General features: G+C 71.8%; 37 protein-coding genes, 3 tRNA genes and 2 pseudogenes. 24 read left to right on the top strand and 18 right to left on the bottom strand.

Annotation, left to right across the window (positions count from 1 at the left end):
• The 6 genes from B1H55_RS06755 to B1H55_RS06730 all read left to right on the top strand — a co-directional run.
• Positions 1-944 (top strand): NADH-quinone oxidoreductase subunit J (locus tag B1H55_RS06755; RefSeq protein ID WP_080461653.1); only part of this gene is annotated, 944 nt, incomplete at its 5' end.
• Positions 941-1,240 carry an NADH-quinone oxidoreductase subunit NuoK gene (gene nuoK, locus B1H55_RS06750; RefSeq protein WP_073450993.1) on the top strand — a complete coding sequence of 100 codons (300 nt, stop codon included), beginning with the start codon at positions 941-943 and terminating at the stop codon, positions 1,238-1,240. The genes B1H55_RS06755 and nuoK, both read left to right, overlap by 4 nt.
• Positions 1,241-1,259: 19 nt before the next feature.
• The gene (nuoL, locus tag B1H55_RS06745; RefSeq protein WP_077240247.1) at positions 1,260-3,269 is read left to right on the top strand and encodes an NADH-quinone oxidoreductase subunit L; all 2,010 of its coding nucleotides are present in this window, start codon (positions 1,260-1,262) and stop codon (positions 3,267-3,269) included.
• 14 nt (positions 3,270-3,283) lie between these two features.
• On the top strand, positions 3,284-4,843 hold the full coding sequence (locus B1H55_RS06740; protein WP_073450994.1) for an NADH-quinone oxidoreductase subunit M: 1,560 nt from the start codon (positions 3,284-3,286) through the stop codon (positions 4,841-4,843).
• On the top strand, positions 4,840-6,444 hold the full coding sequence (gene nuoN / locus B1H55_RS06735; RefSeq protein ID WP_077240191.1) for an NADH-quinone oxidoreductase subunit NuoN: 1,605 nt from the start codon (positions 4,840-4,842) through the stop codon (positions 6,442-6,444). Before B1H55_RS06740 ends, nuoN begins: the two co-directional genes overlap by 4 nt.
• Before the next feature lie 41 nt (positions 6,445-6,485).
• The gene (locus tag B1H55_RS06730; protein ID WP_077240192.1) at positions 6,486-7,547 is read left to right on the top strand and encodes a polyprenyl synthetase family protein; all 1,062 of its coding nucleotides are present in this window, start codon (positions 6,486-6,488) and stop codon (positions 7,545-7,547) included.
• A 100-nt stretch (positions 7,548-7,647) separates the two neighbouring features.
• Here B1H55_RS06730 and B1H55_RS06725 read toward each other — a convergent pair whose 3' ends face one another.
• The 4 genes from B1H55_RS06725 to aztB are packed head-to-tail and all read right to left on the bottom strand — an operon-like array spanning position 7,648 to position 12,089.
• Positions 7,648-8,976: a hypothetical protein gene (locus B1H55_RS06725; RefSeq protein WP_077240193.1), complete on the bottom strand. Its 1,329-nt coding sequence runs from the start codon at positions 8,974-8,976 to the stop codon at positions 7,648-7,650.
• A 46-nt stretch (positions 8,977-9,022) separates the two neighbouring features.
• Complete coding sequence (locus B1H55_RS06720) at positions 9,023-9,937, bottom strand: metal ABC transporter substrate-binding protein (protein ID WP_073450998.1); 915 nt, start codon at positions 9,935-9,937, stop codon at positions 9,023-9,025.
• A complete protein-coding gene (locus tag B1H55_RS06715; RefSeq protein ID WP_077240194.1) occupies positions 9,934-11,223 on the bottom strand; it encodes a hypothetical protein in 1,290 nt (429 codons plus the stop codon). The genes B1H55_RS06720 and B1H55_RS06715 overlap by 4 nt, the downstream gene beginning before the upstream one ends.
• The gene (gene aztB / locus B1H55_RS06710) at positions 11,220-12,089 is read right to left on the bottom strand and encodes a zinc ABC transporter permease AztB (RefSeq protein WP_077240195.1); all 870 of its coding nucleotides are present in this window, start codon (positions 12,087-12,089) and stop codon (positions 11,220-11,222) included. Before aztB ends, B1H55_RS06715 begins: the two co-directional genes overlap by 4 nt.
• A gap of 50 nt (positions 12,090-12,139) precedes the next feature.
• Here aztB and B1H55_RS06705 point away from each other — a divergent pair, with 50 nt between their 5' ends.
• A complete protein-coding gene (locus tag B1H55_RS06705) occupies positions 12,140-12,910 on the top strand; it encodes a metal ABC transporter ATP-binding protein (protein WP_077240196.1) in 771 nt (256 codons plus the stop codon).
• Positions 12,911-12,931: 21 nt separating this feature from the next.
• On the opposite strand, the gene B1H55_RS06700 is transcribed toward B1H55_RS06705, so the two are convergent.
• Complete coding sequence (locus tag B1H55_RS06700; RefSeq protein WP_077240197.1) at positions 12,932-14,308, bottom strand: hypothetical protein; 1,377 nt, start codon at positions 14,306-14,308, stop codon at positions 12,932-12,934.
• 232 nt (positions 14,309-14,540) lie between these two features.
• Between B1H55_RS06700 and B1H55_RS06695 the strand changes: the two genes are divergently transcribed.
• Together B1H55_RS06695 and htpX are read left to right on the top strand one after the other, a co-directional pair.
• Complete coding sequence (locus B1H55_RS06695) at positions 14,541-16,022, top strand: FAD-dependent oxidoreductase (protein WP_073451002.1); 1,482 nt, start codon at positions 14,541-14,543, stop codon at positions 16,020-16,022.
• Between the two features lie 253 nt (positions 16,023-16,275).
• The gene (htpX, locus tag B1H55_RS06690; protein WP_073451003.1) at positions 16,276-17,151 is read left to right on the top strand and encodes a zinc metalloprotease HtpX; all 876 of its coding nucleotides are present in this window, start codon (positions 16,276-16,278) and stop codon (positions 17,149-17,151) included.
• Positions 17,152-17,265: 114 nt separating this feature from the next.
• Here htpX and B1H55_RS12525 read toward each other — a convergent pair whose 3' ends face one another.
• Positions 17,266-18,165 (bottom strand): hypothetical protein, encoded by a 900-nt coding sequence (locus B1H55_RS12525; protein ID WP_073451004.1) that lies wholly within the window; start codon positions 18,163-18,165, stop codon positions 17,266-17,268.
• A gap of 82 nt (positions 18,166-18,247) precedes the next feature.
• Complete coding sequence (locus tag B1H55_RS06680; protein WP_073451005.1) at positions 18,248-18,745, bottom strand: YajQ family cyclic di-GMP-binding protein; 498 nt, start codon at positions 18,743-18,745, stop codon at positions 18,248-18,250.
• Between the two features lie 234 nt (positions 18,746-18,979).
• On the opposite strand from B1H55_RS06680, the gene B1H55_RS06675 reads away from it, so the two are divergent.
• The 6 genes from B1H55_RS06675 (at position 18,980) to B1H55_RS06650 (ending at position 21,209) form a co-directional block, all read left to right on the top strand.
• Positions 18,980-19,063 (top strand) — tRNA-Tyr (locus B1H55_RS06675).
• A gap of 119 nt (positions 19,064-19,182) precedes the next feature.
• A tRNA-Thr gene (locus B1H55_RS06670) sits at positions 19,183-19,254 on the top strand.
• 41 nt (positions 19,255-19,295) lie between these two features.
• A tRNA-Met gene (locus tag B1H55_RS06665) sits at positions 19,296-19,369 on the top strand.
• A gap of 60 nt (positions 19,370-19,429) precedes the next feature.
• Complete coding sequence (gene rpmG / locus B1H55_RS06660) at positions 19,430-19,600, top strand: 50S ribosomal protein L33 (protein WP_017179009.1); 171 nt, start codon at positions 19,430-19,432, stop codon at positions 19,598-19,600.
• Between the two features lie 27 nt (positions 19,601-19,627).
• Positions 19,628-20,467: a hotdog family protein gene (locus B1H55_RS06655; RefSeq protein ID WP_080461650.1), complete on the top strand. Its 840-nt coding sequence runs from the start codon at positions 19,628-19,630 to the stop codon at positions 20,465-20,467.
• Positions 20,468-20,624: 157 nt separating this feature from the next.
• A complete protein-coding gene (locus tag B1H55_RS06650) occupies positions 20,625-21,209 on the top strand; it encodes a MarR family winged helix-turn-helix transcriptional regulator (RefSeq protein WP_077240199.1) in 585 nt (194 codons plus the stop codon).
• Positions 21,210-21,238: 29 nt separating this feature from the next.
• On the opposite strand, the gene B1H55_RS06645 is transcribed toward B1H55_RS06650, so the two are convergent.
• On the bottom strand, positions 21,239-21,928 hold the full coding sequence (locus tag B1H55_RS06645; protein ID WP_073451007.1) for a Maf family protein: 690 nt from the start codon (positions 21,926-21,928) through the stop codon (positions 21,239-21,241).
• Between the two features lie 189 nt (positions 21,929-22,117).
• On the opposite strand from B1H55_RS06645, the gene B1H55_RS06640 reads away from it, so the two are divergent.
• The 4 genes from B1H55_RS06640 to B1H55_RS06625 all read left to right on the top strand — a co-directional run bounded on the left by B1H55_RS06640 (position 22,118) and on the right by B1H55_RS06625 (position 26,262).
• Entirely contained in the window at positions 22,118-23,053 is a 936-nt protein-coding gene (locus tag B1H55_RS06640) for a biotin--[acetyl-CoA-carboxylase] ligase (RefSeq protein ID WP_073451008.1), read from the top strand.
• A gap of 304 nt (positions 23,054-23,357) precedes the next feature.
• On the top strand, positions 23,358-24,371 hold the full coding sequence (locus B1H55_RS06635) for an adenylate/guanylate cyclase domain-containing protein (RefSeq protein ID WP_231953025.1): 1,014 nt from the start codon (positions 23,358-23,360) through the stop codon (positions 24,369-24,371).
• 121 nt (positions 24,372-24,492) lie between these two features.
• Positions 24,493-25,158 (top strand): response regulator transcription factor, encoded by a 666-nt coding sequence (locus B1H55_RS06630; RefSeq protein WP_073451246.1) that lies wholly within the window; start codon positions 24,493-24,495, stop codon positions 25,156-25,158.
• A 24-nt stretch (positions 25,159-25,182) separates the two neighbouring features.
• A complete protein-coding gene (locus B1H55_RS06625) occupies positions 25,183-26,262 on the top strand; it encodes a sensor histidine kinase (RefSeq protein ID WP_073451009.1) in 1,080 nt (359 codons plus the stop codon).
• 123 nt (positions 26,263-26,385) lie between these two features.
• Here the strand turns inward: B1H55_RS06625 and B1H55_RS06620 are convergent, their stop codons facing one another.
• From B1H55_RS06620 to B1H55_RS06605, 4 genes and pseudogenes are all read right to left on the bottom strand, one after another.
• On the bottom strand, positions 26,386-27,372 hold the full coding sequence (locus B1H55_RS06620) for an aggregation-promoting factor C-terminal-like domain-containing protein (RefSeq protein ID WP_077240200.1): 987 nt from the start codon (positions 27,370-27,372) through the stop codon (positions 26,386-26,388).
• A gap of 245 nt (positions 27,373-27,617) precedes the next feature.
• Positions 27,618-28,253: pseudogene (locus B1H55_RS06615) on the bottom strand (VTT domain-containing protein); the annotation flags it as partial.
• Between the two features lie 203 nt (positions 28,254-28,456).
• Entirely contained in the window at positions 28,457-28,951 is a 495-nt protein-coding gene (locus B1H55_RS06610; protein WP_096519612.1) for a GtrA family protein, read from the bottom strand.
• A 60-nt stretch (positions 28,952-29,011) separates the two neighbouring features.
• The gene (locus tag B1H55_RS06605) at positions 29,012-30,337 is read right to left on the bottom strand and encodes a hypothetical protein (protein WP_231952617.1); all 1,326 of its coding nucleotides are present in this window, start codon (positions 30,335-30,337) and stop codon (positions 29,012-29,014) included.
• 58 nt (positions 30,338-30,395) lie between these two features.
• Between B1H55_RS06605 and B1H55_RS06600 the strand changes: the two genes are divergently transcribed.
• Both B1H55_RS06600 and purE read left to right on the top strand, forming a co-directional pair.
• Complete coding sequence (locus tag B1H55_RS06600; RefSeq protein WP_080461651.1) at positions 30,396-31,625, top strand: 5-(carboxyamino)imidazole ribonucleotide synthase; 1,230 nt, start codon at positions 30,396-30,398, stop codon at positions 31,623-31,625.
• Positions 31,626-31,702: 77 nt separating this feature from the next.
• A complete protein-coding gene (gene purE / locus B1H55_RS06595) occupies positions 31,703-32,266 on the top strand; it encodes a 5-(carboxyamino)imidazole ribonucleotide mutase (RefSeq protein ID WP_077240201.1) in 564 nt (187 codons plus the stop codon).
• A gap of 343 nt (positions 32,267-32,609) precedes the next feature.
• On the opposite strand, the pseudogene B1H55_RS13090 reads toward purE, so the two are convergent.
• Positions 32,610-33,302, bottom strand: a pseudogene (locus tag B1H55_RS13090) (Abi family protein); the annotation flags it as partial.
• Between the two features lie 399 nt (positions 33,303-33,701).
• Here B1H55_RS13090 and galE point away from each other — a divergent pair.
• Positions 33,702-34,691 carry a UDP-glucose 4-epimerase GalE gene (gene galE / locus B1H55_RS06585; RefSeq protein ID WP_077240202.1) on the top strand — a complete coding sequence of 330 codons (990 nt, stop codon included), beginning with the start codon at positions 33,702-33,704 and terminating at the stop codon, positions 34,689-34,691.
• Between the two features lie 254 nt (positions 34,692-34,945).
• Here galE and B1H55_RS06580 read toward each other — a convergent pair whose 3' ends face one another.
• The 4 genes from B1H55_RS06580 to B1H55_RS06565 form a co-directional block, all read right to left on the bottom strand.
• Positions 34,946-36,928 (bottom strand): hypothetical protein, encoded by a 1,983-nt coding sequence (locus B1H55_RS06580; RefSeq protein ID WP_143221358.1) that lies wholly within the window; start codon positions 36,926-36,928, stop codon positions 34,946-34,948.
• 851 nt (positions 36,929-37,779) lie between these two features.
• Positions 37,780-38,997 carry an ABC transporter permease gene (locus B1H55_RS06575; protein WP_077240204.1) on the bottom strand — a complete coding sequence of 406 codons (1,218 nt, stop codon included), beginning with the start codon at positions 38,995-38,997 and terminating at the stop codon, positions 37,780-37,782.
• Positions 38,984-40,171, bottom strand: coding sequence for an ABC transporter permease (locus B1H55_RS06570; RefSeq protein ID WP_157750283.1), 1,188 nt, complete (start codon positions 40,169-40,171; stop codon positions 38,984-38,986). Before B1H55_RS06570 ends, B1H55_RS06575 begins: the two co-directional genes overlap by 14 nt.
• Before the next feature lies 1 nt (position 40,172).
• The gene (locus B1H55_RS06565; protein WP_080461649.1) at positions 40,173-41,210 is read right to left on the bottom strand and encodes an ABC transporter ATP-binding protein; all 1,038 of its coding nucleotides are present in this window, start codon (positions 41,208-41,210) and stop codon (positions 40,173-40,175) included.
• A 213-nt stretch (positions 41,211-41,423) separates the two neighbouring features.
• Here B1H55_RS06565 and B1H55_RS12825 point away from each other — a divergent pair, with 213 nt between their 5' ends.
• On the top strand, positions 41,424-42,596 hold the full coding sequence (locus B1H55_RS12825) for a sensor histidine kinase (RefSeq protein ID WP_231952615.1): 1,173 nt from the start codon (positions 41,424-41,426) through the stop codon (positions 42,594-42,596).
• The gene (locus tag B1H55_RS06555) at positions 42,593-43,231 is read left to right on the top strand and encodes a response regulator transcription factor (protein WP_077240207.1); all 639 of its coding nucleotides are present in this window, start codon (positions 42,593-42,595) and stop codon (positions 43,229-43,231) included. Before B1H55_RS12825 ends, B1H55_RS06555 begins: the two co-directional genes overlap by 4 nt.
• Positions 43,232-43,272: 41 nt before the next feature.
• Here the strand turns inward: B1H55_RS06555 and B1H55_RS06550 are convergent, their stop codons facing one another.
• Positions 43,273-44,355 carry a LacI family DNA-binding transcriptional regulator gene (locus B1H55_RS06550; protein WP_073451021.1) on the bottom strand — a complete coding sequence of 361 codons (1,083 nt, stop codon included), beginning with the start codon at positions 44,353-44,355 and terminating at the stop codon, positions 43,273-43,275.
• Between the last annotated feature and the right edge of the window lie 202 nt (positions 44,356-44,557).

Below are 44,557 nucleotides of genomic sequence, written 5' to 3'. Positions count from 1 at the left end.
CCGCGGCCCTCAGCGGCTCCGGGACGGTGACCCTCGGCGAGACGATCCTCTTCGGCGTCGTCGCCCTGGTGACCATCGCCTGCGGCATCGGCCTGCTGACCGCCAAGCGCGCCGTCGCCGCAGCGGTCAACATGATCGTCATCATGATCGGGCTGGCGATCCTCTACATCGCCAACGAGGCCCCCTTCCTGGGCGTCACCCAGGTGGTGGTCTACACCGGCGCGATCATGACCCTCGTCCTGTTCGTCATCATGCTCGTCGGAGTCGGCGGGGAGGAGCCCGTGGGCGCCACCACCTCCCGGGCGCAGGTCCCCCTCATCGCCCTCATCGGCGCCGCCCTCGCGGGCGCCCTCGGCCTGGCGGTCTGGCAGACCTCCCTGCCGCGCCCCGCCGGCCTCGACTCCGGCTCGGCCGCCGATCCCGCCGAGCTCGCCACCGCCCTGTTCGAGCGCCACGTGGTCACCATGGAGCTCACCGCGATGCTCCTCATCGTGGCGGCCCTGGGAGCGCTGACCCTCACGCACCGCCAGCGCATCCGTCCCAAGCGCTCCCAGGCGCGGATCGCCCAGGACAAGCTGCGCGACTACGCCATCAAGGGCGCCCACCCCGGCCAGCGGCCCATGCCGGGCGTCTACGCCGCCACCAACTCCGCGGCCGCCCCCGCCCTGGACGCCGACGGCGCCGCCGTCGAGGACTCCGTCCCCCGCGTCCTGCAGGCCCGGGACCTCGGCTACGAGTTGGCCGAGGTCTCCCCCGAGACCGCGGCCGCCGCCCGGGCCGGTCGGATCCGCGCCCGCACCGAGGCTCGCGTCGCCCAGTCCGGCATGGCCTCCATGCCCGGCGCCGCCGCCCCGTCGGTGATCCAGCCCGTGGCCGCCCCGGCGCTGCCCGAGGCCCCGGCGCAGGATCCCGCCCTGCCCGAGGCGAAGGAGGAGGACAAGTGAGCATCGGCCTCTACATCATCCTGGCGATCATCCTGTTCGCCCTCGGCGCGCTCACCGTGCTGCTGCGCCGCAACGCGATCATCGAGCTCATGGGCGTCGAGCTCATGCTCAACGCCGTCAACCTCGTGCTCGTCGTCTTCTCCCGCATCCACGGCAACCTGACGGGGCAGATCTTCGCCTTCTTCGTCATCGTCGTGGCCGCCGCCGAGGTCGTCGTGGGCCTGAGCATCGTCGTGTCCATCTTCCGAACCCGCAGGGGAGTGTCTGTCGACGACATCAACCTGCTCAAGAACTGAAGGGGCTGACGTGAGCATGATGGGCGCACTTCCCCTCGCACTGGCACCCGCCGTCTCCGCCGGGCACGCCCCCCACGCCGCCACCGGCGCGGCCGCGCTGGCCTGGCTCCTCATCGCGATCCCCGCCGCAGGTGCCGCGATCCTCCTGGTGGCCGGCCGCCGCTCCAACTCCTGGGGCCACTGGCTGGGCCTGACGGCCGCCGTCCTGACCGCCGTCCTGGGCCTGACGATCATCGCCCAGGTCGTCGGCATGCCCGCGGGCCAGCGGATCATGAGCACCAAGCTGTGGCACTGGTTCAGCGCGGGGGGCCTGAGCATCGACATCGGCCTGCGCGTCGACCCCCTGTCCCTGACCTTCGTCGGCCTGGTCACCTTCGTCGGCTCGCTCATCCACCTGTACTCGGTGGCCTACATGAGCTACGACCGCGACCGCCGCCGCTTCTTCGCCTACCTCAACCTCTTCATCGCCGCGATGCTCACCCTCGTGCTCGGCGACTCCTACATCACCCTGTTCGTCGGGTGGGAGGGCGTGGGCCTGGCCTCCTACCTCCTCATCGGCTTCTGGAACACCGCCGACGCCGACGACCCGCGCGCCGCGCGGGACAAGAGCATGGAGAACGCCACCGCCGCCAAGAAGGCCTTCATCATGAACCGCGTCGGGGACATGGGCCTCCTGGCGGCCATGATGGCAATGGTCTCCCAAGTTCACTCCGTGGCCTTCGACTCCGTCCTGCCGGCCGCCGCCAACGGCCGCGTGAGCGCCGGCTGGCTGACCGCCATGGGCTTCTTCCTCCTCGTGGCCGCCTGCGGCAAGTCCGCCCAGTTCCCGCTCCAGGCGTGGCTGGGGGACGCCATGGCCGGCCCGACGCCGGTGTCCGCCCTCATCCACGCGGCCACCATGGTCACCGCCGGCGTCTACCTCATGGTGCGCTCGGGCGCGATCTACGCCGGAGCCCCCAGCGCCCAGCTCGCGGTCGCGATCGTCGGCGCCATCACCCTCCTGCTCGGCGCGATCATCGGCTGCGCCAAGGACGACATGAAGAAGGTGCTCGCCGCCTCCACCATGAGCCAGATCGGCTACATGATGCTCGGCGCGGGCCTGGGCCCCATCGGCTACGCCTTCGCCATCTTCCACCTGCTCACCCACGGCTTCTTCAAGGCCCAGCTCTTCCTGGGCGCCGGCTCCGTCATGCACGCCATGGGCGACCAGGTCGACATGCGCCGCTTCGGGGCCCTGCGCACCGCCATGACGCTCACCTGGGCCACCATGGGTATCGGCTGGCTCGCGATCCTCGGCATCCCGCCCTTCAGCGGGTTCTGGTCCAAGGACAAGATCATCGAGGCCGCCTTCGTCGGCGAGGGCGTCAAGCCCTGGATCCTGGGCTCCATCGCCCTCGTGGGCGCCGGGATCACCGCCTTCTACATGTCCCGCCTCTTCTTCATGATCTTCCACGGCAAGGCCCGCTGGACCACCGAGAAGGACATCGAGGGCCCCGTCCACCCCCACGAGTCGGGATGGATGATGACGCTCCCGCTGCTCATCCTGTCCGTGTTCTCCATGGGCCTGGGCGGCGCCCTGTCCGCCGGGGACGCCTTCGTCACCTGGCTCGAGCCGGTCACCGGCCACGCCGAGCACGGCGAGCCGGTCCTGCCGGCGACCATCATCATGGGCGCCACGCTCGGCCTCGTCATCGCGGGCGCGCTCGCCGCCTGGCTCATGTACGCGGCCCGTCCCGTGGCCACCGTCGTCCAGCCCGGCAGCGCCCTCGTCGAGGCGGCGCGCAAGGACATGCACCAGGACGCGATCAACGAGGCCATCGCCATGCGACCCGGCCAGGGCCTCGTCCTGGCCGCGACCGCCTCGGACCGCTACGTCGTCGACGGCGCCGTCGAGGGCCTGGCGAGCGGCACCGCGGCGCTGGGCCGGCTCGTGGGCCGCACCGAGTCCGGCTACGTGCGCTCCTACGCCGGCTACATGGCCGCCGGCACCGTCCTGGCCCTCATCGCCGTCCTGGCCACCAGGTTCTGAGAGGACACCGCCACATGCAGACACTCACCGTCGCCACGGGCCCTTACCCGGTGCTCTCCATCATGGTGCTCGTCCCCCTCGTCGGGGCCCTGCTCCTGGCCGTCCCCGCCGTCCGGGGCCAGGCGCGCGGCCTCGGCCTGGTCATCTCGCTCGTCGAGCTCGGCCTGGGCATCTGGGCCGCCATCCTCTTCGACCCCCACGCGGGCACCGTCCACCAGCTCGCCGAGACCCGCCAGTGGATCCCCGCCATGGGCGTGTCCTGGGCGCTGGGCGTCACCGGCCTCGGCCTGGCGATGCTCCTCCTGGCCGTCTTCCTCGTGCCGATCGTGCTCCTGGCCTCCTGGGGCGAGATCCCCGCGGACCGCCAGGCGGGATTCGCCGGGCTCATCCTGGCCCTCGAGGCCTTCATCGTCGTCATCTTCACCGCGCGCGACGTCCTCCTCTTCTACCTCGTCTTCGAGGCGATGCTCATCCCCGTCTACTTCCTCATCGGCCGCTACGGGGGGCCCGACCGGCGCCGCGCCGCCATCAAGTTCCTCCTGTACTCCCTGGCCGGCGGACTCATCATGCTCATCGGCGTCGTCGCCCTGGCGGTCTACGCGCCCCACGGCGCCGACGACGGCGAGCTCTACCTCATTCAGAACCTGTCCCAGGGGCTGACCTCCTCCACGGGCGTCACCCGGGGCATCTTCATCACCTTCCTCATCGCCTTCGCCATCAAGGCCCCGATGGTCCCGCTGCACACGTGGCTGCCCGACACCGCCGAGCAGGCCACGCCGGGCACCTCCGTCCTGCTCATCGGCGTCCTGGACAAGATCGGCACCTACGGGATGATCGCGATCCTCCTGCCCATCTTCCCCGAGGCCTCCCGCTGGGCGGCGCCGGTCGTCCTGCCGCTGGCGATCGTCGGCATCATCTACGGCGGGCTCGCCGCGATCGGCCAGGACCACCTCTACCGGCTCATCTCCTACACCTCCATCAGCCACTTCGGCTTCATGGTGCTGGGGATCTTCATCGGCAACCAGATCGCGGCCGTCGGGGCCATGGTCTACATGGTCGCCCACGGGCTGTCGATCGCCGGCCTCTACCTCATCACCGGGTTCATGGCCCGGCGCACCGGGACCGTGCGCATCAGCGAGCTCGGCGGCATCGCCCGCGTCATGCCGCTCATCGCCGGGACCTTCCTCTTCTCCGGCCTGGCCTCCATCGCCCTGCCGGGCCTGTCCGGCTTCATCCCCGAGTGGATGGTCCTCACCGGCAGCTTCTCGGTGGAGCCCGTCTACGGGATCCTCGCGCTCCTGGGCGTCATCATCGCCGCCGTCTACATGCTCCTGCCCTACCAGAGGGTCTTCACGGGAGCGCCGGCGCCCGAACGCGTCGGCAGCCAGGACCTCGACGGCCGTGAGCGCCTCGTCGTCGCCCCCATCCTCGTCGCCATGCTGGTCCTCGGCCTGGCGCCCGCCGCCCTGACCGGCATCCTCGACGGCGTCGGGGCGCAGACCGCCACCACCATGGCGCAGGCGGCACCCCGGCCCGCCGCCACGGCCCCCGTCACGGAAGGGAGCAGCAAGTGAGCTTCACCGCCCCGTCCATCCAGTGGGACGGCCTCGCCCCGGTCCTCATCATCCTGGGAGCCGCCATTCTCGGCGTGCTCATCGAGGCGCTCATGCCGCGCCGCGCCCGGCACCTCGCCCAGACGGCCCTCGCCGTACTCGCCATCCTCGGCGCGATGGTCGCCCTCGTGTGGCGCTGGGGCGTGGTCGTCGACGGCGCCGCGCCCAGCCACCTCGTCGTCGGCTTCAACGAGGACCACTTCGGCATCGCCGCCCAGGGCGTTGTGCTCATCATCGGCCTGCTGTCCATCCTCGTGATCTCGGACCGCACCGAGGTCGGAGACTCCGCGTTCGCCGCGCAGGCCGCCGACCGCCCCGGCAGCGCCGAGGAGAGCGAGTCCATCCACGCCGGGTGGGTCGCCACCGAGGTCTTCCCCCTCACGCTGTTCTCGCTGGCCGGCATGATCCTCTTCCCGGTGGTCAGCGACCTCATCTCACTGTTCGTCATGCTCGAGCTCGTCTCGCTGCCGCTGTACGTCATGGCCGCCATGGCCCGCCACCGCCGCCTGCTCAGCCAGGAGGCCGCCATGAAGTACTTCGTCCTGGGGGCCTTCGCCTCGGCCTTCCTCCTCATGGGCTCGGCCCTCCTCTACGGCGCCTCCGGCTCGGTGCTCTACGGGGACCTGGCCACCGTCACCCGGGCCGGCACTCGGCTCCTGCCGGGACTGGACGCCACCGTGGCCGGCGCCGTCCCGGGCGCCGACCGGCTCGTTCTCGTCGGCGTCACCCTCGTGCTCGTGGGCCTCCTGTTCAAGATCGCCGCCGCCCCCTTCCACGCCTGGAGCCCGGACGTCTACCAGGGAGCCCCCACCCCGGTCACCGGCTTCATGGCCGCCGGGGTGAAGGCCACCGCCTTCCTCGCGCTCGTGCGGTTCTTCTTCGTCGTCGGCGGGCGGCTGAGCTGGGACCTGGCCCCGGTCCTGTGGACCATCGCCATCCTCACCATGGCGGTGGGCACCGTCGTCGGCATCGTCCAGCGCGACGTCAAGCGCATGCTCGCCTACTCCGCGATCGCCCACGCCGGCTACATGCTCATCGGCATCATCGCCTACGACCGGCGCGCGATCCCCGCGATCCTCTTCTACGCCCTGGCCTACGGCATCGCCACGGTCGGCGCCTTCGGGATCGTCTCGCTCGTGCGCGAGTCCCACGGCGGGGGAGCGGGCGCCGAGGCCACCAGCCTGGACGACTACCGGGGCCTGGCCCAGCGCAGCCCCTGGCTCGCCGGTGCCATGACGGTCTTCCTGCTCTCCTTCGCGGGCATCCCGCTCACCAGCGGGTTCATCGCGAAGTTCCAGCTCTTCGTCGCCGGTATCGGCGGCGGGGCGACCTGGCTCGTCGTCATCGCGGTCGCGAGCTCGGCGGCCACGGCGTTCTTCTACCTCAGGCTCGTCGTGCTCATGTACTTCCGCGCCCCCGAGGGCGAGGGCGTCACCATCGTCGGCTCCCAGGGCACCGCGGCCGCCGCGATCACCATGGCCGTCCTGGTCACGGTCCTCCTCGGCGTCCTGCCCCAGGGCGTGCTCACGACGCTCGGCCGCGCGGCTATGCTCATCCCGTGACCACACCGTCGCCACTGAGCGCCCCGGAACTCGAGGGCCGCATGGCCCCCGCCCTCGACGCCGTGGAGGAGCGGCTCATGTCGATCGTCAGCAACGCCGACGAGACCATCAACCCTCCCACCTCCCACCTGGCCAGGGCCGGAGGCAAGCGCCTGCGGCCCACCCTCGTGCTCCTGACCGCCCAGCTCGGCGCCCCCGAGCGCGCCACCGGTGAGGCGGTGAGGGACGCGAGCGTGGCCGTGGAGCTCACCCACATCGCCACGCTCTACCACGACGACGTCATGGATGACGCCCCGCTGCGGCGCGGCGCTCCCAGCGCGCAGACCGTCTGGGGCAACTCGGCGGCCATCCTCGCGGGCGACATCCTCGTGGCCCGCTCCTCCCAGCTCATCGCCGCCCTGGGGCCCGAGGCGACCCTCGCCCACGCGCGCACCTTCGAGCGCCTGTGCACCGGCCAGCTCCACGAGACCCTCGGGCGCCCCGCGGGCACGGACCCCGTCGACCACTACATCCAGGTGCTCGCGGACAAGACCGGCTCGCTCATCGCCGTGTCCGCCCGATACGGCGCCATGCTCACCGGCGCCGGCGCCGCGGTCGAGGCCATCGTCGAGGAGTTCGGCGAGCGCATCGGCATCGCCTTCCAGCTCGCCGACGACGTCATCGACCTGGCCTCCGACTCCGAGGTCACCGGCAAGACCCCCGGAACGGATCTCCTCGAGGGCGTGGACACCATGCCCGTCCTCCTGCTGCGCACGGCCCTGGCCGCGGGGGAGCTCGACGCCGCCGGCCAGTCGATCCTCTCCGACATCTCCTCCGCGGACCTGCACGATCCCGTGGTCCTCGCCGGGGTCGTCGACCGCCTGCGCGCCCACCCCGTTCTTCAGCGCACCCGGGAGATGGCGATCTCCTGGGCCGACGACGCCATCGCCGGCCTGGAGGGTCTGGAGGAGGCCGTTCTGACCGGCACCCGTGAGCGCCTGGCCGCCGACGGCCGGGGCGGGGAGGATCTGGAGACGGACCTGGCCGACGCCCGCGAGCGCGCCCGGGTGGTGCGGGGACTCCTGGAGGACTTCGCCCACCAGCTCGTCGACCGCGCCGCCTGAGGTCCGGTCCGCCCGGGAGGGGAACGGCGCGCCGGCGCTCCTCCGAGCACGGGACGGGCCCCGCGGCTCTCCGCCGCAGGGCCCGCCGTTTCATATGCGCTCAGTGCGTGGCCTCAGCCGTGTGCTCGTGCTCCTCGTCGTGGTGCTCGGAGCCATCGGCGTGCGTGTGCTTGGCGAAGGCGACCTCGTTGGGCGTCACCGAGTAGGCCTTGGAGGTCTTCTCCCCGTTGGTGAGATCCACCTTGTAGACGCTGTTGGTGGTCGGCTCCGTCACCCAGGCGGTCGAGCCGGAGATCTGGAGGGCCGGGTGGGCGTCCTGCCACTTGGCCGGCGGCTCCCAGGCGGCGATCACGGGGATCGAATCGGTGAAGGCCCCCGAGGCGACGTCGAGCTTGTGCAGGGCCCCATCGGTGCCGAGCACCCAGGCGTTGTCCTCGCCGTCGCGCTTGATGCCGCGCCACGTGTACTCCGCGCCGGCGGGCATGTCGACGACGGAGAAGCTGCCGGCGGCCGAGTCGAGCAGGCCCACGCGGTGCAGGTTGACTCCCTCGGCGTCGCGGTCGTCCTTGTAGTCGGTGACCGCGATGGGGGAGGAGTCGGTGACGTAGGAGTTGCCCACGCGCCCGTAGTCGGCGTCGGGGCTGGCGATCTTGGTGAAGGATCCGCCCTTGTACAGCAGAACGCCGTTCTCGCAGCCGAGCATGGCGGCCTCATCCTTCATGACGCCCTCGCCGTGGACCCCGGGGCACTCCTCGGAGCGGGTGAGCTCCGTGCCCGAGGCGTCCTGGGCCAGTGCTCCCTTGCGGGTCTCGGAGTTGCCCAGGGTGCGGATGACCGTGCCGTCGGAGAGCTTGACGGCGACGCCGTGGTGGGCCTCCTCGGAGGCGATCTTCTCGGTGCTCGGCAGGCTGGTGACGGTCTCATCGGCGTCGTGGCCCAGGGCGTCGGCCTTGACGAAGGTGATCTCCCCGCTGCCGTCGGCGAACAGGCCGGTCCAATCGCCGTGGGGCGTGACGTGCCCGCCCTTGTTCGCCGGGAAGACGAGGTCGGTGAGCTTCGCCTCGCCGCCGCCGGCGCCGGTGGACAGAACCTGGAAGCCGGCCTCCGTGGTGATGAGGGCGTGCTCGTTGTCGCCGAAGGGGTTGAGGCGCAGGAAGCCGCTCAGGGGGAAGTCGGCGACCTCCTCCAGGGTGGAGGCGTCCACGACCTTGACCCCGCCGTCATAGGCGAAGACGAAGCGGTCCGAGCCGTGCTGGTGCTCGTGCGCCTCGCCGGAGGCGCTCGCGGAGGCGGCCGCGCTGGACGAGGCGTCGTTCGAGACGGAGCCGCAGGCGCCCAGGGCCAGGGCCGTGGCGCTCAGGGCGGCGACGAGCGCGCCGCGCCGCGAGGCGCCGGCCAGGCGCGGGCGTGACGAGGTGGAGGATGACATGAGATGTCCTTTCTGGCTGGGTCGTGTCATCGGCAGGGATCGGTCCTCACGCGGTGAGGGCCGTGGTGATGCGGTCTGTGTTCACGGCGAGCATGTCCAAGTAGGTGGGGGCCTCGCCGTCGGGGGCGGACAGGGACTCGGTGAACAGGGAGACCACTTGGATGTCCTGCCCGGTGGAGTCCTTGAGGGCGGTGATGAGCTGGTCGGAGTGCGAGGTGTCGGCGAAGATCGCGCTCACGCCGGCGTCGCGCACGGCCGTCGAGAGCTCCTCCAGGTCCGAGGCGCTGGGCGCGGCGAGCGTGGATCCGCCGGGGATGACGGCGCCGATGATGCGGAAGCCGTAGCGGGCGGCCATGTAGCCGAAGACGTGGTGGTTGGTGACCAGGGCGCGCTTGTCCTGGGGGATCGCGCTGAAGCGGGTGGACATGTCCTCATCGGCCCCGGTGAGCTTGTCGCGGTAGGCCGTGGCGGAGGCGGCCAGGGCGGAGGCGTCGATCCCCGGCACCTTGCCGAGCGCGCCCTCCAGCCCGTTGACGACGTCGATCATCCTCGTGGGATCGGTCCAGAAGTGGGGGTCGGGGCCGGAGGCGTCATCGGAGGAGTACTCGATGGGCGTGAACTGGTCCCCGGCGGTGAACAGCACGACGCCATCGCCCTTGGCGCTCTCGATATTGCTGGCCAGCCCCTCCTCCAGGCCCAGGCCGTTGGTCACCAGGAGGGCGGCGTCGCGCATGGCGAGGGTCTGCTTGGCCGAGACGCCGAAGGAGTGCGGATCCGCGTTGGGCGCCATGAGGGTGGTGATGACGGCCTGGTCGCCCACCACCTGGGTGACCACGTCGCCCAGGATGTTCGTGGTGACCACGATCGACGGCTTGCCGGCGTCGTCCTCGGAGCCCTCGCAGGCGGCGACGGCCCCCAGGGGCGACAGCGCGAGGAGCGTGAGCAGGTCCCGGCGCCTCATGCCCCGACCACCTCGAAGGAGACGAGGCCGGCAGCGGGGATCGTCCGGGCCACGCGGGCGGAGTCGGCCGCGTCGATCTCCAGGACGGAGGCGCCACCGGCGCCGGGGGCGTAGACGCGCTTGGGGGTGCCCCGAAGGCCGACGGCCGCGGCGAGGGCGGGGTCGGCGATGGGTTCGGTGACCGTGGCCTCGGCGCCGTCGGCCCACACGCGCACGCGTCCCTCGGCGTCAATGCCCACGACTCGCTTGCGCGTGTCATCCATCGCGGAGACGGCCACGACGGGCGCCCCAAAGGTCACCCGCGTCCAGCTCCTGTCCCGCACGCTGAGAAGCCAGGCGCCGCCCGTCTCATCCAGGGCCGCCACCTGGGAGCGGCGGGCCCGGTTGGACAGGGAGACGATCCTCGTCCCGGCGGCCTCGTCCGGCAGGGGGACCCACTCCAGGGAGGGCGGCTCGGCGGTCGCGGTGGAGGAGGGCTCCGGCGCGACGACGGCGCCGCCCTGGCACCCCAGGACGATGCCGGCGCGGGTGAGGGTGCCGCCGGAGGCCGCGGGGCAGGCAACGCCCTGGCCGACGGCCTGCCCGGCGTCGTCGATGATGCCGGCCCGGCCCCCGGAGACCAGGACGGTCCTCTCTCCCAGCGGAGCGGCGAAGGATCCGGCGTCGATGGTGGCGGTCGCCAGGGCGCTCTGACTCCCCTGCCCCAGGGCCTGGCGGTCCAGGACCGTGGCGGTGGTGCCCGAGGCGATGACGGTGCGGGCGTTGGTGGAGGCCACGCCGGCCGTCCCGCTCATCCCCACGGCGCCGAGATCGCGGGCGGTGGCGCGGTAGTAGTGCTGGTGGTCGCCGTGGTCCCAGGTCCACACCCCTGAGTCCACGAGGCTGAGCGCCCCGTCCGGCCCGGTGAGGGCCACGAATCGGGAGTCCGACGCGGTGGCGGTCAGGCCGGGCAGTGAGGTGATGGGAGTCGGGGCGCCGTCGTCGGTGAGGTCGAGGAGGCTCACCTGACCGTCGGAGGAGGCGGTCACCAGGGACAGGGGCGCCTCGGAGAGCTCCGTGGCGCCGTCGATGTGGCCGTGTCCATCACCCTGGCCGCTCTCCTGGGCGGCCGCACTGGCCCCCGCTGAGGCGTCGGGGGCTGTGGCGCTCGCGGTGGCGTCGGAGGGCGAGCCTCCCGAGCAGGCGCCGAGGACGACGGCGGCGGCCAGTGAGGCGCCGACGACGGCGGTGCCGGTTCGGCCGGTCCGGTCGGCGAGGCCGGTGCGGATGCGCTGGGGGAGTCTCACGCGTGCTCCTTCGTGGTTGCAGGGCAGGGGAGGGGGCGGTCTGAGCGCCGACGGGCACTGATCAGGGCGGCGGCCCCGGAGGCCAGGAGGAAGACGCCCGCGGCCGTGGCGGTGATGGTGGCGCCGCCGGCCGTGTCCGCGTACAGGGAGATGTACAGGCCCACTACGACGCAGGCGCTCGAGATGACGGCGGCCCAGGCGGTCATCGCGAGGATCGACTTCGACCACAGCGAGGCCGTGGCCGGCGGGGCGACGAGGAGCGCCACCACGAGCAGGGTGCCCACGGCCCGGTAGGAGGCGACGACGGCGGCGATGATGAGGAGGGTCAGGCCGGCCTGGGCCAGTGCCGGGCGCATCCCCAGGGTCAGCGCGATGCCCGGATCGAGGGACAGCGCCGTCAAGGGGCGGATCATGACGGCGCCCACGATGAGGACGACGATGAGCGTGCCGATGAGCACGGTGATCTCATCACTCCTGATCCCCAGGATGTCGCCGAAGAGGATCGCGGTGATGTCCGTGGCGAAGGAGCGGGATCGGGAGACGATGATGACGCCCAGGGAGAGCATGAGGACGAAGGTGATGCCGATGGCGGTGTCCTGGGAGAGGCGGGCCCGCCGGGACAGGAGGGCGACGAGCACGCCCATGGCGGTGGCGCTGAGCGCGGCGCCGACCAGCGTGGGCAGCCCGATGAGGGCGCTGATCGCCACCCCCGGCAGCATGCCGTGGCCGATGGCCTCCCCGAGGAACCCCATGCCCCGGATGACCACCCAGGTGCCCGCCACCGAGCAGACCAGCGCCGCGAGGACTCCTCCGGTCAGGGCGTTGGTGAAGAACCCGAGGGAGAGCGGGTCGAGGAGGTAGTGCACATGCGAAGCGTAACGATAATCGTTCGCGGTTGTCACGCTATGCTCGTCGCATGCCTTTCCCCACACCCCGGCGGGACTCAGTGAGCGCGCCCGCGGCCTCCGCCCCCACGTCCTCGGGGCCGGGACCCGCCTCGGCGCCCTTCGCGACCGGCGTCGGCGCCGAGTCGGCGGGCGGCCTCGCCCTGCGCGGCGCCGTTGTGCGCAGGGGCGAGGTGCTCGCCCTCGACGGCGTGAGCCTGGATCTGGTCCCGGGCGAGGTCACCTGCCTCTTCGGCCCCAACGGCTCGGGCAAGTCCACCCTCCTGGCCGCCGTCGCCGGGATTCTGCCGCTTGCGGGCGGCAGCATCGAGCGCCGCCCCACCGACGCGCGAGCGGCCCTCGTGCCCCAGGCCCCGCCGATCCCCGAGCGCATGCCGCTGACGGTCCGCGCCGCCGTCGCCATGGGCTGCTGGGGCAGCACCGGCCTCCTGCGCCCGCTCACGCGCGCCCACAAGCGGCGCGTGGGCGAGGTGATGGAGCTCCTGGGCATCGCCGACCTCGCCGACCGCCAGCTCTCCGCGGTCTCCGGCGGGCAGCGTCAGCGGGTGCTCGTCGCCCAGGCCCTCGTCAGCCGCCCCGCCATCCTGCTCATGGATGAGCCGACCGCCGCCGCCGATGCCCGCTCCACCCGCATCATCCACGACGCCGCCGCCCAGGCCGCCCGGGAGGGCGCCCTCGTGCTCATCGTCAGCCACGACGAGGAGGCCCGGCGGATCGCCGATCGCTGCCTCACCCTCGAGGCCGGCCGCGTCGTCGCCGACGAGCGGGGGACCCCGCGCTGAGGCGCCGCGCCCCTCCGGGGCTCAGCGCCACGCTGTCGCGGCGTGGAAGGACGCCCTCCCGCGGGGGTCCATCGCCCCGATCCCCTCATGCGTCACCTCGAGCGCCCTGGCGGCGCTCGAGGTGAGATCGCCGGGGATGAACGCCGTGGCGAGCTCCTCGCCCGTGCGCAGGTCCGTGAGCACCACCTCCCCGGGGCGCGAGTCGAAGACCGTGTAGAGCACATCGTCGTAGACCGCCAGGCCCGTGGGGACGGCGCCGTCGGCGTTCGGCCAGGTGAAGGTCGGGGTGGGGGAGCCGAGCGCGCGCAGATCGGCGGCCGCCGAGGAGCGGATGACGGAGTAGTCGCCGCAGCGCCAGGCGTCCGGGTGGCTCGCCGCGCCGGGCGGGCCCGCTCCCAGGTCCGAGGTCGAGCCCGTGGCCAGGTCCATGGCCCGCCAGGAGGCCTGGTCCGGCACGGACCAGTAGAGCCATCCGCCCAGCAGATGGGCATCGCGCGTGGCGACCTCCAGGAGGAGGGAGCCATCGGCGGTGGACAGGACGCGGTACGGGGGTGAGGCCGACGAGGAGGCGGCGGAGGGGGGCGCGCCGACCATGACGGCGTCGCCGCTCATGCCCACCAGTGCTGCGGGTCCAGCGCCCTGCGGGTCGGTGAGGACGGTGGAGAGGTCGGAGGTGGAGAGGACCTCGATCCAGCAGGGCCCGGTGGGGCTGTCCGGCGGGGGCGCCAGTACCAGCGCGAGGCGCAGCGCGTCCGAGGAGACGGCCAGGCGCGCCGATCCCTTCGCCGTCGGCGCGCTCGCGGGAAGCGCCAGCTCCCGGGAGGCGAGGATCCGGCCCGAGGCCAACTCGGTCTTGAGGACCGTGGCCGCCCACCGCCCGGTCTGGGGCGGGCCCATCTCCACCGCCGTGGTCAGGCTGTAGGCGCAGGCGCCGCGCGGATCGACGACGGCCACCGCGTCCGAGAGCGCCTGGGTGGCCCCATGGGGGTCGCCTCCGCGCCCGAGCTCGGCGGCGGTCGCCTCCGTGAACCCCAGCGCCCCGCCATCGGCGGTGAGGAGCCTGAGAGCTCCCGTGGACAGATCCGCGTACCACCAGCTCGGGTGGTCGCCGCGGAACACGAAGCGGTCATCCATCGACCACCACAGGCCGGCGTCGGCGAGCATGTCGACGCCCAGTCCCGGGAGAGCGGCGGTGGGGGAGAAGGCGGTCGGGGCGGCACGGCTGGATGAGCCCGGCGATGGCGCCGGGAACGGGCCCGAGAACGGGGCCGCCGAGGAGGCGGTCGCCCCGCCGGGCGGCACCTCGCCCTCGGGGCGCCGGGCGCAGGCCGCCAGGGCGAGGCCCGGCAGGATCGTCGGGGCCCCCAGGGCGGAGAGCAGGAAGGAGCGGCGCTTCATCGCTGGGGCCTCTCAGGGCAGGGTCGGCCGATGCGTTCGCGGTCCCACCCACCCTAGCGGCGATCCGGGACGGCCGGAAGGCGCCCCGGCCGCCTGAGAGGCGTCCATCACCTGGGCCATTGCTGGTGAGGGGGTCCGAAGTATCTAGACTGTGCCCGTCGTCGTCCCAGCCTTCCGTGGCACGCTGAGCCAGGATCGCCCCCAGACCCCCTCACACCAGGAGCCAGACCCAGTGAGCACCCGCCCTCTCTCCGTCGCCGTCATCGGGGCAGGCCCCGCGGGCATCTACGCCTCGGACATCCTGTCCAAGTCCGGTCTCGATGTGAACATCGACCTCTTCGAGCGGCTCCCCGCCCCCTACGGCCTGGTGCGCTACGGCGTCGCCCCCGACCACCCCCGCATCAAGCAGATCATCGTCGCGCTGTACAAGATCCTCCAGCGCGGGGACATCCGCCTCATCGGGAATGTCGAGGTCGGTCGCGATATCACGGTCGACGAGCTGCGCGAGCACTACGACGCCCTCATCTTCTCCACCGGCGCCGACACCGACGCCCCCCTGCGCATCCCCGGGGCCGACGCCCCCGAGTGCCACGGCGGCGCCGACTTCGTCTCCTGGTACGACGGCCACCCCGACCACCCCCGCACCTGGGACCTGAGCGCCAAGGAGGTCGCCGTCATCGGCGTGGGCAACGTGGGTCTCGACATCGCCCGAGTCCTGGCCAAGCACGCCGAGGACCTCATGGTCACCGAGGTCCCCGCCAACGTCGCCGCCGAGCTGCGCCGCTCCCCGGTCACCGACGTGCACGTCTTCGGGCGCCGCGGCCCCGCCCAGGTCAAGTTCACCCCGCTGGAGCTGCGCGAGCTCGGCAAGCAGCCCGACGTCGACGTCCTCGTCGACGAGGAGGACTTCGAGTACGACGAGGGCTCGCAGGCGGCGCTCGCCGCCTCCAACCAGCAGCGCCAGGTGGTCAAGGCCCTCGAGGGCTACGCCATGGCCGAGCCGGAGGACCTCACCGCCTCCCACCGCATCCACATCCACCTGTTCTCCGCCCCCAGCGAGGTCCTCACCGATGAGGATGGCCATGTGCGCGGCCTGCGAGTCGAGCGCACGCGCCTGACCGGCGACGGGAGCGTGGAGGGCACGGGGGAGTTCCGGGACTTCCCCGTCCAGGCCGTCTACCGGGCGATCGGTTACGCCGGCAGTCCCATCGAGGGCCTGCCCTTCGACGCCGAGCGCCATGTGCTGCCCAACGCCGGGGGCAGGGTCCTGGGCGAGGGCGGCGAGCCGCTGACCGGCATCTACGCCACCGGCTGGATCCGCCGGGGCCCCGTGGGGCTCATCGGCTCGACCAAGTCCGATGCCCAGGAGACCGTCTCCAACCTCGTGGCCGACGCCCAGGCGGGTCTGCTCCACGCCACCACCGCCGATGAGAACCAGGTCGGGCACGACGCCGTCATGCTCCTGCTCAACAAGCGCGGCGTTCCCTTCACCACCTGGGACGGCTGGGAGCTCCTCGACGCCTACGAGCGCGGTCTGGGCGAGGCCTACGGCGAGGTGACGGTCAGCAGCGGGGAGTCCAGGCCCCGTGAGCGCGTCAAGGTGGTCTCCCGCGAGGCCATGACCGCGGTTTCGCGCGGCACCGAGATCCCCGCCGACCTCATCGGGGCCCCCGACCCCTCCCGCGTCCCGGAGCGCGTCGCTCACCGGCTCTGAGGAGAGCGGGGGAGGGGAGGCCGGGAGGTCCGGGGGACTGCCCGGGCTGCCTCGCCGCCCCTCATCCCGCCCGAGTTCTCGCGTCTGCGGCCCTCGTGCTCCATATACCGTCTCAGCCCGCATTTGCGCCCTCATCCTCGTAGTTCGAGGGCGCAAATGCGGGCCGAGACGGTTTCTGCGGACCGAGCTCGGGGCGGGGCCGACCGGGGCCGGCGCACAGGGCGCGCACAGACTCCTCGGCTACCCTGGCGGCATGTCGGCGATCTACCGAGGCACCAACCACCACAACGGCCTGAAGACCACCGCCCTGCTCGGCGGCATGTGGGGCCTACTCATCCTCATCGGCTACCTGCTCACCCGGGGGACCGGCTCCTCGATCTTCCTGTTCATCATGCCACTCATCGGTGTGGCCCAGACCGCGTACACCTACTGGAACTCGGACAAGCTCGCCGTGCGCTCCATGGGCGCCATCGAGGTCACCGCCGCCCAGGAGCCCGTCATGCACAAGGTGGTCGCCGAGCTGTCGGCGGCCTCGGGCCAGCCCATGCCGCGCCTCTACATGGCGCCGACGATGAGCCCCAACGCCTTCGCCACCGGTCGCAACCCCGCCAACGCCGCCGTGTGCTGCACGCGGGGCATCCTCCAGCTCCTGGACGAGCGCGAACTGCGCGGCGTGCTGGGCCACGAGCTCTCCCACGTCTACAACCGCGACATCCTCACCGGCTCCATCGCCGCCGGCATCGCCGGGGTGATCTCCTCCCTGGGCACCATGGCCCTGTGGTTCGGCGCCGGGCGCGACCGCCGCGAGGGCAACGGCCTGGCCGTCCTCCTCCTGGCGCTCCTCGCCCCGCTGGCCGCCACCGTCACCCAGTTCGCGATCTCGCGCACCCGCGAGTACGACGCCGACCACGACGGCGCGGTCCTCACCAACGACCCGCTCGCCCTGGCCAGCGCCCTTCGCAAGCTCGACGGCGGCATCGCGGCCGCCCCCATGGCCCGGGACCCGCGCATGGAGCCGGTGAGCTCGATGATGATCGCCAACCCCTTCGGCCGCGTCAAGAACCTCTTCGCCACCCACCCCCCGATGGCCGATCGCATTCGCCGCCTGGAGCAGATGGCCGGGTACTGACCGCGCCCAGCGCGGGATCCCGCTGGGCCACGAGAGCCGGAGGACGAGAAGCGGGAGGGGATCAGTCCCCTCCCGCTTCTCATCGGGCCCATCGTCGGGCGGCGCCCCGGTCGGTCAGGCGCCCTGGCTCAGGCACAGGACGGCGTCGTAGGACGACGGCGTGTCCGTCTGGAAACCCGTCAGGCTGGTGCCGCCGAGGTTCCACGAGTAGACGGCGGTGGTGCCGGTCGAGCCCGCCGCCACGCACTGGTCGATGATGTACTGCGTGCGCACGTCCTCCAGGGTCGGTGCAGGGCCGGGGTTGCTCACATCGATGGTGGGAATGGCGATCGTCGGCACGCCGGAGACCCCGGGCAGCGTCCCCTCAACGCGCAGCGCTCCGGTCGTGGAGCAATCCGTCTTGCGCACGGAGGGGTTCGAGGAGTCGGTGTCATCCGCGGCGACGCAGTCGCCGGCCTTGGCGTCGTTGACGGACTCCTCCACGGGGATCCCAGTGCTCAGGTCGTTGTAGCAGGTGGAGTCGTCGAAGTAGTCGCCGCCGGGCGTGGTCGCGCAGGCCTCCTTCGTGGTGGAGGCGGCCACCACCTTGAACGCGGCGCCGGCATCGTCGCAGGCCACGATGGTCGCGCTGGGACTGGTGAGGGAGTCGATGCAGTCCCCCACCGCGGCCTTCGAGGCCTTGTCGCCCAGCTTGCCGCCGGACGAGTCAGCCCCCGTGCTCGCCGATGAGCCGCCTGCCGCGGAGTCGGAAGAGTCGCCGGAGTCCTTGTAGGCGGCGAGGATCCCACCGGTGACGAGGAGGCTGAGGACGGCGAGCCCCGCGATGAGGGCGATGATGCCTTTCCTCTTGGTCGATGGGGGCGTTGGCGGCGCCTGCCCGGGCGCCGGGTACTGCCCGCCCATGCCGTAGGCGGGCGGGCCGCCGGCAGGGGCGCCCATCGGCGTCGAAGGGCCAGTGGGGGAGGCGGGAGCGGCGTCGTACTGGATATTCGGGTCGTAAGGCCCGGTGCTCATAGGATCTCCTCGGGGATCTAGGGTCACGGTGAGATCACGATAGCAACGGCGCGCGCTCCGGCGACGCGACCGCCCGCCGGGCTCAGCGGTAGTTGACGAACTGCAGGGCCGCGTCGACGTCGAGGCCCTTGAGCAGGGCGATGACAGCCTGCAGATCATCGCGTGACTTCGAGGAGACCCGGACCTCGTCCCCCTGGATCGTGGCCTTGACTCCCCTGGGCCCCTCATCCCGGATCGCCTTCGTGATCCGCTTGGCGATCTCCTGGCTGATGCCCTCCTTGAGCGGGCATGCCAGGCGGTAGAGCTTCCCCGAGGGCCTGGGCTCGCGGTCGCCCAGGTCGAGCGCCTTGAGGGAGACGCCCCTGCGGAACAGCTTGGACTGCAGCACGTCGAGGATCGCCAGCACGCGCTCGGCGGAGTTGGCCTCCATGGTGATGACGTCTCCGGCCAGGGCGACGGAGGCGTCGACGCCGCGGAAGTCGTAGCGCTGGGCGATCTCCTTGGCGGTCTGATTGACAGCGTTGTCGACCTCCTGGCGGTCGAGCTTGGAGACGACGTCGAAGGAGGAGTCTGAGGCCATGGCCTTCCCTTTCCACTCGTGAGATCTGCTCGTGGGTGCTTGCGGGCATCCGGGTCGGAGCGCTCGAGGGCGCCGCGGCCCGACGGTGGGCGCCATCCTCCCCGGCGCCGCTCGGCCCTGCTGAGGGCCGTGTGAGCAGGGTCCTAGGGGTGGGATTGGCGCGCTCCGCCGTCGGCTTGTTATTCTTCCACGGCACCGCGCGATGAGTCCGCTGGACTCGGCGATGCGGAGCATGGCGGGTTGCCCGAGCGGCCAATGGGAGCTGACTGTAAATCAGCCGCGCAAGCTACGGGGGTTCGAATCCCTCACCCGCCACCATGATCGGAGGGCCCTCGCGCCCGAGGATCAGCGCCCCCGGTGGGGCGGTCCGCAGTGAGCGAGTCCACGCGGAGCCGGATTGCCCAGGCATGATGGTTCCGCTTAGGATTCCGCTCGTTGCCTCGATAGCTCAGTGGTAGAGCACTTCCTTGGTAAGGAAGAGGTCACGAGTTCAATCCTCGTTCGAGGCTCTGATGCAGCGGGGGCCGGTTCGGCCCCCTACGCATGACATGGCGAGGTAGCTCAGCTGGTTAGAGCGCACGACTCATAATCGTGAGGTCGAGGGTTCGAGTCCCTCCCCCGCTACGCAAGGTTCGAGCACATCGCCGCCCCGGGCTGCTCGAGGATCAATCAGAGGAGAGACACGTGGCCTCCAAGACCGCTGACGTGCGTCCCAAGATCACTCTGGCTTGCTCGGAGTGCAAGGAGCGCAACTACATCACCAAGAAGAACCGCCGCAACACCCCCGATCGCCTCGCGATCTCCAAGTTCTGCGCGCGCTGCGGCAAGCACACGGAGCACCGCGAGACCCGCTGAGCCCCGCGCCCCGGATACGATCCGGGTATGAGCGCGCCGAGCCCCACCAGCCCCGAGCCGGTGGGGCTTCGTCGTGCCCGGCAGGCGCTCGAGCGGATCCTGACCCGCGCAGGCGCCGCGGCCCCCGAGGCGGCGGCCCGTTCCGGCGCCGAGGCCGTCGCCCCGGCGCTGGAGGCCCTGGAACTGGTCCGCGAGGAGGTCGCCCCCTGGGAGGGCCTCATCCACCGGGGCTGCCGCATCGCCCCGGCACCCGGAAGCGCCGCCCATCCAGCCCCGCTTCGCCTGAGGAGGCTCATCCGAGGCGGTTGGGAGCTCATCGGGGCCACCGCCGAGGTCGGCGCCGGCCCCGCCGCACCCGCCCCATCGTCGGCCCCGCTCCTCCAGGTCCGCCACGACCTGGCCCGGCGCCTCGTCGCCGCGGTGGGCCCCGGCGTCCCTGACGAACCCGCGGGCACGGTCCGCGCCTCCGGCGCGCTCCGCCCCGCCAGTGCCGCCGCAGGGCTCGGTCCGGCCGACGCAGTCGGCACGACCGCTGGCCGTCGGCTCCTACTGACCGGGGAGGATGCCGCCGCCTGGGCGGAGGCCACCGGTGATGACAACCCGGTCCACCTCATCCCGGGCGCTGCCCGCCGGGCGGGTCTGGAGGCGGGGGAGGGCGATGTCGTCGTCCACGGGCTCCTCCTGGCCGCGCTCAGCCTCAGCATCGTTCCCGCGCGCCCCGGGCGAGGGGGACTCTCCCTGCTCTTCCCATCGGCCCTCGCCATCGGGCGGGCCGGGGCGGGCCTCGTCGTCGATGAGGGCGGCTCCTGCTCCTCCACCGCTGACGGCAGGACGGCTCTGCGGCGGCGGAGCACGATCGAGGCCTGATCCCCGCGAGAACGTGGGCTCGGTCATGCTCGCTGGAAATCCCGTCCCGATTGTTCAATACTGAACGACATCTTGTGGGCCGATCGACGATCGGGAGGTCACGGGATCAATGGCGCGGCAGCGCCCGGCATCACGGCGCATCGCGGAGAGGAACGATATGCCCGGGAAGGACGGAGCGGCGCTCGCGGAGCAGGCCGAGCCCACCTGTGGGCGGGCCCCCACACCCACGGCCCCCTCCTGCGGGCAGACCCCTGCGGGCGAGCTCGCCATACGAGCGGTCAGTGGTTGCGGGGCCGCGGAATCGCACAGGCTCGATGCCCTCGAGATGCGCGCCTGGCGCGCCTTCCTCCACACCGCCACCGCCGTGACCGGCGTGCTCAACCACGAGCTCGAGACGAGCGTCGGCCTGTCCCTGCACGAGTACGAGATCCTCGTGCGCCTCGACGAGGCCACCGGCAGGGAGCTGCGGATGTCGAGCCTCGCCGAGATGATCGGGCACTCCCGCTCCCGCCTCACCCACACGGTCACCCGCCTGGAGAAGGAGGGCTTCGTGGAGCGCCGCTCCTGCCCCTCCGACAAGCGCGGCGTCAACTGCGCGCTCACCGACTCCGGCCTCGCCTTCCTCCGCTCAGCGGCGCCCCTGCATCTCGACGGCGTCCGCAGGCACGTCATCGACCGCCTCGGGCGCGGGGACCTCGAGGCGCTCGCCGAGATCATGTCCCGGCTCAATCCCGCGGACTGAGGCCGGCCGACTCCCGGCCCCCGTCTGGCTCAGGCCCACAGGTCAGTCCAGTTCACGCCCAGTTCGGCCAGGAGCCTGCGCAGCAGGGGCAGCGAGATGCCGACGACGCCGTGCGGGTCGCCCTCGATCCCCTCGATGAAGGCGCCGCCCAGTCCGTCGATCGTGAAGGCCCCGGCGCACCACAGCGGCTCCCCGGTGGCGATGTAGGCGTCGATCTCCGCCTCACTGGGCTCGCCGAAGTGGACGATCGCCGATGAGACGCCCTCCGCCCTCGCCCCATCCGCCGGGCGCACCAGGGCGTGCCCGGTGCGCAGCACGCCCGTGCGCCCCCGCATCGCCAGCCAGCGCTCGCGGGCCGCCTCGGGCGCGCGGGGCTTGCCGACCACGGCGCCGTCGATCTCCAGCATCGAGTCGCATCCGACGACGATGGGCGCCCCGGCCCGTCCTCCGGGTCCCGTCGGACCCGTCCGCTGGTCCGCGGCATCGGCAGGGCCATCAGGGCCGGCGATCGCGTCGGCGACGTCGAGCGCCTTGGCCCGGGCCAGGGCGAGCACCTGCTCGGCGGGGGAGGGGGCCGGCCCGCCGGCGGCGGCGCGCCGCTCGGCGAGAGCGGCGAGGACCGCGCCCTCGTCGACCGAGGAGACCTCGACCCGGGGCTCGATGCCCGCGGCGCGGAGGGTGGCCAGACGGCCCGTGGACTTCGAGGCGAGAATGATCACCGTCCCAGACTACCCACAGCGATCCGAGGCCACTCGGCGCCCCCGTGGGAAGCGCGGACCCGGCGGAAACCCGCCGTCGGGGCGCTCAGGACCGCTGGGGCCGCCGGGGCCGGTGGGCGCCTCAGGTGACTCGCGGGGGCGCCGGCCGCCACTGGGGCGCCCCGCCGGCTCGCGGGTAGCCTGCGCCCTATGAGCGCCACGACTCCACCGCGGCTGGTGACCGTCGACGCCACCGGCTCGACCAATGAGGATCTCCGCCGGGCCCTCGCCCCCGCCGGTCGACTCGATGCCGCCGCCGCCGAGCGCTGGCCCCACGGATCCGCGCTGCGGGCGCTCGCCCAGACCGCCGGGCGCGGCAGGAGCGGGCGCGACTGGGTGACCCCGCCCGGCGGCGCCCTGACCGTCTCCTTCGTCCTGCGGCCCCTCGTGCCCGCCGACCGCCTCGGCTGGCTCCCACTGCTGGCGGGCCTGGCCGTGCGCGACGCCCTCGCCCCCGCCCTGGAAGGACTGCCCTGGCGCGCTCGCACGAAATGGCCCAACGACATCGTCGTCGAGCCCTCCGGACCCGCGGCCGACGGCGGGCCCGGCACTGGCCGCGGTGAGGTGCCCGGCTGGGGGCGCGCCCGCAAGATCGCCGGAATCCTCGCCGAGCTCATCCCCGCACCCGGTAACCGGACCGTGGCGCGTCCCCCCGCCACTCGGGGGGACGCCCCCGCCGTCATCCTGGGCATCGGCGTCAACGTCGGCCAATCGCCGGGCGAGCTGCCCGTGCCCTGGGCCGCCTCGCTGCGGTGCCTGGGGGCGGGAGGGGACTGGCAGGATCCCGCCACCGTGCTGGACGCCGTTGCCCCGCGCCTGCTCGGGCTCCTGGACGACTGGGAGGCCGCTCACGGCGACCCGGACCGCGCCCCGACCCCCACCGGCTCGCTCGGCCAGGACCTGCGAGAGGCCTGCGCGACCCTCGGGGCCCATGTCCGTGTGAGCGCTCCGGGCGGCGATGTCACGGGGACGGCCGTCGGCCTCGAGCCCGAGCTCCGGCTGCGGCCCGACGACGGCGGCCCGGAGAGGCTCATCATGGCCGGGGACGCGCGCGTTCGCGCCTCGGAGGCGCCCGGGCATACGTGATCCGCGTGCGGCGTGCAAGTCCTTGCACTATTTTGCACGGGCTTCTCGGGATGACAGGACATCTGATATCGCCCTGACGAACTCCTGTGACCTGCGCTACCCTATCCGGGTGAATCAGCCAGAGACGCCGTCGGCGCAGAGAGAGGGGCTCGGGGCCGGGGACCGCATTCCTGGCCCCCGGGCGGCGGGCGAGTCCCCTCCCGCGCCAGAGGACCCCGCCTTCATACCCGGGGACGGGATCGCGCGGAGCGCGGGTCGTCCCGGCGGTGCGGCGGGATCGGCCGCCGACTGCGCGACGGTCGACATCCGCTCCCGACTCCTGCTCGGGGGCGGTCCCGACCTGACACTCCCCCAGCTCGCCGGCGCGGCCGAGGTCTCCCCGCTCTTCGCGCGCGGCTTCTGGCGGGCCATGGGCTTCGCGGACGTGGATGACGACGAGGCCCGCTTCACCCAACAGGACGCCGACGCCCTGCGCGCCATCGCCGACCTCATCGACTCCGAGGAGGACCGCCATCCCGGCCCCGACGGCCCCGGCGGCCTGTCCACCTCGGCGATCCTCGAGCTGCTCCGCGCCCAGTCGTACACCATGGACCGGCTCGTCCTGTGGCAGCTCGAGACCCTCGTGGCGGACGTCGGCCAGCGCCTCGGCCTGGACGACACCTCCGCCAGGCTCGTCGTCCTCGATCACATCAACGAGCTCACCGACCCCCTGACCAACCAGCTCATCTACGTGTGGCGCCGCCATCTCGCCTCGCTCCTGGACCGCACCGACGCCGAGATCGCCCGGCGGGGCGTCGAGCGCGTGGGCCCGGACTACTACCCGCTCGTGCGATCCCTGGGCTTCGTCGACATCGTCTCCTTCACCCAGCGCGCCCAGACGATGAGCCGCATGGAGCTGTCCACCATGCTCGACGACTTCGAGACCACGGCCCGCGACGTCATCACCTCGCGGGGGGCCAGGGTCGTCAAGACCATCGGGGACGCCGTCATGTACATCTCCGACGACCTGACCATCGCCGCCGACGTCGTCACCTCCCTCGTCGACGAGCTCCAGTCCGGGCTCGACGAGATCCTCGTGCGCGCCAGCCTCGTCGAGGGGCGCGTCGTCTCCCGCTCCGGCGACGTCTTCGGCCCGCCCGTCAACCTCGCCTCCCGCCTCGTCGACACCGCCGAGCCCGGGGGCATCCGCATGGACCAGGCCACCGCTCGCGCGCTCATGGCCAGCCCCGTCGCCCTGCGGTACCGGGTGCGCCAGTGCCACGACGTCGTCGCCAAGGGCATGGGCAACGTCACTCCCTGGTCGCTCGAGCGCGCCTGAGCGCTCGAGCGACGACGATCAGGCCGTCATCCCGCGCGGGGCCGCGGATCGGGGCACGGCGGCGCCGCGCGCCGGAGCAGCGCCAATGCCGCCCCCGGGCAACTCCGCTAGTATCGGAATCGTGACAACCGTGCTTCTCGTCGAGGACGACCCCGCCATCTCCGAGCCCCTCGCCCGCGCCTTCGGCCGCGAGGGCTACGAGGTCCGCGCCCACGGCACCGGCAAGGGCGCCCTGGAGGAGATCGGTGAGGCCGACATCCTCGTGCTCGATCTCGGTCTGCCGGACATGGACGGTCTCGACGTCGCGCGGACCGTGCGCGCGCAGGGCCTGACCATCCCCATCCTCATGCTCACCGCCCGCAGCGAGGACACCGACCACGTCGTCGGCCTCGACGCCGGCGCCGACGACTACGTCACCAAGCCCTTCCGCCTGGCCGAGCTCCTCGCCCGCGTGCGGGCCCAGGTCCGCCGCGCCTCCGGCGAGGCCGCCGTCGACCAGCTCTCCCACGGCGACATCCGCGTCGACGTCGCCGCTCACCGCGCCTTCGTGGGCAGCCGCGAGTTGCAGCTGACCGTCCGCGAGTTCGAGTTCCTGCGCGTCCTCGTGCGCGGCGCCGGCGCCGTCGTCGACAGCGATGACATCCTGCGCGAGGTCTGGGGCGAGGACCCCACCGGTTCGGAGTCGACGCTCGGCATGCACGCCACCTGGCTGCGCCGCAAGCTCGGCGACGACGTCGACGCCCCCACGATCCTCCTGGCCGAGGGCGCGGGCTACCGCCTCTCCTGAGGCCGCCTCCGACCAGGGGACCCGATGCGACGCCGCACCCTCCAGATGACGATGGCGGCGGTGCTCGTCGCCGTCGTCCTCCTGGGGGTCCCCCTGGGCGCGGCGACGATCTTCTACGCCGCGCGCTCCGCGCCGGACGATCACGAGCGCTGGAGGACAGTCCTCTCCGTCGTCTCCGTGGGCACCGCCCTGGCGATCGTGGCCCTGGTCGCCGCGTCCGTCGTCGCCTTGAAGGTCTCGCGGCGCATCTCCGCCCCGCTCATCTACCTGGCGGCCGAGGCCGAGCAGCTGGGCAGCGGTCAGGTGCGTCCCCGCGTGCGCGTCTCCGGGATCGAGGAGATCGACCTCGTTCAGGCCGAGCTCGTGCGCTCCGCCGAGCGCGTGGCCGGCAGACTCGCGGCCGAGAGGCAATTCGCCTCCGATGCCTCCCACCAGCTGCGCACGCCGCTGACCTCCCTGAGCCTGCGCCTGGAGGAGATCGAGCTCATCGCCGACGACGAGGAGGTGCGCGCCGGCGCCCACGCCTGCCTGGAGCAGGTGGAGAGGCTGACGGGCGTTGTCGACGACCTCCTCAAGGTCTCGCGGCGCAGCGGTGGCGGGACCACGGAGGCCCTCCACCTCGGCGAGCTCTTCGAGCAGCAGCGCGAGGAATGGGGACCGGCCTTCGCCGAGGCCGGGCGTGAGCTCGTCCTGACCGACGACGTCGGTCAGCCCGCCCTGGCCAGCCCGGGGTCACTCGCCCAGGTCCTGGCCACCATCATTGAGAACTCCCTGCGCTACGGGGCGGGGACGACGACCGTCTCCGTGCGCAGCGCGAACGGCGGGCACGGCGTCTTCATCGACATCGCCGACGAGGGCGAGGGCGTCGACGACGAGCTCGCGCCCCACATCTTCGAGCGCTCCGTATCCGGGCACGGCTCCACCGGCGTGGGGTTGGCGCTGGCCAAGGACCTCGTGGAGGCCGACGGGGGGCGCATCGAGCTCACCGCGCGCCGCCCGCCGGTCTTCTCCGTGCTCCTGGCCGCCGTGCCGCGCTCCCTCGATCCGAACACGGTCCTCCCGCAGGGGGCGATCGTCAACGTCGGTCGCCGCCGCCGCTTCTGACGCGTCCATTCATCGCCCTCCCCTCCTATGTGCGAGACCGGTCGAAAACGTCATCGAAACCGGTTCGGCAACCGGTTTCGATGACGTTTTCGACCGGTCTCGGCGAAAGGGCGTGGGCGCGGGTCAGTACCAGCCCTGGGACTGGAAGCTCGACCAGGCCGAGCAGGGGCTGCCATAGCGGTCCTGGATGTATCCCAGGCCCCAGTTGATCTGGGTGGCGGGGTTGGTCGCCCAGTCCGAGCCGGCCGAGGCCATCTTGCTGCCGGGCAGGGCCTGCGGGATGCCGTAGGCGCCCGAGGCGTTGGAGGCCTGGTAGTTCCAGCCGGACTCGCGATCCCACAGGCTCACCAGGCAGGAGTACTCATTGGAGTCCCAGCCCCAGGCGCTCATCTGGCCGCTTGCGTAGGCCTTCGCCTCGGAGGCTGAGGTGCCCGAGGAGCCGGCAGTGCCCGCCACCGGCTCGCTGGCGATCATCCGCCCCGACGACGGGTCGAGGTGGTACCAGGTGGAGCCGTCCACGATCCAGCCGGTGAGCATCTGCCCCGAGCCGTTGAAGTAGTACCAGGAACCCAGGTGGTTCGCCCAGCCGATGGCCATGCGCCCGCTGTTCCCCAGGAAGTACCAGGAGTCCCCCTCGAGGAGCCACCCCATCGCGGCCTGGCCATTGTCGGCCAGGTAGTACCAGGAGCCGCCGATAAGATTCCAGCCCACCGTCATGGCGCCCTCGTCGCCCAGGAAGTACCAGGCGCCGTCGATCCAGTTCCAGTCGGTGGCCATCCGGCCCTCGGCGTCGAAGTAGTACCAGTCTCCGCCGACGACGGCCCATCCGGTCACGAGTGCGCCGTCGTCATCGAGGTAGAACCAGGAGCCGCCCGTGTGCAGCCAGCCCGTGATGGGCAGGCCGTCAGCGGGGTTGATGTAGGACCAGGACCCGGCCGGGGACAGGACCCAGCCGATGCTCCCAGCGGTGTTCCCCCCATCGGCGGGGGCGACGGCGGTCTGGGCGGCGGGTGCGGCGGCCGGCGAGGCGAGAGCCGCCGGCGCGGTCAGCGCGAGCCCCGTGAGAAGAATCGCGGAGCCGAGCGCGGAGATCGGTCGGTGCAGGTTCATGAGTACTTCGTGGATGGTCGTGACCGGACAGTGGCACTGCCGGGTCGGTGCGGTGGAGCGAGTCTGATCGCCGGGGCGAGCCGACCCGCCCCCGATCAGTGCCCCGGGCCGGTGCCCGGGGTGCTCCGAGCCGCCGGGGCGCTCTGCGCGCCGACGGCGTTCGCGGTGGCCAGGGCGGGCTCGGTGGGGCCGTCGGCGCCCGGGACCTCGCCGGTGGTCGGCGCGGCGTCGGGTTCGCCGGCACCGGTCTTCTTGCGGCGTCCGGCCAGCGCGTGGAGGATCATGGGCACCACGGAGACGAAGACGATGACGAGGATCATCGCGTCGATGTTCTTCTGGATCCACTCGATGGAGCCCAGGAAGTAGCCGAGCCAGGTGATGCCGAAGGCCCAGAAGGTGGCGCCGATGACGTTGAAGGTGACGAAGTGCCGGTAGTGCATCCGCCCGACGCCGGCCATCACCGGGGTGAAGGTGCGCACGATCGGCACGAACTGCGCCAGGGTGACGGCCTTGCCCCCATGGCGCTCGAAGAAATCGCTCGTGCGCTCCACGTACTCCTGCTTGAAGAGACGGGAGTTCGGGCGGTTGAAGATCCTCGGGCCGGCCTTGCGCCCGATGAGGTACCCGGTCTGGTTGCCGGTGATGGCCGCCAGCCACATCAGCGGGGCGGCCACCCAGATGTGCACGCCCACAACGCCGGTGGCCACGAAGAGCCCGAGGGTGAACAGAAGGGAGTCACCGGGCAGGAAGAAGCCGACGAGCAGGCCCGTCTCGGCGAAGATGACGAGCATGACGCCGACGATCGCCCAGGGGCCGAACCAGGAGACGATCTGGGTGATCATCTCCCCGGCGTCGAGCCATTTGGGGCCGAGGGCGGGCATCGGGGCCGCAGGGACGACGGCGTTGAGCGCGGCGAGAGCCGTGAGGGAAGCAGTCACGCGGCAAGGCTAGGGAGAGGAGCGCTGTGCTGGCCGTGAGCCTTCCCTCATCCCCGATGTGGTATCCGGCACGATCCCGCTCGAAGTGCCCTGCCACCTCGTGGACCGCCAGGCTCCTCGGATCACTCCGCCGGGTCGGAGGGGACTCAGCCCTCGTCGCCTCCGGGACCCGTGGCGCCCGCGGGATTCTCAGCGCCGGAGGCGTCACTTGAGCCGGTGAAGACGATGTAGTGGTAGAAGAGGAAGCGGAAGGCGGTGCCCAGTCCGAATCCGACGACGTAGGCGGCGATATTGTCCGCGAGCGGCCCGGTCAGCCCTAGGACGTGATGGGTGAACAGCAGGCAGAACTGGGTGATGACCAGTCCGCCGATATTCGCCAGGGCGAAGAGGACCCCCTCGTGCCAGGTGTTGTCCCGCGTTCGGCCCCGGTAGGTCCAGTAACGGTTCGCCACCCAGGAGAAGATCGTGGCGACCGTCGCGCTCAGGACGTTCGCGGAGTTCGGGTGGCCCGACAGGAAACCGGTGGGACCGTGCTGGACGAGGTTGAACAGGCCGGAGTCGATCACGTAGGCGAGCGCGCCGACGACCCCGAACTGCAGGAACTCATGAACCCAGGCGCGGATCCGGCTGGAGAGGCTCATCGGCTCCGCCGCGGCGGTCAAGGTCGCGCTGTCGTTCACGGGGAGATGTTAAGCCACTGATCAGGGCACCCAGGTGATCGTGGATGATAGATCCCACACCCAGCTGATCCAGAAGGCCTGGGCCATCACCCCCGCGACCACCATCGTCCATCGGCCCCGGCGTCCCACGCCGGCGGCGGCCGCCCAGGCCAGCGGGGCCAGGGGCAGCAGGATGCGCAGGAGCGAGGTCGTCGGGTCGAAGAAGGCCAGGAGGTAGAGCGCGTAGGCCGCGCACCAGCACCAGGCGGCCGGGCCGAGTGAGCGCGCCGCCCGCGAGCCCAGCCCCAGTGCCGCCAGGGCCAGAACGCAGATCACGAGCAGCCAGCCCAGGTGCTCGCCGACCCACCACTGCCCGCGATCCAGCCACGGCAGGAACGGTTCCAGCTCGCCCCCGCGCCACGAGGTCTCCGTGGCGGTGTAGGCGTCCACGCGGCCCGTCGCCATCCACGCGGCAACCGGCCACACGAGAGCGCTCACCACCGCCACCGCGGTGAGGCCCCCCAGTCCCGCGCGCCCGCGGCCGTCCAGTGGGACCCACCCCGACCCCAGGCGCCGCGCCCAGATCCCAGCCCGGTCGTCGTCGTTGCCATCGCCGACGCCGTCGCGATGCCCCTCGTGCCCGCGCGCCACCACCAGTTCCCACAACCACCACAGCCCCAGGGCGAGCGCCAGGGGAAGGCCGATCGGCCGGGCCACGGACCCCACCATGATGAGCAGCGCGGAGGCGGCGAAGCGCCCGCGCTCGGCCGCCATGAGCGCGCCTGCGACCAGCAGCAGCCCCAGGGATTCGGCATAGGGGACCTGGAGGACGGCGGCGCACATGGAGGTCCACGTCAGCGCCACCCCCCACAGCGAGGGGACCTCGCCGACCCGCGGTGCCAGCCACCGATCCATGACCACGGCGCCCGCCCCCGATGCGGCGATCGCCACGATGGCCGCCGCCGGGTAGAAGGGCAGGCCCAACCAGGTCAGGGGGGTGGCCAGCAGGGGGAGCAGCGGCATGAACGCCCAGGAGTTCTGCGCGATGGCGCCCCCATCCCCCTCGGGCAGGACGGCCGGGTAGCCCTCGCGGAAGATGCGCTCGTACCAGCCCGCGTCCCAGAAGGACATGTGCTCGCTCCACGACGGGGCGGGTCCCGCCCACGGCGTGGCCGGCGCGTCCTGCGCCCCGAGCCTGAGCATGAGGAGAGTGAGGAGGCTCGCCGCGCCCCAGACCGCCAGGACCCGCAGGGAGCGGGGCAGGTGCCGCGGGCTCTGGGCGGCGCGGGAGGCGGAGGGGTCCGCGGGCGAGGACCCGGCCTGGTCGGACCGGGGAATCGGCCTCCCCGGGGAATGGATGTCAGACACGAGTGCCAGGGTACGGGCAGATCGAGCGGGGCTCGACACCCTGCCGTAGCCTGTGCCCGTGAGCGCACCCATCGTCGCCGTCATCGGGGGCGGGCAACTGGCCCGTATGATGCAGGAGGAGGCCAGCGCCCTCGGCATCCATCTGAGGGCCCTGGTCGAGGCCCCGGACGGATCGACGGCGCTGGTCACCGTCGATTCACCCGTCGGCGCCGCCGACGACGTCGCGGCGGTGCGCGCGCTCGCGGCGGGCGCCGGGGCCCTCACCTTCGAGCACGAGCACCAGGATGACGCGCTCCTGCGTCAGCTGGTCGCCGAGGGCGCGAGGGTGCGGCCCTCACCCGACGCCCTGCTGCTCGCCCGCGACAAGATCGCCATGCGCCGCGCCATGGACGCCGCCGGCCTGCCCCAGCCCGCCTGGGCCGAGGCCGCCGGGGACGCCGCCTCCATCCGCGAGGCCGTCCGGGGGTTCGCCGCCGAGCACGGCTGGCCCGTCGTCCTCAAGACGCCTCGGGGCGGCTATGACGGGCATGGCGTCCTCCTCGTGCGCCAGGAGCGCGATCTCGAGGCCGGCCGCGCCGGGCAGTGGATCGACGCCGTCGCCGCCGGTGGCGCGACCGGCGGTGGCGGCAGCCTCGGCGGCAGGGCCGTGAGCAGCCTCCTCGTCGAGCAGGCCATCCCCTTCACCCGCGAGCTCGCCGCGCTCCAGGCCCGCTCTCCCAGCGGGCAGGTCGTCTCATGGCCCGTCGTGGAGACGATCCAGGAGGGCGGCATGTGCTCCGAGGTACTGGCGCCCGCCCCCGGGCTGGACCCGGCCGCCGCCGATGAGGCCGCGCGCATCGGGCGCCGGATCGCCGAGCGCTTCGACGTCACCGGCGTGCTCGCCGTCGAGCTCTTCGCGGTCGAGGCCTTCGGGGAGCCGACCCGCCTGTTCGTCAACGAGCTCGCCATGCGCCCCCACAACTCGGGGCACTGGACGCAGGACGGGGCCGTGACCAGCCAGTTCGCCCAGCACCTGCGGGCCGTCCTCGACCTGCCGCTGGGCTCGACCGAGCCCACCGCGGGGGCCTGCGTCATGGTCAATCTCATCGGGGGGCGGCATGAGCCGGGCGAGGACGCGCCGGCCCGGGCGATGGCCGCCGACCCCGAGGCGCGCATCCACCTCTACGGCAAATCCTGGCGCACTGGTCGCAAACTCGGGCATGTCAACCTCACCGGGCCGGTCGACGGCGTGGAGGGGCTGCGCGAGCGGGCCCGCGCCGTCGTCGCCATCCTGCGCGGGGACGCCTGAGCCGCGCCCCCGCAGCCCTCCACCGCTGACCCCGATCCGGTCCGACCCATCTCATTCCTCACCGCGAAAGGCCCATCATGGCTGCCACGCCCGACACCACCGCCCAGCCGCCCGAGCCGCTCGTCGGCCTCGTCATGGGCTCCGATTCCGACTGGCCCACCATGAGCGCGGCCGCCGACGCCCTCGACGAATTCGCCATCCCCTACGAGGCCGACGTCGTCTCCGCCCACCGCATGCCCACTGAGATGATCGATTACGGGCAGGGCGCAGCCGCGCGGGGCCTGCGCGTCATCATCGCCGGCGCCGGGGGAGCGGCCCACCTGCCCGGGATGCTCGCCGCCGTCACCGAGCTGCCGGTCATCGGCGTGCCCGTGCCGCTGAAGCATCTGGACGGCATGGACTCGCTGCTGTCCATCGTCCAGATGCCCGCGGGCGTGCCCGTGGCGACCGTGTCCATCGGCGGGGCCCGCAACGCCGGGCTGCTCGCGGCGCGCATTCTCGGCGCGGGGGAGGAGACGCGGGCCGAGCGGCTCCGCCGGGCCATGCGCGCCTTCCAGGGCGAGCTCGCCGACGCCGCCCACGCCAAGGGGGCCAGGCTCCGCGAGCGGACCGGGGGCGGGGCGGGTCCGGGCGCGCGCTGATCGCTCAGCGCCCCGCGTCGTCGCCACTGGTGCCCTTTGCGCCCACTGGTGCCATCCGCACTCACTGGTGCGATTCCCACCCACCGGTGCGGGCAGGACGCACCGCTCGGCGCGCACGGCACCACTCGGTGCGCAATGCACCGCTCGGTGCGCAATGCACCGCTCGGTGCTCCGGGGCAGAGGTGCTCCGGGGCGGGCGTTTCACTGCGCGTGTCCGGAGGCGAGCGGGCGGGGCGTTCGGGGCCGCAGGAATCGCTCGCTCACGAAGGTCGGTGATGGATCGCCTTGAAGGCGTCCTGCCAGAATTGATCCGACTCCCAGGACTTGTTGATTCCCATTGAGCTTAGTGGCACCGTGGGATGACGATTGAGGAGATCGCGCAGCCGTGCGGCCCATGATGAGTGAGGGCTAATGGTGAACAGGATGGTCTATAGGGCAACCAGTACTGGATAGAGCCGCTTTCGGGGTGTCGCGTTGGAATCGTCACGGTCGAAGATGCTCGGATCTGAGAGCCAGCGAATAGTGGGGCTGGTAGGAATCGTCGGGTAAACGCCGAGGAATCTGTTCCAGAGGCGGCCGTGATGTGCGCAGATATTTCGCACGCGCACGAAAGATCGAAGTCAGGAGGTGAGTACGGGATCCTGTACCCCAGGCTCTGGGCGACCGCCTTACGGTGAGTCGGCAGCAAGGCCTCGTAGAGGTGTTGGAGCTGTCCAAGGGTGAGCAGCTCGATGGCCAGCCACGAGGGAGGGGTTACTGGCGTTCCGTAAGTGGATACGTAGTGGCTCAAGGCGTCAGGGTAGTGCCAGAGGTCGGGGACCTCATCTCGGCTGCGTCGATTTCGTCTCGCGTTCCTGGTCTCCCTGGCTAGAGCCGCCAGTGAGTCGCTGAATCCAAGTTCGTCAGTGAAGTTCTTCCTTTCCAAATGCCAGAAAGGTCCACCTGATGCATGAGATGCCATTTGGTTTGAAATCGCCGCCCTTACTGCAACCTCGATGCGCTCGATCGCATCGATTACGAGCAGGCGAAGCTCGCGATCGAAAACGTAGAGATGAAGAACGTCGTCGAACGAAGTATCGCGCCTGAAGCGGTGCTCGGCTTCTCAGTCCTGAAATGGTAGCGAATATGGTGAGATCCTGTAGTATCCGATATGTCTGAGGTAGCGTTCTGCGCGCTCTCGATTCTGGATCTCCAGGCCGCGCTCGTGCAAGCGATCCACAAGTTGGGACTCGGTGAGTGGCGGCTTGTTGTAGGGGAGGTTGGGGTGGGACATGTGACGATAGTAGAAAAAGACCCCCCGATTTGGGCTGGTTCGGAGGAACGGGAAGCCTGGGGGTGTGGTGGATCCATCGTACACACCCGGAGGTGAGCGGCTGGGGCTCTTCGGGGTGATGAGGGCCACCCATCGGACGGCCCGAGCCTCTAGACTGGGCCCATGAGCATTCTTGTCGCAGGTGGCGCTGGCTACATCGGCGCCCACGTTGTCCGTTTGCTGCTCGAGCGCGGGGACGAGGTGATCGTCGTCGATGACCTGTCCTACGGATCCCCCAGCCGGGTCGAGGGCGCGACCCTCGTCGAGCTCGACGTCGCCGCTGGTGACGCCCCTGAGCGGCTCACCGAGGTCATGAGGGAGCGCGGCGTCACCGCCGTCATCCACTTCGCCGCCCGCAAGCAGGTCGGCGAGTCCGTCGCCCGTCCCGCCTGGTACTACCAGCAGAACGTCGGCGGCCTGGCCAACATGATGCTCGCCATGGAGGCCGCGGGCGTCGACCAGATGATCTTCTCCTCCTCCGCCGCCGTCTACGGCATGCCCCCCGTCGAGGTGGTCCCCGAGGACATCGACTGCCGCCCCATCAACCCCTACGGGGAGACCAAGCTCATCGGCGAGTGGATGATGGCCGACGCCGAGACCGCCTGGGGCCTGCGCTGGGCCGGGCTGCGCTACTTCAACGTCGCCGGCGCCGGCTGGGATGACCTGGGCGACATGGCCACCCTCAACCTCATCCCCATGGTCATGGACCGCCTCGCCAAGGGCGAGACCCCCAAGATCTTCGGCACCGACTACCCCACCCCGGACGGCACCTGCATCCGCGACTACATCCACGTGCGCGACCTCGCCGCCGCCCACATCGCCGCCCTCGACTACCTCGCCGGCGGCAAGGAGATGGCCGAGCACATCTTCAACGTCGGCACCGGCGTGGGGGCCTCCGTGCGCGACGTCGTTGCCAAGGTCATCGCGGCCACCGGGCTCGACATCGCTCCCGAGGAGCTCCCCCGCCGCGCCGGTGACCCGCCCCAGCTCATCGGCAACGCCGAGCGCATCGGCGCGGTGCTGGGGTGGAGGGCCGAGCACGACCTCGACGACATCGTCGCCTCCTCCTACTCCGCCTGGCAGGCCGATCCGAACCGGACGCACTTCGCCTGACCGGCCCCGCGCGGGACGCGCGTCACGGGACGCGCGTCACGGGACGCGCGTCCTGCGGGCTCCACGCGCATCCCGCGCGGAGCGCGTCGGCCGACGGCGGGGCGCGGGCCTCCCGGGCGCCGCGCCCCCGCCGTTCCCGGAACCGGTCTCGATCGCCACTTCGACCGGTCTCGATGGCGTTTTCGACCGGTCTCGGCTAGGGGCGGGGGAGGCCGCGTCGGTCGGTCGTGCCTGCTGAGAGGAAGCGAGTCGCCTCATCTGAGTCCCACGACGGTGAACTGATGAGCATTCCCATTCTCGGCCTGGGAATCCCCGCCGCCGGTCGGGACGATGATCACCGTGCAGCCCGGGGAGGGGATGGCCCGGAGTCGCCACCGCGCCCAGTCGCTCGAGACCTCGGCGGTGGGAAGGGGCACGACCAGCGATGGCTCCCCATTGGCGGGCGTGATCCGGAGGCTCACGCCGGGTCCCGCGGCACCGGGCGGCGCCGCTGCGGAGGTGAATGACGCGGCCGCGATGCTCGGGCTCTGCGCTGCGGGGATGGCCGTGCGCGTCCCTGTATCGAGGAGTGAGCCGATCCACGGCCCCTCCTCCGGTGCAGAGCGACCCGTGTCGCGGACGGGGGTGCTCCGCTCGGGAATCGTCACTGGGGCGCCGGCCGCGAGGGAGGCCTCCCGATTGAGGCCCAGCCCTCTGCCCATGGGGACCCCACCGCCCTCGCTGCCTTCTCCGAGCGCCGCGGCATCATCCACGTTGAGGGCGGTGATGTTCCACGCTGCGATATCAGGACTGACGGGGGCCTCCCGGCGCCGCGACCGCGGATCCGCTCCATCGCATCGCAGCACCCACCCGTTGAGGATCGTCGGTGGAGTGTGGGCGTGGGTTGGATCCGCGCATACGCCTGAGATCCGCGTCGAGGCGGAGAGATCCGAATCGGGGACCAGTGTGACATTGAAGCGGTAATAGCCGTTATCGCCGATGACCCGGGAGAGGGCGAAGGTGGAATGGCCGGCCGTTCCAGAGGCCAGGTCGGCGCTTCCGTGCTCATCGGGCAGTGCGCCCAGACGGGCGCCGTCGGTCAGGGCGAGCACCTCGGTGCCCACGAGGACGGCGGAGTCCGTGAGCTGCACGTCGGAGATATCGAGGGTGGTCCCATGCCCTGTCGGTCCCTCACTGATCGTGCGCGTGACTGTGGGCGCGCCGGTCATCGTGTCGAGGATCATCAGCACCTGCCCGCTGGGCGCAGACGCGAACGACCTATCCCTCGTGGTCACCATGAAGGCCACATGGCGCCGATCGGGACTGATCCTCAGCAGCGAGCCGTCGTCGAGCGCATTCCCGCCGGTCTCGATGGAGCCGTCGTTCTCCACGCGATAGGTCCACAGGATCGCGCCATCCTCGCCGTCGAGCCCTTGAAGAGCGCCGTCGGAGAGGATGATCGGGCCCCGAGCACCGGGGACCGCCTCAAGGACCTCCTGGCGGGATGCGGCCTCAAGCGTCCACGCCACATTGCTCGGCGCCCCCGTGGGGATGGTGGGCAGGGCGTCGTCGGGGATCGGCTCCGCGCGGCTCACGGTGGCATGAACACTGAGGTCGAGCGATGGGAGCAGGGCGAGGGCGGTGGCGATGATCAGGGAGAGCGCTGCGGCCGGTGCGAAGAATGCTCCCAGGGCGAGGACCCACCCGAGCGGGCGGCCCGGCGCACCGCTGTCCCTGCCGGAGGACTCCAACGAGGTGGAGCGCGTCCTCCCGGCGTCGTGCCCGCCCTGCTCGATCCTCGTGCCGCGGGGATGAGTCTCGTGGTGGATGAGGCGCAGGAGCCGAATCACCCAACCGGTGCCCGTGAGCGCGGCGGCCGCGGCGAGGAGCACGGGTCCCAGGGGCCGCTCCCCACTCCTCATGAATGACTGCCACCACGGGTGGAGGATCACTACGGCGACCACTCCACTGGACAGCGCGATCGACGTCACCCGGGCGCCGTCGCCGAGCCGACTCGAGCCGGGCTCCGGGAATACGAGTGCGGCTCCGAGGAGCGCGTGGAGCAGCGCGAGGCCGACGGCTGCTAGCACCGTCCGCTGCGCCCCGCCCCACTCCTGACCGCAGTGCAACAGCCATAGCCCGACGGCCATCGCGGCGAGCGCGGTCGCAAGGGAGCCCCGGCTCGCCGCCCGTAGAACCCGGGACAGGGGGCCCTCGCGGCTGTCCACGGCGGTCGCTGCCGAACGGGATCGGATCATGACCATCCTCCGGGGGTCATGGTGCGGACGGAGCGACCGACGGGAACATCGGCGGGATCATCGGCGGAGCGGCGGGCCATCGCCAGTGGCGACGCATGAGGGGAGGGGGTCATGGTTCCGGATTATGGCCTGGAGGCCGACGGTGGGCGGGCCGATTGGGCTCGGCCGCAGTGGGGAGTGGGGCCCTGCCCGCTTCCCAGGGCGACGGGCGCCTGAGGCGGGCCGGCCTCCCGGGCGCCGCGCCCCCGCCGTTCCCGGAACCGGTCTCGATCGCCACTTCGACCGGTTTCGATGGCGTTTTCGACCGGTCTCGGCGAGGAGGGTTCTGGGGGCGAGCGCGAAGTGGCGAGGTTTGAGGATTGCTCGGGCTCCGGGAAGGGGCGAGTGCGGCGCGAGCCCCACGAGCTGGCCTCTGGCCTGGGCAAACGCAAGTCATGGCGGCGTGTCAGAAAAAGGAATCCTCAAACCTCGCCATTAAGGGTCGCGCCGCGATTCCCGCGCCTGTGCTTGACGTCATCGTGGGAGGTGGGGCTGAGCTGGTCGACGGCCTAACCGAACCACGGCTGCGCAGGTGGTATGGGTGCTGGAGAGGCTGATCCCATCTGCTCTTCAGTCCAGTAGTTGGGGGCTTCGTCGTGCGGTGCATGTGTTGACACGGGGCGATCGGGGCTGAATCCCTTCTGACGGGAATTTGTATAGATGAAAAATAGACCAATCATGAGCAGGATGATCAAAATCGCGACCCAAGTGCGCCCCCGGTCGTTCCCGGAACCGGTCTCGATCGCCACTTCGACCGGTCTCGATGGCGTTTTCGACCGGTTTCGATCACCACTTCGACCGGTCTCGGCGGGTTAGGCGGCGGCTGAGCGCAGGCGCGCCCGGCCGACCGCCATGCCGACCGCGGTGATCGCCACGGCGAACAGGGCGCACACGCCGATGTCCCCGTACAGTGGCGCGAGCGCCTCGGCCGACGTCGAGGAGGATTGGAAGGCCTCGCGGATGGGCTGGTTGGCCCAGTATGCGGGGGTGAGTGCGGAGACCTGCTTGACGGCGTCGGGCATGTAGCTCAGCGGCAGCCAGGCCCCGCCGAGGAAGGAGAAGACGAGCCCTCCGATATTCGCCACCGCGTTGGACGCGTTCTCGCTCATCCTCAGCTGCCCCATGAGGAAGCCGACGGCGATCCCGACCATGGCGTAGGCCAGCAGGGCCGTCGCGGCGACCCCGTGCAGGGGCAGCGCCGTGCTCAGCGTTCTCAGCCCCAGCGCCCCCACTCCCAGGATGTAGGTGACGGCCCATCCCACGATCCCGATCACCGCCAGCCCCGCTGACAGCCCGATATTGCGTCGCATGACCGGCTCCGGGGAGGCGCTCATGCGCACGCGCAGGGGTCTGCGCCCCAGAACCCGCATGATGAGGCTCGCGATATTCGTGGTGAAGGCGAAGATGGAGTACAGGGCCATGGATAGGAACACCATGAATGCCGTCGGCATGGGCGCCGCCTCCTCGGCGATCACCCTCGCGGGAGCGCTCGCCCTCATCGACGTCGTCGCGGCCGCGACTGCCTGCTCGGCGTTCCCCGCGGTCGTTGCCCGGTAGGCCAGCGCCTGCTCCACGTAGGCGGTCACCTGCTCCGCCATCAGGGGCGCCTCGGAGGAAGAGGGGGCCAGGACGATATCGACGCGCGGGACGGCGGCCTCGGCGTCGGACAGGGCCGTGCCCCCTCGCGCCTGCTCGGCCGCCTTCTCCACGCCGTTGCCCAGGCCGGAGGGGATGATGGCGATCAGCTCGACCCGGTCCTGGGCGAGGGCATCCTGCATGGCGCGGCGCGAGTCCTCGAGCGCCACGGCCTCGCCGTTGGCCTCCATGAAGGCGGTCAGCCCTGCCGAGACCGGGCTGCCATCGCGGTCGATCACTGCCAGGGGGACGTCGGCCTGCGCCAACTCGGTGGTGGTCCGCCCGCCCTGGGCGACACCGGTCAGCAGGCCGAGCATATTGACCGCCACCAAGAAGATGAGGGCGTAGATCCAGTGCCCGCGGGCGATGCGCAGGGACGTTTTAAAGGCGCGCATGGCTCATCCTCCTCATGCGGATCGTGGCGACGACGGCGAGCGCCGCGGTCATGGCGGCCATGGCCCCGATCGCGGTGGCGAAGGAGGACAGGGTGTCGTAGTAGAGCAGTGAGTAATAGGCGCGGGCCGACTGCCACAGGGGGTTGAGATGGGCCAGCCACGGCACCGAGCTCTCCACCGAGTCCGCCAGCCTCTGGGAGGGCTGGCCGTAGAGGCCGGTGAACAGGGACAGGAGGGAGCTCAGGGCCATGGTGATCCCGGGGCTCAGACGCGGCACCGTCCCCAGGACCGCGCCGGCGGTGCTGAACAGCAGGGAGGATGCCGCCACCGCCAGGAAGGCCCATGGCCAGTGGATCCCGAAGCCCACCCCGCACACGCCGCGCATGTAGAGGAAGCCGCTCACCAGGCATGCCGTCAGCGTGACCCATGCGGCCGCCAGAACACCGGCCAGGACCCTCCAACGGGGGATGGCGGCCAGCGTGCGGCGCGCGCCCGTCGGGGAGGAGCCCGCCACCACGGACTGGACGGAGACCATCGCCATGCTCATGCCCGAGGCGGCGGCGAAGGCCAGCAGGGCGAAGTAGTAGCGGGCGGTCGACGTGCCGGACGAGGGCGTCACCTGGGTCTCCTTGATCAGTTCAGGGCCTGATCCGAGCTGGTCGAGGATCCGTTGCGCGCCGGCGATGCGGGCGCCGGCGTCCTCGGGCGAGGCGGCGTCGGCCGCGGTCTGCGCTGAGACGGACTCCCCCAGGGCGGCGGAGCGGGCGTAGGAGTCCAGAGCCCACCGCAGGGCCGTCGAGGTGTCCGAGGCCGCGCCCCCGGTGGTCAGCTGCAGGGTGGGAGCGCCGTCCTTGACGAGGACGTATCCCTGGATGTCGCCGTTCTCGGCGGCGGTGCGGGCGGTGTCCTCATCGGGGTACTCGGTGAGGACGGCCAGGCGGGTCTCGACATCCGGGGCGGAGATGCCCTCCATGAGCCCACTCAGCCCCGGAGCGTCGTCGTAGGCCTGATCGGTGACCGCGCCGAGCGGCATGGGGGTCAGCTCGGAGTCATCGATCCCCTGGAACATGGCCATGAAAACAGTGGCCAGAACGAGGGGGAACATGAGTGTCCAAACGAGCATGGACCTCTCGCGCACCAGGACGCGCAACTGGTGGGTGAAGACAGCGCTCATGTCACGCCTCATCCCGCAGTGCTCGGCCGGTGATCTCCAGGAAGACCTCGTTGAGGGTGGGGGGCTCCGAGACCACGCGCCCGACGACTGCGCCCGAGGCGCTCAGCGCCGCCAGGACGTCGGCGAGGTTGTGGGAGCCTGGGCGGCACTCGATGGTCAGCTCGGTGGCGGGGGCGCCGTCGGGGCCCGTGGAGGCCGAGCGGACGCAGGGCAGGCGGCGGACGGACTCGAGGAGGGCGTCCGGCAGCGGGGAGGGCTCAACGACCTCCGCCCTGATCCTCTCGCCAGTGCCGATCATGGCCTTGAGCTCGTCGGCGGTGCCGGAGGCGACCTCGCGCCCGTGGTCCATGATGACGATCCGGTCGCACAGCTCCTCGACCTCCTCCATGTAGTGGGAGGTGTAGATGACCGTGGCGCCGGCGGCGTTGAGGCGGCGAATGCCCTGGAGGATGGCCTCACGGCTCTGCGGGTCGACGGCGACCGTGGGCTCGTCGAGGATGATGAGGTCGGGATGGTGGGCGATCCCGCAGGCGATGTTGAGTCGGCGCAGCAGCCCGCCGGAGAGTCTCCTGGGGCGGAACCCGGTGAAGGACTCCAGGCCGACGAAGGCGATGGCCTCCTCGACCAGCCCGCGACGGTGGGCGCGATCGGTGACGTACAGGGCGCAGAAGGCGTCGATGTTCTCCCGCACCGTCAGCTCGTCGAAGACGGCGACCTCCTGGGGGATGAGGCCGATGCGGCGCTTGAGGCCGTAGGCGGTGGCGCTCATCGGCTCGCCGAACACGCGCACGTCGCCGCGGTCGTAGGTGAGCAGCTGGAGCAGGCAGGAGATGGTGGTGGTCTTGCCGGAGCCGTTGGGCCCCAGCAGCCCCAGGATCTGCCCTCGCGGGATGCGCAGGGACAGCCCGTCGACGGCGGTCAGGTCGCCATAGCGCTTGACGAGGCCCTTGAGCTCGACGGCGGGGGCGGACGGCGCGGCGCCCCGCGGGCCGGGCGCCGCCGACGCGGTGGACGGGCCGGAGCGTGGAGTCGCGTTCATGGTTCCTCTCCCAGGGGCACGGGGATGCGATGACTCCATGGTCCCGGGAGCACGGCGACGCGGCCAGTGCCTGAACTCACCGGCTCACCGGCCCAGGGGTGACTTCTGTCAGGGGGGCGCCCGCTCACGAGGCCCCCCGCGCGAGCGCCATTCCCGCGCGGGGCGCCCCGTGCGGGCGCGGTGGGCGCTGGCGGCCTGTGCGATCATCGGCACGTGAAGGTTCTGGCGGATAAGGCCGTCCTGCTCGCCGGCGGGCTGCTCCTCCTCGTCGGCCTCGGTCCGCCCGGCCCCATGGCCGTCTCCTGCCTGCTCATCGCCATCACCATGAGCGCGGCCGCCTCCGCCTGGGAGGGGCGGGCCCGGGGCGTCCTCGCGCCCCTGCCGGCCCTGGCGATCGTCGCGCTCACCCCGCTGGGACTGCCGGGAGCGCCGTTGGCCGTGTACGACGTCGTGCGCCGCCTCCGCCTCGGGGACTTCCCCGGCCACGGCCGGAGCGCGACCCCTGCCCGCCCCGGTCGCGATGCCCTCAGTGGCGCCGACGTCGTCACCGCCGCGGGCGCCGCCCTCGCGGCCGCAGCGCTCCTGCGTTGGGATGGGCGACCACTCGCCTGGGCCGGCGTCCTCGCCGGCGCGGCGTCGGTCCTGGCGCTGCGCAGCGCGGACGAGCAGATGCAGCGCGCCCGCCTGCTCGCCGCCCACGATGATCTGCGCGCCAGGTTCCGCTCCCTGCGGGCCTCCCGCGCCGAGCTGGTCGAGGCCCAGGAGCACCGGGCGCGCGCCGCGACCCTGGCCGAGCGCACGCGCATCGCCCACGACATGCATGACACGGTGGGGCACCAGCTCACGCGCCTCCTGTTCCAGGTGCGGGCCCTGCAAACCGTCCACGTGGGCGATGCCGCGATGGCCGGAGCCCTGGACGGCCTCGGCTCGGGCCTGGAGGAGTCGCTGAGCGCGATGCGCGCCTCCGTCCACGCCCTGTCCGACGACGGCGTCGACCTCGCGGTCGCCCTCCACGCCCTGGCGGGCTCCAGCCCCGTGCCGCGGGTCGGCGTCGACTGCGACGTCGATGAACCGCCACCCGCGGCCGTGTCGCGCTACATCGTCGCCGTCGTGCGCGAGGCCCTCACCAATGCCGCCCGCCACGGCGGCGCGGGCAGCGCGCGCGTGGCGGTCGCCGACTTCCCCGGCTTCTGGCGGGTGAGCGTGAGCAACGACGGCGTGGCGCCGGCCCGCCTCGATATCGGCGCGGGGGCCGACGGCGATGGGATGGGGATTCGCTCCATGGATGAGCGGGTGCGGGCCCTGGGCGGTACGCTCCGCGTGGAGCCGCGCCCGGTGTTCACGGTCACGGTGACGATCGCGAAGAGCGGGAGGAACGAGCCGTGAGAGTCCTGGTGGTCGACGACGACACCCTCATCGCCCAGTCCCTGGCGACGATCCTCGGGGCGCAGGACGACATCGAGGTGGTCGGCACCGGCTCCAGTGGGGCCGAGGCGATTGAGCGCCACCGCGAGCTGTCGCCCGATGCGCTGCTCATGGACATCCGCATGCCCGGCATGGACGGGCTCGCCGCGGCCGAGCAGATCCTCTCCCAGGACCCGGGCGCGCGGATCATCTTCCTGACCACCTTCGCCGACGACGACTACATCGTCCGCGCCCTGAGGATGGGGGCGCGCGGCTACCTCATCAAGCAGGACATCGCGCAGATCGCCCCGGCACTGCGCAGTGTCATGGCGGGGGTGAGCGTCCTCGAGGGGCAGGTGCTCGAGCGCACCACCGTGCTGCGGGCCGACGCCGACCGCGGGCGGCAGGTGCGCACACGGGCCTTCGCGCCGCTGACGGACCGGGAGTTCGAGGTGGTGCGGGGCGTGGCCGAGGCCCTGGACAATGAGGAGATCGCGGCGCAGTTGTTCATGAGCGTGGGCACTGTGCGCAACCACATCAGCTCGATCCTGGCCAAGCTGGGGCTGCGCAACCGCACGCAGATCGCCGTGCGCTACTACCGCGCCGAGGCCGGTTGACGCCGGGGCGGCTCGTGGCCCCGCTTGCGCCGGAGCGCGCTTCAGGGAGCGGGGCGGGCGAGCCCGCACTGTCTCTCAACCGGTCTCGATGGCGATAACGACCGGTTTGGATCAGGGAGGGGGCGCCCCACTGACTCGCGCTCGACGAGCTCGACGGGTACTTCCACCCGCTCCTCCCTCCTCGTGCCCAGCGCCAGGGCGACCGCCTCCTGGCCCACCCGGGCGAAATCCAGGCGCACGGTGGTCAGCGGGGGCGTGGTGGCGCTCGCATGCGGGTGGTCGTCGACGCCGACCACGGAGATGTCGTCGGGAATCCTCGCCCCGGCCCGCGCCAGGCCGGAGAGCAGGCCGATCGCCAGGTCGTCATTACCGCACAGCACGGCTGTCGCCCCGCTGCGGGTCAGCGCCGCGGCGGCCCTCTCGCCGGTCGTCGTGCCCCATCCCGTCGCCACGGGTTCGGGCGCCTCGAGCCCGGCGCCGGCCATGACCTCGCGCCATCCCGCCAGGCGGGGATCGGGGTGCCCTGCGGAGGGCACGCCGACATAGGCCACGCGCGTGTGCCCCAGGCCGAGCAGGTGCTCGCAGGCCATGACCGCGCCCGCGTGATCATCGGTCCAGGCCCGCTTGAGGCCGCCGTCATCGGGATGGGGGTAGCCCCCTGCGACGGCCAGCGGCAGCCCCTCGGGCAGATCGTGCAGCGCCGCCAGGCCCAGGGAGTCGAACTCCAGGACGACGACGGCGTCCAATCGCGTCCCCAGCGCCTGCAGGAGCGCCTCCCGGCGGCGGGCCGGGGAGGCGGAAAGGACGTGAATGCTCAGATCCGCGCCGTGCTCCTGAGCCGCCTCCAGGACCCCGGAGAGGGTTGCCCAGTACCCCGTGCGCGCCAGCCCGGAGGACAGGACGAGCAGGCGCGGCAGATCCGCCCGCCGAGTGGTGTAGCCCAGGCTGCGCGCGATCCGCTGGACACTCCCGGTGGCCGCGGGCCTGGCCGTGGTGCGGCCCGCAGCCAGGGCGCGGGACGCGGTGGCCTTGGAGACCCCCGCGCGCCGGGCGACGTCGGCGAGCGTCGGCGGTCTCCAGGGGCGCGGCCAGCGCCCCTGGCTGTGATCGTCCGACTGGCTCATGCCCGCATCCTAGGCGGGTGCGGGCCCGGGGCCCCTCATGCCCCGCGACGGCGCATGAGCGCCCCTCCCGTGGCCGCGATGGCCACGGCGGCGGCCGCGGTCACGGCCGCGGGGGACCCGGTGCTGGCCAGCGGCCCGTTCCCCGCCCCGCCGCTCGGCGGGGCGGTGGGCGCGGGCGAGGGGCTCGGGGCCGCGGGGCCCG

Source organism: Actinomyces denticolens (assembly GCF_002072185.1).
Lineage (GTDB): Bacteria > Actinomycetota > Actinomycetes > Actinomycetales > Actinomycetaceae > Actinomyces > Actinomyces denticolens.
This window is presented reverse-complemented; position numbering and strand designations above follow the sequence as displayed.

Bases quoted from the DNA above. Each gene is read 5' to 3' on its own strand.
- B1H55_RS06655 (WP_080461650.1), top strand. From the start codon at position 19,628: ATGAGCGCGCCGAGCCCCACCAGCCCCGAGCCGGTGGGGCTTCGTCGT.
- B1H55_RS06740 (WP_073450994.1), top strand. From the start codon at position 3,284: ATGCAGACACTCACCGTCGCCACGGGCCCTTACCCGGTGCTCTCCATC.
- B1H55_RS06575 (WP_077240204.1), bottom strand. From the start codon at position 38,997: ATGCGCGCCTTTAAAACGTCCCTGCGCATCGCCCGCGGGCACTGGATC.
- B1H55_RS06725 (WP_077240193.1), bottom strand. From the start codon at position 8,976: ATGTCATCCTCCACCTCGTCACGCCCGCGCCTGGCCGGCGCCTCGCGG.
- B1H55_RS06625 (WP_073451009.1), top strand. From the start codon at position 25,183: ATGCGACGCCGCACCCTCCAGATGACGATGGCGGCGGTGCTCGTCGCC.
- B1H55_RS06580 (WP_143221358.1), bottom strand. From the start codon at position 36,928: ATGATCCGATCCCGTTCGGCAGCGACCGCCGTGGACAGCCGCGAGGGC.
- B1H55_RS06700 (WP_077240197.1), bottom strand. From the start codon at position 14,308: ATGAAGCGCCGCTCCTTCCTGCTCTCCGCCCTGGGGGCCCCGACGATC.
- B1H55_RS12525 (WP_073451004.1), bottom strand. From the start codon at position 18,165: ATGAGCACCGGGCCTTACGACCCGAATATCCAGTACGACGCCGCTCCC.
- purE (WP_077240201.1), top strand. From the start codon at position 31,703: ATGGCTGCCACGCCCGACACCACCGCCCAGCCGCCCGAGCCGCTCGTC.
- B1H55_RS06720 (WP_073450998.1), bottom strand. From the start codon at position 9,937: ATGAGGCGCCGGGACCTGCTCACGCTCCTCGCGCTGTCGCCCCTGGGG.
- B1H55_RS06680 (WP_073451005.1), bottom strand. From the start codon at position 18,745: ATGGCCTCAGACTCCTCCTTCGACGTCGTCTCCAAGCTCGACCGCCAG.
- B1H55_RS06620 (WP_077240200.1), bottom strand. From the start codon at position 27,372: ATGAACCTGCACCGACCGATCTCCGCGCTCGGCTCCGCGATTCTTCTC.
- B1H55_RS06565 (WP_080461649.1), bottom strand. From the start codon at position 41,210: ATGAACGCGACTCCACGCTCCGGCCCGTCCACCGCGTCGGCGGCGCCC.
- nuoL (WP_077240247.1), top strand. From the start codon at position 1,260: ATGGGCGCACTTCCCCTCGCACTGGCACCCGCCGTCTCCGCCGGGCAC.
- B1H55_RS06640 (WP_073451008.1), top strand. From the start codon at position 22,118: ATGAGCGCCACGACTCCACCGCGGCTGGTGACCGTCGACGCCACCGGC.
- B1H55_RS06705 (WP_077240196.1), top strand. From the start codon at position 12,140: ATGCCTTTCCCCACACCCCGGCGGGACTCAGTGAGCGCGCCCGCGGCC.
- B1H55_RS06550 (WP_073451021.1), bottom strand. From the start codon at position 44,355: ATGAGCCAGTCGGACGATCACAGCCAGGGGCGCTGGCCGCGCCCCTGG.
- B1H55_RS06610 (WP_096519612.1), bottom strand. From the start codon at position 28,951: ATGAGCCTCTCCAGCCGGATCCGCGCCTGGGTTCATGAGTTCCTGCAG.
- B1H55_RS06650 (WP_077240199.1), top strand. From the start codon at position 20,625: ATGCCCGGGAAGGACGGAGCGGCGCTCGCGGAGCAGGCCGAGCCCACC.
- B1H55_RS06570 (WP_157750283.1), bottom strand. From the start codon at position 40,171: ATGAGCGCTGTCTTCACCCACCAGTTGCGCGTCCTGGTGCGCGAGAGG.
- htpX (WP_073451003.1), top strand. From the start codon at position 16,276: ATGTCGGCGATCTACCGAGGCACCAACCACCACAACGGCCTGAAGACC.
- B1H55_RS06730 (WP_077240192.1), top strand. From the start codon at position 6,486: ATGGCCCCCGCCCTCGACGCCGTGGAGGAGCGGCTCATGTCGATCGTC.
- galE (WP_077240202.1), top strand. From the start codon at position 33,702: ATGAGCATTCTTGTCGCAGGTGGCGCTGGCTACATCGGCGCCCACGTT.